The organism is Leptolyngbya sp. FACHB-541, from assembly GCF_014695875.1.
Taxonomy (GTDB): domain Bacteria; phylum Cyanobacteriota; class Cyanobacteriia; order Elainellales; family Elainellaceae; genus JAAUTN01.
The window spans coordinates 1-53,303 of the sequence record NZ_JACJPC010000015.1 but is presented as its reverse complement, the minus strand read 5'-3'; the positions used below and the strand labels follow the sequence as shown (position 1 = coordinate 53,303).

The 53,303-nt window shown below is 49.3% G+C and carries 60 protein-coding genes and 1 pseudogene (1 of these 61 running past the window's edge); 38 read left to right on the top strand and 23 right to left on the bottom strand.

Annotated features, from left to right (window positions below; translation table 11 throughout):
- Together H6G00_RS01595 and H6G00_RS01590 are read right to left on the bottom strand one after the other, a co-directional pair.
- Nucleotides 1–11 carry the beginning of a hypothetical protein gene (locus tag H6G00_RS01595; RefSeq protein ID WP_190795351.1) on the bottom strand. It extends 343 nt beyond the left edge of the window, so only the first 11 of its 354 coding nucleotides appear in the window; its start codon is at nucleotides 9–11; its stop codon lies off the left edge, out of view.
- 16 nt (nucleotides 12–27) lie between these two features.
- Nucleotides 28–618, bottom strand: coding sequence for a hypothetical protein (locus H6G00_RS01590; RefSeq protein WP_190795350.1), 591 nt, complete (start codon nucleotides 616–618; stop codon nucleotides 28–30).
- Between H6G00_RS01590 and H6G00_RS01585 the strand changes: the two genes are divergently transcribed.
- The 3 genes from H6G00_RS01585 to H6G00_RS01575 are packed head-to-tail and all read left to right on the top strand — an operon-like array spanning nucleotide 617 to nucleotide 2,859.
- Nucleotides 617–1,501 (top strand): hypothetical protein, encoded by an 885-nt coding sequence (locus H6G00_RS01585; RefSeq protein ID WP_190795349.1) that lies wholly within the window; start codon nucleotides 617–619, stop codon nucleotides 1,499–1,501. The genes H6G00_RS01590 and H6G00_RS01585 overlap by 2 nt on opposite strands.
- Before the next feature lie 24 nt (nucleotides 1,502–1,525).
- Nucleotides 1,526–2,176 (top strand): hypothetical protein, encoded by a 651-nt coding sequence (locus tag H6G00_RS01580; protein WP_190795348.1) that lies wholly within the window; start codon nucleotides 1,526–1,528, stop codon nucleotides 2,174–2,176.
- 20 nt (nucleotides 2,177–2,196) lie between these two features.
- The gene (locus H6G00_RS01575; RefSeq protein WP_190795347.1) at nucleotides 2,197–2,859 is read left to right on the top strand and encodes a hypothetical protein; all 663 of its coding nucleotides are present in this window, start codon (nucleotides 2,197–2,199) and stop codon (nucleotides 2,857–2,859) included.
- Nucleotides 2,860–2,942: 83 nt separating this feature from the next.
- Here H6G00_RS01575 and H6G00_RS01570 read toward each other — a convergent pair whose 3' ends face one another.
- From H6G00_RS01570 to H6G00_RS01555, 4 genes are all read right to left on the bottom strand, one after another.
- Nucleotides 2,943–3,623, bottom strand: coding sequence for a hypothetical protein (locus H6G00_RS01570; protein WP_190795346.1), 681 nt, complete (start codon nucleotides 3,621–3,623; stop codon nucleotides 2,943–2,945).
- 2 nt (nucleotides 3,624–3,625) lie between these two features.
- Nucleotides 3,626–4,426: a hypothetical protein gene (locus H6G00_RS01565; protein WP_190795345.1), complete on the bottom strand. Its 801-nt coding sequence runs from the start codon at nucleotides 4,424–4,426 to the stop codon at nucleotides 3,626–3,628.
- Nucleotides 4,427–4,494: 68 nt separating this feature from the next.
- Entirely contained in the window at nucleotides 4,495–5,085 is a 591-nt protein-coding gene (locus H6G00_RS01560; protein WP_190795344.1) for a hypothetical protein, read from the bottom strand.
- Nucleotides 5,086–5,174: 89 nt separating this feature from the next.
- Nucleotides 5,175–5,372, bottom strand: coding sequence for a hypothetical protein (locus H6G00_RS01555; RefSeq protein WP_190795343.1), 198 nt, complete (start codon nucleotides 5,370–5,372; stop codon nucleotides 5,175–5,177).
- Between the two features lie 125 nt (nucleotides 5,373–5,497).
- On the opposite strand from H6G00_RS01555, the gene H6G00_RS01550 reads away from it, so the two are divergent.
- The 3 genes from H6G00_RS01550 to H6G00_RS01540 are packed head-to-tail and all read left to right on the top strand — an operon-like array spanning nucleotide 5,498 to nucleotide 12,956.
- Complete coding sequence (locus H6G00_RS01550; protein WP_190795342.1) at nucleotides 5,498–11,218, top strand: phage portal protein; 5,721 nt, start codon at nucleotides 5,498–5,500, stop codon at nucleotides 11,216–11,218.
- Nucleotides 11,215–12,729, top strand: coding sequence for a hypothetical protein (locus H6G00_RS01545; protein WP_190795341.1), 1,515 nt, complete (start codon nucleotides 11,215–11,217; stop codon nucleotides 12,727–12,729). The genes H6G00_RS01550 and H6G00_RS01545 overlap by 4 nt, the downstream gene beginning before the upstream one ends.
- The gene (locus tag H6G00_RS01540; RefSeq protein WP_190795340.1) at nucleotides 12,729–12,956 is read left to right on the top strand and encodes a hypothetical protein; all 228 of its coding nucleotides are present in this window, start codon (nucleotides 12,729–12,731) and stop codon (nucleotides 12,954–12,956) included. The genes H6G00_RS01545 and H6G00_RS01540 overlap by 1 nt, the downstream gene beginning before the upstream one ends.
- Here H6G00_RS01540 and H6G00_RS01535 read toward each other — a convergent pair.
- The gene (locus H6G00_RS01535) at nucleotides 12,936–13,832 is read right to left on the bottom strand and encodes a hypothetical protein (RefSeq protein WP_190795339.1); all 897 of its coding nucleotides are present in this window, start codon (nucleotides 13,830–13,832) and stop codon (nucleotides 12,936–12,938) included. The genes H6G00_RS01540 and H6G00_RS01535 overlap by 21 nt on opposite strands.
- Before the next feature lie 125 nt (nucleotides 13,833–13,957).
- Here H6G00_RS01535 and H6G00_RS01530 point away from each other — a divergent pair, with 125 nt between their 5' ends.
- From H6G00_RS01530 to H6G00_RS01455, 16 genes are all read left to right on the top strand, one after another.
- Nucleotides 13,958–16,438, top strand: a complete 2,481-nt coding sequence (locus H6G00_RS01530; protein WP_190795338.1) for a hypothetical protein — start codon at nucleotides 13,958–13,960, stop codon at nucleotides 16,436–16,438.
- A 320-nt stretch (nucleotides 16,439–16,758) separates the two neighbouring features.
- On the top strand, nucleotides 16,759–17,163 hold the full coding sequence (locus H6G00_RS01525; RefSeq protein ID WP_190795337.1) for a hypothetical protein: 405 nt from the start codon (nucleotides 16,759–16,761) through the stop codon (nucleotides 17,161–17,163).
- On the top strand, nucleotides 17,147–17,887 hold the full coding sequence (locus H6G00_RS01520) for a phage minor head protein (protein WP_190795336.1): 741 nt from the start codon (nucleotides 17,147–17,149) through the stop codon (nucleotides 17,885–17,887). The genes H6G00_RS01525 and H6G00_RS01520 overlap by 17 nt, the downstream gene beginning before the upstream one ends.
- Complete coding sequence (locus H6G00_RS01515; protein ID WP_190795335.1) at nucleotides 17,884–18,363, top strand: hypothetical protein; 480 nt, start codon at nucleotides 17,884–17,886, stop codon at nucleotides 18,361–18,363. The genes H6G00_RS01520 and H6G00_RS01515 overlap by 4 nt, the downstream gene beginning before the upstream one ends.
- A gap of 76 nt (nucleotides 18,364–18,439) precedes the next feature.
- Entirely contained in the window at nucleotides 18,440–18,880 is a 441-nt protein-coding gene (locus H6G00_RS01510; RefSeq protein WP_190795334.1) for a phage virion morphogenesis protein, read from the top strand.
- A gap of 1 nt (nucleotide 18,881) precedes the next feature.
- On the top strand, nucleotides 18,882–23,474 hold the full coding sequence (locus H6G00_RS01505) for a hypothetical protein (protein WP_190795333.1): 4,593 nt from the start codon (nucleotides 18,882–18,884) through the stop codon (nucleotides 23,472–23,474).
- Nucleotides 23,471–23,680: a hypothetical protein gene (locus H6G00_RS01500; protein ID WP_190795332.1), complete on the top strand. Its 210-nt coding sequence runs from the start codon at nucleotides 23,471–23,473 to the stop codon at nucleotides 23,678–23,680. Before H6G00_RS01505 ends, H6G00_RS01500 begins: the two co-directional genes overlap by 4 nt.
- A gap of 92 nt (nucleotides 23,681–23,772) precedes the next feature.
- Entirely contained in the window at nucleotides 23,773–25,149 is a 1,377-nt protein-coding gene (locus H6G00_RS01495) for a DUF2213 domain-containing protein (RefSeq protein WP_190795331.1), read from the top strand.
- Nucleotides 25,150–25,200: 51 nt separating this feature from the next.
- Nucleotides 25,201–26,010, top strand: coding sequence for a hypothetical protein (locus tag H6G00_RS01490; protein WP_190795330.1), 810 nt, complete (start codon nucleotides 25,201–25,203; stop codon nucleotides 26,008–26,010).
- 51 nt (nucleotides 26,011–26,061) lie between these two features.
- Nucleotides 26,062–26,973 (top strand): major capsid family protein, encoded by a 912-nt coding sequence (locus H6G00_RS01485; protein ID WP_190795329.1) that lies wholly within the window; start codon nucleotides 26,062–26,064, stop codon nucleotides 26,971–26,973.
- 65 nt (nucleotides 26,974–27,038) lie between these two features.
- Nucleotides 27,039–27,500: a hypothetical protein gene (locus H6G00_RS01480; RefSeq protein ID WP_190795328.1), complete on the top strand. Its 462-nt coding sequence runs from the start codon at nucleotides 27,039–27,041 to the stop codon at nucleotides 27,498–27,500.
- Nucleotides 27,501–27,734 (top strand): hypothetical protein, encoded by a 234-nt coding sequence (locus H6G00_RS01475; protein WP_190795327.1) that lies wholly within the window; start codon nucleotides 27,501–27,503, stop codon nucleotides 27,732–27,734.
- Nucleotides 27,731–28,207, top strand: coding sequence for a DUF4054 domain-containing protein (locus H6G00_RS01470; RefSeq protein ID WP_190795326.1), 477 nt, complete (start codon nucleotides 27,731–27,733; stop codon nucleotides 28,205–28,207). Before H6G00_RS01475 ends, H6G00_RS01470 begins: the two co-directional genes overlap by 4 nt.
- Nucleotides 28,204–28,650 carry a hypothetical protein gene (locus tag H6G00_RS01465; RefSeq protein WP_190795325.1) on the top strand — a complete coding sequence of 149 codons (447 nt, stop codon included), beginning with the start codon at nucleotides 28,204–28,206 and terminating at the stop codon, nucleotides 28,648–28,650. The genes H6G00_RS01470 and H6G00_RS01465 overlap by 4 nt, the downstream gene beginning before the upstream one ends.
- Nucleotides 28,647–29,483: a hypothetical protein gene (locus H6G00_RS01460; RefSeq protein WP_190795324.1), complete on the top strand. Its 837-nt coding sequence runs from the start codon at nucleotides 28,647–28,649 to the stop codon at nucleotides 29,481–29,483. The genes H6G00_RS01465 and H6G00_RS01460 overlap by 4 nt, the downstream gene beginning before the upstream one ends.
- Before the next feature lie 2 nt (nucleotides 29,484–29,485).
- The gene (locus H6G00_RS01455; RefSeq protein ID WP_190795323.1) at nucleotides 29,486–30,181 is read left to right on the top strand and encodes a hypothetical protein; all 696 of its coding nucleotides are present in this window, start codon (nucleotides 29,486–29,488) and stop codon (nucleotides 30,179–30,181) included.
- On the opposite strand, the gene H6G00_RS01450 is transcribed toward H6G00_RS01455, so the two are convergent.
- From H6G00_RS01450 to H6G00_RS01430, 5 genes are all read right to left on the bottom strand, one after another.
- Complete coding sequence (locus H6G00_RS01450) at nucleotides 30,174–30,638, bottom strand: hypothetical protein (protein WP_190795322.1); 465 nt, start codon at nucleotides 30,636–30,638, stop codon at nucleotides 30,174–30,176. The two genes, H6G00_RS01455 and H6G00_RS01450, sit on opposite strands and share 8 nt — an antisense overlap.
- Nucleotides 30,635–31,804, bottom strand: coding sequence for a hypothetical protein (locus H6G00_RS01445; RefSeq protein ID WP_190795321.1), 1,170 nt, complete (start codon nucleotides 31,802–31,804; stop codon nucleotides 30,635–30,637). The genes H6G00_RS01450 and H6G00_RS01445 overlap by 4 nt, the downstream gene beginning before the upstream one ends.
- Nucleotides 31,805–31,960: 156 nt before the next feature.
- A complete protein-coding gene (locus tag H6G00_RS01440; protein ID WP_190795320.1) occupies nucleotides 31,961–32,272 on the bottom strand; it encodes a hypothetical protein in 312 nt (103 codons plus the stop codon).
- A gap of 5 nt (nucleotides 32,273–32,277) precedes the next feature.
- On the bottom strand, nucleotides 32,278–32,871 hold the full coding sequence (locus H6G00_RS01435; protein WP_190795319.1) for a hypothetical protein: 594 nt from the start codon (nucleotides 32,869–32,871) through the stop codon (nucleotides 32,278–32,280).
- A 4-nt stretch (nucleotides 32,872–32,875) separates the two neighbouring features.
- Entirely contained in the window at nucleotides 32,876–34,378 is a 1,503-nt protein-coding gene (locus H6G00_RS01430) for a hypothetical protein (protein ID WP_190795318.1), read from the bottom strand.
- A gap of 426 nt (nucleotides 34,379–34,804) precedes the next feature.
- Here H6G00_RS01430 and H6G00_RS01425 point away from each other — a divergent pair, with 426 nt between their 5' ends.
- Nucleotides 34,805–35,611, top strand: coding sequence for a hypothetical protein (locus H6G00_RS01425; protein ID WP_190795317.1), 807 nt, complete (start codon nucleotides 34,805–34,807; stop codon nucleotides 35,609–35,611).
- Here the strand turns inward: H6G00_RS01425 and H6G00_RS01420 are convergent.
- The 3 genes from H6G00_RS01420 to H6G00_RS01410 all read right to left on the bottom strand — a co-directional run bounded on the left by H6G00_RS01420 (nucleotide 35,583) and on the right by H6G00_RS01410 (nucleotide 38,478).
- Nucleotides 35,583–36,002, bottom strand: a complete 420-nt coding sequence (locus H6G00_RS01420; protein WP_190795316.1) for a hypothetical protein — start codon at nucleotides 36,000–36,002, stop codon at nucleotides 35,583–35,585. The two genes, H6G00_RS01425 and H6G00_RS01420, sit on opposite strands and share 29 nt — an antisense overlap.
- A gap of 231 nt (nucleotides 36,003–36,233) precedes the next feature.
- On the bottom strand, nucleotides 36,234–37,430 hold the full coding sequence (locus H6G00_RS01415; protein WP_190795315.1) for a hypothetical protein: 1,197 nt from the start codon (nucleotides 37,428–37,430) through the stop codon (nucleotides 36,234–36,236).
- A gap of 64 nt (nucleotides 37,431–37,494) precedes the next feature.
- Complete coding sequence (locus tag H6G00_RS01410; RefSeq protein WP_190795314.1) at nucleotides 37,495–38,478, bottom strand: hypothetical protein; 984 nt, start codon at nucleotides 38,476–38,478, stop codon at nucleotides 37,495–37,497.
- Between the two features lie 118 nt (nucleotides 38,479–38,596).
- Here H6G00_RS01410 and H6G00_RS01405 point away from each other — a divergent pair, with 118 nt between their 5' ends.
- On the top strand, nucleotides 38,597–38,926 hold the full coding sequence (locus H6G00_RS01405; protein ID WP_190795313.1) for a type II toxin-antitoxin system prevent-host-death family antitoxin: 330 nt from the start codon (nucleotides 38,597–38,599) through the stop codon (nucleotides 38,924–38,926).
- Complete coding sequence (locus tag H6G00_RS01400; RefSeq protein WP_190795312.1) at nucleotides 38,899–39,312, top strand: HNH endonuclease signature motif containing protein; 414 nt, start codon at nucleotides 38,899–38,901, stop codon at nucleotides 39,310–39,312. The genes H6G00_RS01405 and H6G00_RS01400 overlap by 28 nt, the downstream gene beginning before the upstream one ends.
- Before the next feature lie 64 nt (nucleotides 39,313–39,376).
- Here the strand turns inward: H6G00_RS01400 and H6G00_RS01395 are convergent, their stop codons facing one another.
- On the bottom strand, nucleotides 39,377–39,574 hold the full coding sequence (locus H6G00_RS01395; protein ID WP_190795311.1) for a hypothetical protein: 198 nt from the start codon (nucleotides 39,572–39,574) through the stop codon (nucleotides 39,377–39,379).
- A 184-nt stretch (nucleotides 39,575–39,758) separates the two neighbouring features.
- On the opposite strand from H6G00_RS01395, the gene H6G00_RS01390 reads away from it, so the two are divergent.
- From H6G00_RS01390 to H6G00_RS01350, 9 genes are all read left to right on the top strand, one after another.
- On the top strand, nucleotides 39,759–40,856 hold the full coding sequence (locus H6G00_RS01390; RefSeq protein WP_190795310.1) for a hypothetical protein: 1,098 nt from the start codon (nucleotides 39,759–39,761) through the stop codon (nucleotides 40,854–40,856).
- The gene (locus tag H6G00_RS01385) at nucleotides 40,837–41,307 is read left to right on the top strand and encodes a hypothetical protein (protein WP_190795309.1); all 471 of its coding nucleotides are present in this window, start codon (nucleotides 40,837–40,839) and stop codon (nucleotides 41,305–41,307) included. The genes H6G00_RS01390 and H6G00_RS01385 overlap by 20 nt, the downstream gene beginning before the upstream one ends.
- A gap of 34 nt (nucleotides 41,308–41,341) precedes the next feature.
- Nucleotides 41,342–42,052: a hypothetical protein gene (locus H6G00_RS01380; protein ID WP_190795308.1), complete on the top strand. Its 711-nt coding sequence runs from the start codon at nucleotides 41,342–41,344 to the stop codon at nucleotides 42,050–42,052.
- A 148-nt stretch (nucleotides 42,053–42,200) separates the two neighbouring features.
- The gene (locus H6G00_RS01375; protein ID WP_190795307.1) at nucleotides 42,201–42,650 is read left to right on the top strand and encodes a hypothetical protein; all 450 of its coding nucleotides are present in this window, start codon (nucleotides 42,201–42,203) and stop codon (nucleotides 42,648–42,650) included.
- Nucleotides 42,647–43,057, top strand: coding sequence for a hypothetical protein (locus tag H6G00_RS34555; RefSeq protein WP_199318261.1), 411 nt, complete (start codon nucleotides 42,647–42,649; stop codon nucleotides 43,055–43,057). Before H6G00_RS01375 ends, H6G00_RS34555 begins: the two co-directional genes overlap by 4 nt.
- Before the next feature lie 28 nt (nucleotides 43,058–43,085).
- Complete coding sequence (locus H6G00_RS01365) at nucleotides 43,086–43,628, top strand: hypothetical protein (RefSeq protein ID WP_190795306.1); 543 nt, start codon at nucleotides 43,086–43,088, stop codon at nucleotides 43,626–43,628.
- The gene (locus tag H6G00_RS35090; RefSeq protein WP_242042083.1) at nucleotides 43,625–44,104 is read left to right on the top strand and encodes a hypothetical protein; all 480 of its coding nucleotides are present in this window, start codon (nucleotides 43,625–43,627) and stop codon (nucleotides 44,102–44,104) included. Before H6G00_RS01365 ends, H6G00_RS35090 begins: the two co-directional genes overlap by 4 nt.
- Nucleotides 44,079–44,486 (top strand): hypothetical protein, encoded by a 408-nt coding sequence (locus H6G00_RS01355; protein ID WP_190795305.1) that lies wholly within the window; start codon nucleotides 44,079–44,081, stop codon nucleotides 44,484–44,486. The genes H6G00_RS35090 and H6G00_RS01355 overlap by 26 nt, the downstream gene beginning before the upstream one ends.
- A gap of 71 nt (nucleotides 44,487–44,557) precedes the next feature.
- The gene (locus H6G00_RS01350) at nucleotides 44,558–44,836 is read left to right on the top strand and encodes an HU family DNA-binding protein (RefSeq protein ID WP_190795304.1); all 279 of its coding nucleotides are present in this window, start codon (nucleotides 44,558–44,560) and stop codon (nucleotides 44,834–44,836) included.
- A gap of 71 nt (nucleotides 44,837–44,907) precedes the next feature.
- Here H6G00_RS01350 and H6G00_RS01345 read toward each other — a convergent pair whose 3' ends face one another.
- From H6G00_RS01345 to H6G00_RS01335, 3 genes are all read right to left on the bottom strand, one after another.
- Entirely contained in the window at nucleotides 44,908–45,342 is a 435-nt protein-coding gene (locus H6G00_RS01345; RefSeq protein ID WP_190795303.1) for a hypothetical protein, read from the bottom strand.
- Nucleotides 45,339–46,238, bottom strand: a complete 900-nt coding sequence (locus tag H6G00_RS01340; protein WP_190795302.1) for a ParA family protein — start codon at nucleotides 46,236–46,238, stop codon at nucleotides 45,339–45,341. Before H6G00_RS01340 ends, H6G00_RS01345 begins: the two co-directional genes overlap by 4 nt.
- 221 nt (nucleotides 46,239–46,459) lie before the next feature.
- The gene (locus tag H6G00_RS01335; protein WP_190795301.1) at nucleotides 46,460–46,660 is read right to left on the bottom strand and encodes a hypothetical protein; all 201 of its coding nucleotides are present in this window, start codon (nucleotides 46,658–46,660) and stop codon (nucleotides 46,460–46,462) included.
- Nucleotides 46,661–46,764: 104 nt separating this feature from the next.
- Between H6G00_RS01335 and H6G00_RS01330 the strand changes: the two genes are divergently transcribed.
- The 4 genes from H6G00_RS01330 to H6G00_RS01315 are packed head-to-tail and all read left to right on the top strand — an operon-like array spanning nucleotide 46,765 to nucleotide 49,855.
- A complete protein-coding gene (locus tag H6G00_RS01330; protein ID WP_190795300.1) occupies nucleotides 46,765–47,418 on the top strand; it encodes a hypothetical protein in 654 nt (217 codons plus the stop codon).
- An 8-nt stretch (nucleotides 47,419–47,426) separates the two neighbouring features.
- A complete protein-coding gene (locus H6G00_RS01325; RefSeq protein WP_190795299.1) occupies nucleotides 47,427–48,563 on the top strand; it encodes an ATP-binding protein in 1,137 nt (378 codons plus the stop codon).
- Nucleotides 48,560–49,027, top strand: coding sequence for a response regulator (locus tag H6G00_RS01320; RefSeq protein WP_190795298.1), 468 nt, complete (start codon nucleotides 48,560–48,562; stop codon nucleotides 49,025–49,027). Before H6G00_RS01325 ends, H6G00_RS01320 begins: the two co-directional genes overlap by 4 nt.
- A 3-nt stretch (nucleotides 49,028–49,030) precedes the next feature.
- The gene (locus H6G00_RS01315) at nucleotides 49,031–49,855 is read left to right on the top strand and encodes a hypothetical protein (RefSeq protein ID WP_190795297.1); all 825 of its coding nucleotides are present in this window, start codon (nucleotides 49,031–49,033) and stop codon (nucleotides 49,853–49,855) included.
- Here H6G00_RS01315 and H6G00_RS01310 read toward each other — a convergent pair.
- The 4 genes and pseudogenes from H6G00_RS01310 to H6G00_RS01295 all read right to left on the bottom strand — a co-directional run.
- On the bottom strand, nucleotides 49,852–50,205 hold the full coding sequence (locus H6G00_RS01310; RefSeq protein ID WP_190795296.1) for a hypothetical protein: 354 nt from the start codon (nucleotides 50,203–50,205) through the stop codon (nucleotides 49,852–49,854). The two genes, H6G00_RS01315 and H6G00_RS01310, sit on opposite strands and share 4 nt — an antisense overlap.
- 217 nt (nucleotides 50,206–50,422) lie before the next feature.
- Nucleotides 50,423–51,943 (bottom strand): hypothetical protein, encoded by a 1,521-nt coding sequence (locus H6G00_RS01305; RefSeq protein ID WP_190795295.1) that lies wholly within the window; start codon nucleotides 51,941–51,943, stop codon nucleotides 50,423–50,425.
- A 7-nt stretch (nucleotides 51,944–51,950) separates the two neighbouring features.
- Entirely contained in the window at nucleotides 51,951–52,391 is a 441-nt protein-coding gene (locus tag H6G00_RS01300) for a discoidin domain-containing protein (RefSeq protein ID WP_190795294.1), read from the bottom strand.
- 1 nt (nucleotide 52,392) lies between these two features.
- Nucleotides 52,393–53,303: pseudogene (locus H6G00_RS01295) on the bottom strand (hypothetical protein); the annotation flags it as partial.

Below are 53,303 nucleotides of genomic sequence, written 5' to 3'. Positions count from 1 at the left end.
GTTAGTGTCATAAAATTCCTACTTGTTTTAACCAAAACCCTTTGGCTTTGGTCGTTTGGGTTGCTTGGGGTAAATCCCCCCATCTACTAAAAAGTATTGCCCCTCCTGCTGAAACCAAGCTTCTGATTCTGCTGGAGTGCCGTCAAATTCCCCGTCGATGGCCCGCTGAACTAGCGCATCTTTGTCGATCGCCCTCAAGTCTGCAACGAGCTGCTGACAGGGCATCGCCAGCTCTGATTTGTAGTCATCGTAATAGCCAGCCCTGGCACGGGCAATCATGTCAGTCGGGCAGTCAGCTTGCTCCATTGCTCTGGCAAGCCGCTCAGTTGTTGGTTCTTGTGCATTGCTCATCGTTTTACCCTTCAACTTTAAGTTCAAAAAGCGATCGCCTAGTTCGTACCCTCGCTCATAGTATGAATCTACGAGTGGGGAGAAAGTACGACAGTGAGCTATTGCGTCCGAAAAGCCCCAGTAAAGCATCCAGCCGCCAGCCTGCTCTATATCGCCAGAACCCGGATTGTCGCCTTTGGCATGGCGTTCAAAACCCGCTAATTCCAGTTCATTCAGATGGGGCCGAACAAACTCTATAATTTGGTCAACACTAAGGATTTGACTCATGGATCGTGCTTTTTCCGTGCGACATTTGGATTGGGTTTACGCTTCTGCGTGTGACTACAAGGATTATAAATATTTAGGGTTAAAGTGCCTTGAGTGCGATGAGGCAGTTTTTCTTAAAGCACAATTGCAAGACGAAAAAACATTTGCTGTTAAGCCCCACTTCAGCCACTTCCCCAGCAAAGATCCAGCGGCTGCACAGCGCTGCAAAAAGCGGGTCAGTCGCTACTCTCCAGAAGATTTGCAGCGCATAAGCGCCAAGGGCAAGGGTCAACGTCTAAAACTAATTCAGCGCTGGTTTTGGCAGGTGGTATCGAACCGCAAAATCATGACCGCAGAGGGATTGAAAACGATCGCCTTTTGTCAGCAGCACTTCTGGCAAAGTATTCCGGCTGAGAAACATCTCTTCACTGCATCATTTGACAACTTCACTAAAGCAGTTGTGCAACTGTTCACGATGAAAGATAGGGAAGCGCTGCATGAAGCCGCAGTAGGGCTAATTCAACGCCTTGAGCAGGGCGATTGGGCAACTGTGATTGCACCTCTTAGTATCTTCGACCAAATTGCTCAAGAGGACTTTAAGCGGTTGCAGAAGTCGGTTGAGCTGAGAATGCACAAAACGATGGTGACTGAGATATTAGATTTTTTGGCAGCTCCAAAGCAGCAACATATCCTGCATGAATTAGCGCAGGCGATCGCCTCTGTTTGCGCTGCAACTGCACTGGAAGCAGCTTATCTAGCACAGGTTGCTCCGTTGGATGCAGTTATGTTTGTTAGCGCAAGGCGCGATCGCCTCACCGAAGAGAGGCAATTGTGTGCAGCTTTTCTAATGGAACTGATTGCCCTAACTCCTTGGGCTGAGGAGTTTTCTAAGCTACAAAAGTAAGAATTTACTTTTTTGGAGCAATCTATGTCTTTCTCCCCAGGTGCGCCTACTCTCGTTTATGACTGCGAGATGAAAAATCCTATTCATGATGAATATCTTGCCAAACGGCATCCCAAGATCCAGAAGTGGGCACGGGATTGGCGAGACTTCGAGAACATGGGAATCTCGGTCATTGCTGCCTACAGTTTTCAGAGCGATCGCTACTTCATATTTGGGGAGGATGATCCGCACCTCCCTGGATTTGACTTATTTCAGGAGGTTGTAGGAAATCATGAGAACATCGTCGCCTTCAGCGGTGCCTATTTTGATGACTTGTTGTGTGAAGCAAACGGCATCAAAATCAAAACCACCTATGATTTGGTGGTGGCAATCCGCAGAGCTGCGGGATTGCCCGATACTTGGGCGGCAAGTGAGAAGCCTAGAGGATGGTCGTACAAGCTCGAATACATGGCTCGACTAAACTTAGGCTACGGCAAAATGGCATCAGGGAAAGATGCGCCAATCGACTGGTTCTATGGGCGTAAGGCAATGGTTAGAGCTTACTGTTTGCATGATGTGAAGTTGACAAAGGAGTTGTACCAAAAACCGTCTTTGATCGACCCCAACACGGGAGATGTTTTATATCTACCAACGTTCGTGGAGTTCGCTAAAATACCAATTGCCACAGAAGAGTAAGTAGTGGATTAGGCGATCGCATGTCCGAAAGTGCTGAAAAGGTTCTGACCGTTGCCTTTGAAGGCTATGAGATTCGAGTTTTTGGCGGCAAGAAAGGACACGTTTCTTCTGAAGTTTGGCTAAATGATGAGCTGCAAGCTGAGTTACCCAACCGTCTTGACTCGCAGAAGGCGATCTCTGCGGCAAGGCGGTTTATCCGCGAGAAGGTAGGAAAAAGCCCTTCTAAGAAACGTATTGATAAGCGAGTTTTGGAACTTTTGATGGGTTCCCCAGGCAAAGAACTTACTGTTAGCGGCATTGCTACCGCACTAAACACCAGTCACGGAAATGTCAGCCTGACTTGCCGGATACTGCGGCAGAACGGCGAAATTAGGTTTGAGCAAAGGAAAAACTTAAAAGGGGAACCCATAGTCTACTGGTGGGAACCTCCTCATGGAGCGATCGCCATGAACCAGAACAGCAACCACGTCTTTGACTTTGAAACTGTGAGTGGCACAGCCTATCTAATCGTGCCTCGCAAGCTAACGGCAGAGGATCGAGAACATTTAAAAGAACTCATCCCAGAGGCTTTAGATACCCCAATCCCGCAAACTCCAGCAGAGTTATCGAAGCAAATTGAGCATACGAGGGAGAGCTTTAACGCGAAGCATCGGGGCGATCGCCAGTCTGCCGGACGTGACTGACAGCATAAGTTGTCCTAAAGTCATTTTGAAAGCATAAGTTGTCCAGTGGACAACTTATGCTTTCAATCTAGTAGTCAGTCTAATTAGTTAGGTTCTGCTGGTTCGGGCTGGGCATCGGGCAGGCTAGCCAGGTCGAACTTGATGCCGAGTGATTGCTTGAATTCAGTCCCGTTCTCTTCTTTCCAGCCAGCATAGTCTTCTGCTAGCTCCTCCTGCTCGCGTTCCTCTGGGTCACGGCGCAATTCACCCACCATGAACAGGAATCGGTCAATCGATTGAGCGTCAAGTCGGTCGTAAATACTAAAAGCTTCTTGGGCACTCTCAAACCCAACCGAAAGACTGGCTAGTAAGTCCATGTCAGGGTCATCAGTCGGTTGGATGGGCGATCGCTCCTCAGTTGGTTCTGGGCGCGGCAATGGTTCGTAGACGTGCATTGCCATTAGCCTGCAAGCGGTATATGTCCCATTTTCTGATTGGAATAAGAACAGTGATTCTAGTTGCAGAACATCATTTCTGAGGGAGTCAAGATCAAAGCCCCACTCGCCGGGGCGGTCAAAACGAGGAAATAGAGCTGCGACATTTTTGAAAATCTCCCAGCTTGGTTCATCCTTGATTAAAAGGGTGCTAAATCGTTGAAACTCCAGCCAGCGCTGCTGGATTTTGTGAAGCATCACCTCTAAAGCACCCAATCTAGATCGCGGCAATTTTCCAATGAAAACTACCCGACCATCAGGATATTCTATTTCCTCGTATTTTTTGCTCATCCCTATACGCAGCGGCGGCGTTGTGCAGTGCCTTTGTAGGTGATGCCGTAGGACAGGCAGGTTGAGCCATCATCTTGAACCCGGAAGGTGAGGGACATTTCAGGCTGAATCAAGTTGATTTCGCCTTCATCCAGCTTCACGGATACAGAAGGGAAGTCCCACTGCATGATGCTGCGGTCTTGCATGATGGTCATCATCGTGACTGAGAAATCCGCGTAGGAGTTTTCAGTGAGCTGAATTGCATTAGCTAGAATCTGAGGGAATTCAAACGCGACGTATTTGCCGATCAAATTGTTTGACCACTTGCTACCACCGTTGACTCCTTGCGCGAAGGTGTTAGGGATAGCGGGGTTAAAACTGTTGAACGGCTGGCGGGTCAGCTTTTTGGGTAAGTCATTCTCAGCCAGTACAGCAGCCAGAGCTAGTTCCTGGTCGCCAACCATACCGAAACCTTCAAAGCCATTGGAAGCAGGGCTGTACTCATTTTTGGTGATCAGCAAACCGTTGTTCACCACTTTCGCATTAGCGTTTGTGGTGGGCTGGAATTCCAGACCCAAACGCATTGCAAGTAGGGTCAGGTTTTTCTGTTTCCAGTCGAGTTTGATGGTAGGTTTACGCGCCATCGCATAGGTATCGACTAGAACCATCTCACCTAGTCGGCTGCTTGCATCAATTTCCTGAATCTCAATACCGGGGTTGAACACACCACCAGCGGCAGTTGGGAGTACCAATAGGGTGCCGTCTGGAGTTTTGAGTACAGCGTCGGTCAAGCCGCGAACTGTTTTGTATAACTGTTTTGCCATTGTTCGATTTCTGCTGAATGATCGGAGTTAGAGGTCAAATGATCGGAGTTGGAGTTAGAGGCTAGGGCTTAGGTGCGAGGCACACGGGCGTTAGCAAGAACGGTGTCCATCACAAGCTGAAACTGGACAGTGCCAACCTGGGTTTTGGTGGTCAGGTCGGTATTGTCTTTGCCGTCGCCATTGCTATCAGCCGCGTTGATGCCGTCTGTTGCATAAACATCGAGGGTGACGTAGAGCGTTCCAGCCGAGTCACCTTCAAACGCTTGGTGAGTTGCAACAATTTGGTACAGAGATAGGTTGAAGCTGGGCGGCGTTACGTTTAGAGCGGCGATCGCCCCGGTTGCCGTCGCGTTGGTGCTAACCGTTGCCTGATGTGGAGTAACCGTCAGATCTACAGCAGTAATCGAGCCAGTGATATTGGCATGGGCGATCGCATCACCAGGGCGCAGCCGTGATAGGTCAGCTCCGGAGATGATGTTGCTATCGTTCGTTGTGTTGACTGCAACGGTGAATGCAGGAGGGGCAACTGGAGAAGTTGCAACCTGATGCACAATCGTGTCAGCCGTGTCATTTTCAAGGGGCGGATTAGCAATTAATTGAACCGCTAGAGGTTCAACTACTTGCTGTCTGGCCCGCGAAGTTTGCAGGTTTAGAGGCATAGGGTTAATGAAGGAAAAACTGAGATATCCTGCTTTTCAGAATTCCCTTTGGCATTTTCCCGTTTGCGGGAAGGCGATCGCCCTAAACCCTACGATTCTTGCTCCATCTGGATTTGAGCTACAACTTGCTCCAGTTGAACGCTAGGTGTGATGAGTAAGCGCTCAAAGTGAGGCAATTCGTAGTGCCACGTATTCATCCGACAAGTTGGGCAGTAGATGAACTGGGCGAGCAGATAGGAGTAAGTCACCCATTCCTTGCGGCAACATTCACATTTGATTAATGGCATGAGAGGCGATCGCGTTCAACTGCTCTAATTTTTTGCACATTTTAGGAGGCGATCGCCTCTGAATCTAGCCAGATCTGCGGATTGGGAATTCTGAAGGGCAGTAGAGAACCCCCCGGAACCGCAGCATGGGCGCAGCCGAAAACATCAGTGACAAGGAACTTCGCTTTGATGGCGTTCTGGAGAATGCCATCACTGGCATGGGAGATCCAGAGTACGACAAGAGCGCTAATACCACCGTTGGGCGCGTCAAACGGCTGGGCAAATATCATTTGGAGAACCTGTATCAAGGTTCGTGGATTTGCCGCAATATCTGCAACAAATACCCCGATGAAGCTACCCGTGAGTGGCTGACTATCAAGATGGGGGGTAAGACGAGCGATCGCAAGCGCATCACCGAGTTCCAGAAGTATGAACAACGGCTGGGGGTGCGCCAAAAGTTTAGGGTGGCAGGGCGCTGGGCACGGCTATATGGTGGCGCGGCGATCGTCATTATTTCAGAAGATGGGCAACCAATTGATCAGCCGCTTAGAACCGCTAGCCTGAAGAGAATTCGTAAGCTGGTGGTGCTTGACCGCCACAAAATTCGCCCGTATCTAGCAGGGTTTGATGATCCGCTAGAGCCAGAACAGTATGAGCTAATTTTGCCAAATCACTCTGCTCGAAGGTTTCAGGACTTAGCCCAACAGGATAAGAAAGAGGGAATCGGGCTGAGGATTCATCACAGTAGGGTGATCCGGTTTGACGGCGTGGAAATGCCGCCCGACATTCTAGAGCGCAATGAGGGCTGGGGATTATCGTCGCTTGACCCAGTGTTTGAAACTTATTGCCGCTACGAGCAGATCAGCAGTGCTATTACCAATCTGGCAGAGGAAGCTAGCCTGTTCGTCTATGGCATCAAGGGTTTGAGCGAAATGCTAAAGCGCTGTGATGAACAGTCACTGAGGCAGCTCGAACACCGCTTACGGGTGATCCGTAAGACCAAGAGCAACCTGAAGATGTTGGTCAAAGATGCTGAAGACGAGCAATGTGAACCTGTCAACCGTTCGATGGCTGGCTTACCTGAACTGCTGGACAAATTTCAGGTGCCGCTGGTGGGTGCTTCGGAAATGCCCGTTACTGTCATCTTTGGGCGCGGGCCGGTTGGCCTTGCCGCTCAGGGCACAGGCGATAGTGAAGAACGGGTCTGGGCGAAGATGGTCAACGCTTACCAGGAGGCTGACTATACTCCCAAGCTGCGATCGCCAGAGGAAACGGGTTTGTTCGATCTGATCTGGCTGGCTCAAGATGGTCCGACCAGAGGCAAGATGCCAGAGGATTGGGGGCTGGAGTACAAACCGCTGGTCGAGGAAACTGAAGAGGAAAAACTAACCAAGCGCGAGAAGCAATCGAACATCGACCGCACCTATAAAGATATGAATGTGCTGCTGGTCGATGAGATTCGATCGAGCCGCTTTGCTGGGTCGGAATACAGCATTGAGACTGAGCTAGATGAAAAGCTGTGGAACAAGAAGCAGGCTGAGGAAGAAGCCAGTCTTGAAGCTTTTGATGATTACGGCAACTTCGGCGATGAGCCGCAGCTCCCCGACGCAGAAGGAGGGAACGGTGCCGCCGCTCCCTCCGATGTCCCCACGAATGACATCAACTCCCAAAATGGTAACGGCAAAGTGCTGGCGATCGCTGGCGCAGGGCGTAAAGACTCATCTGATAAAGCTAAATATGTGCTGAAGTGGCAGGGCTTACGGATTGGGGTCACTCATGAATCGGGTGAGTTTCGCAACGGGTACCCGATGTTTGCAGGTTACGGCAATCTGTTTGGCAGCTACGGGGATGCTGAAGATGGGATGTCAGTCGATGTGTACGTAGGTCGTGACTTGAGCAGCCCCAGAGTGTACAAGATTCGGCAGCTCAAGCGGGATTACACGCTGGATGAATCAAAGCTGGTGATTGGGGTAGGAACGTCTCAGGAGGCTGTTGCACTGTATCTGAGGCATATCCCCCGCGAGATGTTTGGAGGCGTGGAGGAGGTCAAGCTGGCTGAGTTGCAGGGCAAATACCGCAAGGACTGCGACGATACCTGTGCCTGCACGATGAAGAATGAGGATGAAGGGGAGGAACCACCCGAGAGGCGATCGCCTCGCAGGTTCAAAGGAAAGCTAAAAAAAAATCCCTTCAACAGCCTGAGAGCGCATAGTCCTTCTCGTCCACTGGAATATGTAGAGGAAGAACTAGATCGGGAAGATTCCTCATTTTCCAATTGGAAAAGCAGGGGTGATGAGGAACACACCCACTTAGATGCAAAGCATGGTCCACGCCACAAGCCTGGATACCATTGGGTTGACGATGAGGATGTCAAAAATAAAGGTTACTGGCGCAAAAATCCGCGTGTTGGCGATGTCAAAGTTCCGAGGGATAAGTCAACTCCTGTAGATGGGGCTGCATTTAGAGATAAGTGGTTCCCTGGAAATGCGTTTAAGGGCAACTTCTACTTCACCAAGCAGAGACGCGAGGCAATGGTGAAGGAAGCTTCTCAGATTGTGGGTAAGCCCATCTATGACGTACAGCAAGGGCAGCTTGAAGATCCGACCGCATCAATTCTGCTGAAAACTCTGATTGATATCAAAGACCGGATTCCGCCCCATGTGCAGCACATTGCTATGGGTCACGGGCAGGGTAAGCCTGGGGTTGATTGGTCATTCAGCAACGGGGTTTCGAGCAAACCAATTCAGGAATGGGTGGATGAGAACATTCCTGAAGGTGAAACCTGTATGGTTGATGCCTGTGAAGATGGGCTGGTGAGAACACATCACCAAACAAGGCAAGCTCCAGAATCGATTCCTGTCCTCACTTCACGAGGTATTCCAAAAGTTGAAACCGTCGATTTGCAGGGTGATCGCTCGCGCCAAGATGCGAAGCATGGTCCCCGTCATAAGCCTGGATACCACTGGGTTGACGATGAGGATGTCAAAAACAAAGGTTACTGGCGCAAAAATCCGCCTGTTGGCGATGTCAAAGTTCCGAGGGGCTGGGATAAGTCAACGCCTGTAGATGGGGCTGCATTTAGAGATAAGTGGTTCCCTGGAAATGCGTTTAAGGGTAACTTCTACTTCACCAAACAGAGACGCGCGGCAATGGTGAAGGAAGCTTCTCAGATTGTGGGTAAGCCCATTCATAACGTAGAGAAAGGGCAGCTCGAAGATCCGCTTTTGTCGATTCTGTTGAAAACCCTGGTTGATACCAAAGACCGCATTCCAACTCATGTGCAGCACATTGCAATGGGGCACGGGCAGGGTGAACCTGGGGCTGACTGGGAATTTAGCAATGGGGTCAGCGGCAAACCAGTTCAGGAATGGGTAGATGAGAACATTCCTGTAGATGAAAGGTGCATGATTGTTGCTTGTGAAAAAGGACAAGTAAGGTCGCATCACCAGATAAAAGCAAATCCTGATGCGTTCCACGTCCTCACTTCACGGGGTATTCCAAAAGTTGAAACCGTCGATTTGCAGGGCGATCGCTCTCGCCAAGATGCTCAAACTCAAACTAGAGCTGGGCACCACTGGGTTGATGACAAGCGAGTAAAAGAGGGTGGTTACTGGCGTAAGAATCCGGGCAGAGCTGGCAGAAAGGTAGGTAGCAGTGCATCTGGCGGTGATTTTGGTAAAGCTATAGCGGCTGGAGCGGCGATCGCCGGGGTTGCAGCGGTTGGAGCTGGGGCTGTTGCCTATGCCAAGTCACAGGCAGGGGAGCAAAGCGGGAAACCATCCAAGAAGGTAATTGCAGCGGTTGGGGCAGGCATTGCGGCGGCTGGAATTGCGGGTGGGGCGGCGATCGCCCAGGTTGGCAAAGAGCAGCCGAAACCTGAGCCATCGAGGGTTGTAGAAACACCTAAACAGTTCAAAAAACCCACTGTTGTAGATGTGACTATGGCAGAAAAGGCGGTTTTCGAGTCAGAGAAGGCGCATTACGAGAAAGAAGTGAAGCGCTTGCAAGCCGAGATGAGCCAGCTAGAGCCAACCGATCCTAAGTATCAAGAGCTGGAATTTGCGATGGAATTCAGCCAAGGAGTAGCCAAATACAGCCAACAAGGAATCGATTATTCTGAAGAAAGAATTGCAAAATATAGTTCAGCAGAGCGATCGCCTCAGTCAAAACCTCACGACACATCTTTAAGCTTTATCATAGAAGCGAGAAAAATCAAGGATTTCAAAGAGGGTGAGGAAATAGACGTTGAATCGCTCAAGTATCTAATTAATGAGAGCGCTTGGCGGTCTGTTGCACCTATTGAAAAAGCCAATTCAATTGAGAAAACCCTTGAATTTGGAGAAAACTCACCTGACGATGACTCTGTAGATTACTACATAAAAGTTGATCTCAGCGATGGGCAAGACCTTACTGAGGCGAAGATTGGTTGGAGCCTTAAGAGGAAGTTACAGCCCGACCAAATGGCGGTTGTCAAAAAGGTGTCCAAGCTGAAAAGGCTTACTGGACTAGAGCATTTTCGTGAGGACAACGAGGGATCTCCCCGTTTAGATGCTCAAACCCAAACGAAACCAGGGCATCATTGGGTTGATGACAAACGGGTAAAAGAGGGTGGTTACTGGCGTAAGAATCCGGGCGGAGCTGGTAGAAAGGTTGGCAACAGTGCTTCAACAAATAAAGCCTGGGCAGCAGGGGCAGCGGGAGCGGCGATCGCCGCTATTGGCGCAGGAGCAGTAATCGCTCATTCCAAATCACAGGCAGAGTCAAACAACGGGAAAGTCATTGCTACAGTTGGCGCAGGAGTTGCGGCGGCTAGCGTCATTGGTGGTGGGATGGCGATCGCCCAGAGTCAGGCTAAAGGGGAAGAGGCAACGACCGAGCAATTTAAGGGTTCAGCCTACGCATTTCCTAGCAATCAGGAAATTGAGAGCAATCTAAAACCTTTAAACCACTCTGATGCAACACCGTCAGGGTACGACTTGTTCACCGCGCAAGTTGGCGATCGCAAATACTTTGTCAAGAAGCAACCCGCTGAACTTTCCTACCGTGAAGCTGCCTCCTACAATGTGGCTCAGGCTTACGGACTAGAAAGTTATGTACTGCCTGCAAAAGTTATGAAAGTTGGTGGTGTAGACCATGTTGCATCCCCATTTTTGGAAGGCTCTCCAGTTGGTCTAGGTTCTGCTGAAAATATCAAACGAATTGCGGCTTTAAGAGTGAATCTTGAGCAGGTTGAGGCGCAGCAAAATCAACTCAAAGCACAATACAAATCAGGAGAGCTATCTTCTGGAGATTTTCGGGTTAAGCGTATTGAAACTTCGCAGCTACAGGAGAATTTGCAGCTACAAATTAAGCAAGCAAAAGTGGATAGCAATAGCTACGCCAAGGAAGTTATTCAGTCTATTGAGCCGAAAGTGCTTAAGAAACTGGTGATGTACGACTACCTCAACAACATCGCCGACCGGCACACCATGAACCTGTACAGAACTACTGATGGTGAACTTAAATTAATTGATAATGCCCTCACTTTTCATGATGCTGGGGCTGATTCAGGGTTCGTCACATTCTCCCAAGAATTGCCTGGAGGCATCAAAAAAACCAATATGCACATGGTTCCTCCTTCCACCAAAATGCCGAGTAGCAATTCCTTCATCAGATACGGCAACATTGATACGCTCAAGTTTGATGATCAGGAATTAGACTTTTTCATCGCTCAGCAGAAGCAGGCAGAAGCCGGAATCAGAGCCGCGCTAAGTTCTAACCCGAAAGCATTTAGAACAGCGCTTACAGGCTTCAGAAAACGGATGAAGGTGGTCAAGCAAATGCGGGAATCCCAAAATCGTAGTGTCAAGCAGTTGGTTCAGTCATGAAAGTTGGAATCTACTATGTCCAGGAACTTCTAACCACCGTCACTGTTGATGGTGAGGCACTGGTGTACGCTCCAGATCCAGGTGAGCAAATTTCAGAAACCGTTGAGCGCTATCGCCAGCCTGGGATGACCAGCCAGCAGCTACTAGAAGCATTGCCTGCCTACCTGCACTCCTACGTCAATGCCAAAATCATTGAGGAGTCTAACCCCTCATCTCCCCTCGATGCCAAAGACTTAGCCGACTTCATCACCGACAAGGCGATCGCCAGCTCCAGGGCTACAGTTGGGTCATGGGTGGGTCAGGTTAGGGACTGGTTAGGGCTACAACAGGGTCAAGGTGGGTCACTGGAGGGGATTCGCGATCGCCTGCCTGAGCTATTTGGGCAGTTAAACCCGGATGAGTTTGCCGAGAATTTGGCGCTAATGATGTCGCTGGGTGAGCTGGCGGGCCGTGATGAAGTGAACCGTGAGGTCGAGGAGGATGAGCGCACCGATGCCGATGACATCGAGGAGTACATTGAGGCTGGCGATCGCCTGCTTCAGCAGCTTGGCAGCCGCCTCGATGCTGATGGTGTGCCCTGCGGCAAGGGCTGGATGAGCCAAGGGGAAGAGTGTCGCGTTGGCAAGGCAAAGCAGGCTGAGAATCAATTTCGCAAAGAAATTCGCAGTGCCTTTGTCCCTCAGCAAGAGTTCAAATTGCTGGAGCGAGATGACAAGGCAAATAAGCGTCACGCACCTGGAATAAACCCCTCATTTTTTGTCAAAGCCCCCAACGGGAAGCGGTTCCTTTTCAAAATAGGTAGCCGTGTGGAGGATGCAACTGAGGTTGTAGTGTCCCAAATGGCGATCGCCGCTGGCATTCCAGTGAACCGTAGTCGGCTTGTTCCAGACAAGCTAGTATCCGGTTTCAAGGAACAGGGTTTTGGTGGGACTTTGCATGATAAGTTATCAGGGAAAATTCTAGGCGATCTTGGGAAAGATGCCCCCTACAAAGATGTTGATATTCAACTGGTGCAACATGATTTTGCAGGAGCTTTTGCTAATGCCATAGTCCACAAAGATTTATCCAAGATTTTGGCCCTAGATTTGTTCACAGGGAATGGAGATCGGCACTCCAATAACTTGATGTATGATAAACGCCGCGATCGCTTCTACGGCATCGATCAAGGCTTTGCCCTCCTGAACAACGATACTCCAGAGGCGCTAATCATTTTTGAAGGTTACGTTCAAACAGGTTTTCTAAAGGCGATTGAAGAAGATGAAGATTACAGGGAGAACGTTCATACCTTCCATCAAACCTTGAGGCAATTGCATCAGCAAAATCCTGTTGCAAAAACAGCTAGAAGTCTGAGCATTTATGCAAAAACTTTGGGCGGATTGTCCATGCCAGAGGTTCGGAAAGGCTGGATGGAGAAAACGCTCGATAGAAGTATCAAGTTGATGGAAGACAGGCATGAAAAGGTTGGCTCCATCATCGAAGTGCTTGATGACAATCTAAAAGGTACAAAATAATGCTCCACATTCAAATCCTGGAAAACGGCACACCAGTTTCTACCCTCAAAGTCGAGGGCGATGAAATCCTAGAAGGTGAAATTCCAATTGGATTACGGCGTTCTGTGGAGAACTTGCAGCAACTCGAAATTACCCTAGAGGAATACCTTCTAAGGATTGCAAACGGTATGGGGAATATGAGCCGATTGGAAAATGGGAACGGGCTGCTAATTGTGAGTCAAACCTAAGTTAAACTCACTATTTTGCTGCTCTAGCAGCTCTTTGACCGTCTTCAGTGCAGCCACTTCATTACTGTTTTGCTGAATTATGATTTGCATTTGGCTAATCTGCTGTTGCATCTCATCAACCTTCTGCTGCAAGGCATTGATGTAGTCTTGACGACTTTGAATTTGAACGTCAAAATCTAACATTTCAGATGGCATTGATATCCCAAATTGGTCTAATTGTATATCTGAGCGATCGCCCACTTCAACAGCAATTGTTTCAGATATAGTCTTCTTACGTTTGAGGTTATGACCTCGCATTGAGTCTGGAGTGTCAGGCGGCAAGAGTCCTGCTTGCTTAAAAATTGAATTGGCGTTTAGGGGGTAGGACAATTTAAGTTTATCCGCTGCTGTTTTTGAGCGTTTTGATTGGATCATCAATCCCAAAAACAAAACGCAGCGGCGCGAAAGAGCGGCGACTTTGCGGCGTTTTTGGAATTGAGCATAAGCTTGCCCAGCTCCTGCGTAACATTCATAAATGAAGTCTTTGGCTTGTTTTTCGTTCGTAATGAGGATCATTCCAAGCCGCTTGAAAAGGTCTTCATGCTCTACTACGGCTCTGGCAAACGAGTTATAAACAGATTTCTTTTCAGGACTCCAGAACAATGCAGCTTGGCTCACACTCGTAACCGGAGTGTTTTGAATTCTTGTCCAAATAATTTTGTTTGCAGCAGTTGCGTCAACTTCTCTCAAGAAATGACTAGCTGATTCATCGTGGTCTGGGCGTGTCAGGGCGACTAGCGCACCATTCACAGCCTCATTCGTTCCGTCCAAAACTTCGTTCATTCCGTTCAGTTGAGGTTTAATTTTTTCGAGTTGGTGGCTAAAAGTTTGTACCATAATCCCGAATTATTAGATCGCTACCATTCAATGTTATGCAAAGGCTTCCCTGAATTTAGGAAAATGCGATGTTTGTGAAATGGGAATTCTAGAGAGCGAACCCTATGAAGGCGATCGCCCCTCCCATGACAACTCTCAACAATGCCTACCTGTACGGCAAACATCTAAATCCAGTACTGGTTGAAATCATGCCCGAGCCCTATCTAGAAGGGATGCTGGCAGCTAAACAGCGTCGTCTGGATAAGGGCAGAGCGGGGCAGCACTGGGTTGAGGATAGGAGGGTTAATGGGGGTGGCTACTGGCGTAGGAATCGGGGAAGTAAAAACGCTGGCTCCACTAGCTCTAGTGGCGGCAAAAGAGTAGGGCTGGGAGTTGACGGTGATTCTGCCAAGGTCGCTATTGGGCTAGCTGGGGCTGCTGCCATCGGAGCTGGGCTAGCACTTGCTGCAACTCGCTCTGGTCAAACGCCTGAGAAACTGCCAGAGAAGCCGCCAGAACCGAATGACAACAGGGCAGCGATCGCCGCTACTGGGGTTGGGGCTGCATTGGGCGGCATTGGTGTGGGAGTGTGGGCAACACGTCAGGGCACAAAGCAACAGGTTGACACAGTTCGCCGGGAAGCAGATGAGCAGGTTAAACAGCAGGTTGCTGAGGCACAGAAGGAGTTAGCGGCTCAGGGCAAAGCGCAGGTTGCCGAAGAAATTGAGCGGCGAACGGCTGACATTGAGCAGCGGGTTAACGCTGAGGCGATGGAGCGGATTGCTAAGGAACGTGAGGCAGCGATGCAGGATGCTCAAGACAAAATCGTTGAGGCAACCCAGCCAAAACCCCGGAGGTCGGGGGAGTTGGTAGATGATGATGAGCAGGGTATCGCCCTTTCTGCCTCAGTCCGTCAGGGGCTAGATCTGGGGCTGGTTTCTGAAGAGAACCAGGATCGTCGCATCCGTGAGGCAACCAAACGTTTGGCAACACGAAAGCAGCGGGAAGTGTTCAACCAACTGAATACCAATTTTAGGGAACGAACCAAAGAAATTCAGTCAATGGGGGGTGATAAAGTTCCCCAATCACAGAAGGCTTTACAAAACCAAATCAATGAGCGCTGGGGTGCCCTGGAGAAGGTTTTGCAGTCCCAAACCCGTAGGGAAGGGGCACTTAAGGATGAGATGGAGCGGATTGTCCAAGAGACAACTAACGAATATCTGGAAGCCATGCAGAAGCTGCGGAGGGTTGCTGAGTCGTCAGGAAGCTACCAGCCCGCACAACTGGCAAAATTCGATAGTCGCTCTCAGGCAATTCACAAGCGCATGAAGGCTCAAATGGATAAAGCGTTGAGCGAAATCACCCGTGACATCAAACTAGATAGTTTGGGTGAGCGATCGCCTGCCTATCTCGCCGCATTCCAGCAAGTGAGAGAGGATAGCCGCCTGGGAAAGCTTGATTCTCGCAAGGGTGTCCCCTGTGGGGAAGGGTGGATGAGTCAGGGTGAAGAGTGCCACGCGGGTCAGTCCCGCTCAACGCCAGGGCGCAACGTCCCACCTAAGCCTGCTCCAGCCGCTAGGAGTCGCCGCAGTTTGCTTGTACTGCCTGATGGGATAGAAAAGGGGATTGAGCTGCCCGGACGAACACCTTCACCCCGCCGAGCAGATTATCCACGCGGTCGTGGATTTACAAAGGCTTACACAGAATGGGTAAATATAATCGATAGGGAGATTGAGCTAGAAAGAGAACATCCCAGAGCGATCGCCGAACTGGGGCGGCAAATGTTTTTGAATAGCCGCAGGCAAGACCAGGTTGATGTAGATGCCGAACTGAATCGCTATACGCGGCGTTTGACAAATGCCCAGCTAAAGCTATTTCAAGCAGGAGAAACCGGAAGCTCTTATAGAGAACAGCGGCATTTTCAAGTTGCGTTAGAAAGCTATAACGTCGCTGTTAAGTCCCACCATAGGACAACCAAAAACACCATGCTACGGCTCAGAAATGAGCTACTAGGAAGCTCTGGAGTTGATTCAAGGCAAGCAAAACAGTTAGTTGAATCGAAAGTGTTTTTTGATAGTTCGATTAGGACAATAACTCAGCGTAACCTTGTCCCAATGATGACCGACTTTTACCAACTGGTTGGCAGCGATCGCGTTGGTTCAACAACCATCATTCAAGACAAAACCGAATCTAGAGCTTATGCAAACGAGTCAGGGATTATCAGCATTGGCGCTAAAGCTACGTCTGAAACAGAGTTAAAGCGGCGAATGTTTCATGAATTAGGGCACGCGATGGAATTTTACGATCCTCGGCTGCTTGCTGCTTCTACGGAATGGCGCGATATGCGGAGAACCGAACCTATTAATCGAGAAAAACTTAAAAAACTCGATCCCATAAGAAAGTATGAGGATGATGAAGTTGCTTTTGCAGGTAGATATCTAACTCCGTATGTGGGCAAAGATTACGGTTCAAGCGCAACTGAAGTGATGTCAATGGGACTTGAGAGGTTCGCAGATGAAGAAGCAATGACTTACTTTTATAACGGCGATCGCCAACACTTCTTTTACACGCTAGGAGCGTTGCGGATTCGGCAGGCTGAGCAAGATGATGAGGATTATGATGACTAAAACTTCAGGGTATTTATGATCCAATTCCAAGTAGCGCATAAAGGTACAAACTCTGTTATTGTCGTCTCCCTTGCATCAAGCACTCCTCACCAAATCAGCCCGATTCAATATCAGGGGGATGGGGCATTTGTCGAATTCCTCAAGAACATCTTGAGGAGATCTGCAGGCCAACATGGGCACTTGATTGGTGATGCTACAAGCCCTGTGGACTTAAACGCTGCACTAAGCAGTAAGGCTGTTAGGGAATTCTTTCAGGTAAGTGTTGTTGAAGGTGAGTCCTTAACTGTTGACACTCAACCACCCCCTGAAGGAGCTATATTTTGAACCCTGTTGCCGGTGCCGGATATCCCACACAAGAAGAGTTGGCGCAAACTCTACAACCATTCCTGGAAAAACAAGCTGCTGAAAAGGCTGAACTTGAAGCCCGAATCGAGCAGCTTCACTGGGAACGTAATTGCTGCATTAGCCTGATTGCTCAGATGGCTGAATGCCTCAAGTTAACTATCGGACTAGGCGCTGATCCGAAAGAGCCAGAGTGGCCCGTCGTGTTCCTGGAATTGCCGTCAGGTCAAGTTTCTTGGCATGTGCCCATGAGTGAAATCGACAATTTCAGCTTCCTGGGCGCTTACTTTTACGGCTGGGATGGGCACACCACAGAAGAGAAGTACGACCGAGTTCTCAATTCTGACCTAATTCCAGAGCTGTACTATGCCCCCTGTTCCTGAGTATTTGAACCTGCCTCCCCTTGAGGCGATCGCCTATTTTCGCAATAAGATCGCAATCCCCACCGAACAGTGGAACCAGTTCAGTGCAGAGCAGCACGATTTTGCTTACACCGTTGCGGGGTTAACTCGGGCCGACCTATTGCAATCAATGCAGTTCTTGATTGATCAGGCGATCGCCGAAGGCAACTCATTTGATACCTTTCTGGCACAATTTGAGCGGCTAGTTGCCCGTCGCGGCTGGATACCAAGCCCACTGCCAGCGGGTCCACCCGATTGGCGGATGAGAATTATCTTTGAAACGCCCGTTCGTCGGGCTTATGGGGCTGGGCGATGGCGACAAATGACAAGTCCCGCAATCAGGCGGCTGCGTCCCTATTGGCAATGGCGGCATGGAGATTCACCAAACCCGCGTCCTCGCCACCTGGAGCTACACAATAAGGTGTTTGCGGCTGATGAACCATTCTGGTCAGTTGCGTTCCCCTCCTGCGCTTACGGCTGCAAATGCCGCGCCATTTCGCGCAAGGCTAGCCAACTGAAGGAAATGGGATTGCAAGCCGAGCAACCCCCTGATCCCTACACCATCGCAGAGCCAGGTTTTCAGAGGGCACCTGGAACTACACCCCAGGAAGAACGGCAGCAAGTGCTAGAGAGTGGGCTGGCTCGACTATCCCCCGAACTTAGAACTAAAGTTGAGCAAGATTTGCAGGAGAGAGGAATAGCATGAGTTTTGTTGACCCGAAGGCGATCGCCAACGTGCATGATAATTTGTGGCGCTGGGCAAACGATTACTTGGGAGAGAACCCAACAGCAGAGCAAAAAACGGTTGTCATTGAGGCAATTCGCAATTTGCAGGCCCGAGCGGATGAGCTTCAGCGGGAGATGAATATTCAAGCAACGGTTGATCCGGAGGTTCTCAAGTTAATTGAAAAGCCTGGAATTGGCTATCAGATGGAGTTCTCCCATGCACAACGCTCTGGGCAAGGCAATGCTGCTGCTTGCTGGCGGGTGCATGGTGGTGTGATTCCCGGCACTGCGGTCAACCAGTTAACAAAAGAGTGGTGGATGACTTCAGAACATAAAGAGTCCCCCTACGCCAGTGAAATCTTTACCGCACATACGGCTGAGGCGTTTGTTTACGCAAGCTCACTACTCAACCCCAATCAACTCAACTGGGCGCAACTGGATTGGATTTGGTTCTAGTTGAAAAGCTGAGGCTGCATACGGATCAAGGGGGAAGGGCATCCTAGAGGCGATCGCCCTTCCCTTTTGTTTATGCATGACTGAGCCGATTTTCTCAATGGAATACGACGATCAGCAGGTTCGTAGCCTGCTGGGTCAGCTTGAGCGGAATTTAGGAAATCTGTACCCCGTCATGGCAGACATCGGGGAAGAGGTGCTTGCCGATGTGGATGAGAGCTTTGAAACCGAGACTGATCCCTATGGCATCCGCTGGGAGCCGCTTTCAGCCTACACGCTGAGCTTTAAAGCACAAAACACACGCATCCTCAAGATCCTGCAATCCACTGGCAGGATGCGAAGCAGTATCACGTACCAGGCAACGGCTAGCCGTGTGGTGATTGGAACCAATGTGAAGTACGCCCGTAAGCACCAATTAGGGCGCGGTGTTCCTCGCAGACAGTTCCTTGGAGTTGGCCCACGTCTGCGGGTCAAGATTGTCGTTTTGCTTCGAGAACATATTACAGATCTGGATATCTAACATGATTGCCGCTGCTACTCCTCTCCAACAACCCAACCCACAAACCCAACCGAACGGGCAAGCGTTGCCGCCGATGAAGGCGATCGCCCTCACGCTCAAGCAGATTATTGAGGAGGCGTTTACCAGCGGCATCAGCCGTGTTTTGACCTTTGATGTAGATCAGCAAAATGGGGTGAACGGCAAATTTCACGCCAATGAGCAGGTTTATGACTTCGCAATCAGCAGTGAGGGGAAGCTCAGGTACAACGAAGTTGAAGCAACCAGCGCTAGTAGAAGTGATTCCATTTTGAATGGCTTTTATCTGGATTCTGGCAAGCTGCGAAATGGGCGCATTGATGCAGCTCCAGCGGGGAAGCGAACTTGTGGGGCTGGCAAGCCCTGCGGAAAAAGTTGTATTGAACGCGGGGATGAGTGCCAGATTGCTCTATCACCGATGTCGATGGTGAAATTCCAGAAATTAAGAAGGGCAATCATTCAGGTCAAAGCGAATCGTATTAGCATGGCTCAGTCTGCAAAAGCGACTGAAACCAAAGCGAATCAACCCAGCCAAAAAGCGGCTGAAGCGCCGCCCAAAGCTGCTAAAGCTGAAGCATCACCCAAACCTGCTAAAGAAGAAACTACTAAAGAAGAAACCACTAAAAAAGAAGGAAGTGGAGCTGTAGGTAATTTGGCGGCTGGATTAGTTGGAGGAATCGCAGGGGCTGCGGCATTTGCAGCGATTGGGGCGCAAATACGGCAAGGGCAAGATATGCCTCTTAAACCACAAGATAAGCAGGCTTTAGATGAAGTTCCAACTGGCGCTAAAGTCGCAGTTGTTGCAGGAGCAACTTTAGTTGGCACTCCTGTTGCTGCTTATGTAGTTGCGCGTGCCCAATACAGAAACGGGTTTAAGGAATCTGCCGAACTTGCCAAAAAGATGGCTGAAGATCCCAATGAAGTGTGGGTTGATAAAAAGCTAGATAAACGCGGCAAGGAGCAAATGACTTTTGTGGTGGGTGGCTTCGGTGGTGAGGAGGGCAAGAACTCTCAGCGCTGGGGTGATCAGTTTGCGAGTGGGCGCAAGCCTGGGCGCGGTAGTGATGGGTTATTTGATAATCATCACGTCACCCCAATTGATAACAAAGAGTTTGATGTCGATGCGAAAGCTGTTGCAGAGCGACTAGCTAATGGTGATCCTATTACGAAGGCAGCAGAGCAGTACGGGTTACTGGCATTAGAAATCCCAACCCGATTGATGCTCGATACCGTTTTCAAAGAGAAACGTAATCCTGTTGCAGTTAGGGCCGCAGCAAACGCCTGGGCCTACCACCAAAAGTATCCTGATAAACCCATTAACCTGGTTGGGTTTTCTGGGGGCGGCATGGCTACGCATGAAGCCGCAGAAATCCTCAAAGAGATGGGAGCGAAAAATGTAAGAGTTGCAAATTTAGGCTCTCCTTATTGGGGATTGACTGAGAAAGTTGGGGACTCAATCACGATTGGTTCTGCCAACGATGATCGTATAGAAAACGTGATTTTGAGGGATCGAGTTGAGGTTGAAACGGTCACTGACCACTACGGGTATTTTCTAGATCCCAACGTTAGAAACACACTGAAAGACTTTTTTAGCGGCAAAACGGTCAGTTCTTACCAAGCTACAGATAAGGAAAAAGAGAAGGCGCGTAAGTTGGCTGAGCGTAAGAAGAATATGTTCCTCAGAACTATGGATAAAACATCTAAAGCTGACACTGCTGAAACACCATCTAGAACCAATAGGAAGTCTAAGCCTGGGTTTGATTGGGTTGCAGATCCCAGTGTTGAAGGGAATGGTTATTGGCGCAAAGAACGTAAAGGGTTGAATGGTATTAGAAGCGCTGTAGTCACAAAAGCAAAAGCTTTGACTAGCAGAACTTCACTAAGTACCAAAACTCAGGCTTTTCTGGGAGTCGATGAGCGTGAAAGAAAGTATCGGATTACTGATAATGCAGTTCTAAGTGCTGCTGCTACTGCATATACCAAGATTAATGAATATGAGCAGCTTGACCAGAAAATTGATGGCTTGCCAGTCAACCCAGATCTCAAGCAGAAAATCAAGAGCATGACTGGAGCTGCCAAAGTGTATTTGGCTCAGCAAATATTTAGAAAGCAGGGAGCAAGTTTAATCTCAGTTGATGAAAGACAGAATTTCTCAACCTTTGGAAAACCTGACGGATCGCTTATGTCAGTCGGGTCTGTCGGCAGTAAAGTTATCACTTTTGGTTCTCAATCTGTCGGAGCGGCGGGAGGGTTCCCGATATACGAAATGGGGTTTATGGTCAATAATTCTTATGATCGTAAACCTGGAGATGTGAAGGAAGGGCTGAAACTCGTCAAAATAGCCAAGTCTGCCTATCGGGAACACATTACAAACCTGCCTGAAAACACGTTCCTACGGGCAGAACCCTGGAAAAAAGACGGCGCAGGCGAGCAGCGACAAAGCATTTACGAGAAGGAAGGTTTTCGCTCTTTGCCCATGCGTGGAGGATACTTATGGGCACTCAAAAATCAGGGGGAGTTTGCCAGAATTCCTAATGAACAAGCAGATTACATTGCAAGTTTAATCCAGGGCAACCGCGCAGATTCCGCTAAAACACTTTCAAAAGCAGCCAAAAAAACTAAACCAGGCTTTGACTGGGTAACTGATCCGAGTGTAGAAAATGGTGGCTATTGGCGAAAACAGCGCAAGGGTGGGAAAGTTGGCATTCAAGCATCCAGCGGCGGTAGCCTAGCGGCATTTGCTGGAGCAGCAATATTGGGAGGCGCGATCGCCGCTAAAGCTATCTCCGATGAAAATTCCAAAGTTGATCGCAACAAAAGTCAGGGCATTCCTCCCCTAGCAAAGACAGCAGCGCTTGCTACTGCTGCTGCTATTGGAATATCTGGGGGGAGATACCTGGCACTTCGCGAGAAATATCGTGCAAACTTTCAGGAATCGGCTGAAATGGCACTGGAGCAATCCAAAAAAATTGAGCCAAGTAGCGTTAAAGAGCGTCAGCACACAATTGTGCTTGGGGTTGGTGGAATGGGCTATGAGGAAGATTCGGCGGCTGTTCGCAGTGGCGATCGTATTGCCAACTCATTCCGCATGGCCTTCTCTAAGGATGGTGGGAAAGACTTGAAAACAATTGCTATTAGCAATGCAGAATCCAACATCCCAGCCAATAAATCAAAACCTGAAGATGAATTTGACCGCGCTGTGGATGCGTTAAAAGTACTGGGGACGAACTTGACTAAAGGGCGTAACGATACGGCTGTAGAGCTGGCATCTCAGGCGATCGCCTATGCTCGCAAATATCCGGATCGGCAAATTGTGCTAGCGGGTCATAGCCTGGGAGGGCAAGTTGTCAATGAAGCCCAAGAAATTCTTAAACTTGCCTATCCTGAAATCAAACCACGATTAAAGTCGCTTTCTTTTGGCTCTTTTTGGGGTGGGTTAACTGAGCCGTTCGGTGAATCATACATGATTCAAGGTTCAAAGGATGAAACGATTAACAAGTATCCCGGTCGTCAAGATGCCAAGTTATTTGATGACATTGATGGGCATACACAGGAGAAGTATTTTCGCGATCCACAGGTGAACGCATTTGTTAAAGACCTAATCTACAGAGACGTTCCGGCCGCCCCACCTAAACAAGCATCTCAGAAAAAACCTAAGCAGAAATCCCCAAATTCCAATGGGAAAAGCCAGGGTCAGAAAAGTCAGGGTCAGAAAACCCAAAGTCAAGCTACCAAAACCGATGCCTACTTAGAAGGGCGAGCGCTGGCTCGGCGTGATGCTGAATCTACCCCCAAACGGCAAGCCGCAGCTTTAGTAAAGCAGGCGATCGCCTCTGTTTACCCTGACATTCAAGGCTTACCCACACTGCAACTTGCCCCAAGCGATGCAATCATTGGGCGGTTTCGTGGTTCTGATGGCGCAATTTTGGATTACAGGATTAGCGCTCAAGGAGCTATCCAATACAAGGAACTGGTTCGGCAAGACGTTGCAGCAGATCGTTGCCTTAAGGGAACCCAGTGCGGTGAAGCCTGCGTTGAGCGTGGTAGTGAGTGCGATCGCCCCTTGGGTGCAAGGGCAAAACAGCAAGTTGCCAAAGCAAAAGACTTTTTGAGGCAACTGCAATCTGAGGTTCAGAGCGTCACTAAAACGGGGCGAGGGCGCGAATTTGATATCAAACCTGTGATTGAGGAATTAGCGGTCATGGGTGCGGGGGCAGCTCCCCCCTGGGCGGCTCCTGTTGCTTCTGGCGCGGCCCGAGTGGCGATGCGAACCTGGAGACTGTCCTATGAGGATATTTCTAGGTCTGGGCTGAATGGCTATGTGGAGGGCGTTAAAAACATGACCACAGAGCAGAAACAGCAACTGGTGTCTGATACCTTTGTTGAGGTAGCAGCCGGGGCTGTGGGAACCGCAGCGGGAACGGCTGCTTCTAGCAATTTTTCTGGATTCCACACTCCTGCAATCTTTGGGGCAGAGTTAAACCTGGCTGGAATTGGGGCTGGAGCTTCCAGCGGCATGACAACCGCTAAAGTAGTTGAACCAGTATCTAAAAGATTGAGTCAGAGGCTTGTTAAGTGACAACAGATTTTTTCCACCAACAAACCGCCAACATTCTGGCTCAGTTTACGGGCAAGAAAATTCAAGCTATCAAGATTGACAGCATTGAAAATGAGCTTGTCACGGGGCTATTCAAGGCAAATAATGAAACGTTTGCTTTTCAGATGGGCAGAGAGGGCGAGGGCTTTGTGGTGAGAGAAGTTTCACCCCATACAGAAGAGGGCTAACCCTGCTGGCGCAAACCAGTTTGGGCGATCGGGAATCGTAAAAGAGGGCGGAGGCACAGCAGTTCCGCCTTTTCTCCTATTCCCCAAACACAATGGTTTCCACAATCGAAAAACCGGGAAAAGCGTGGCGATTCGACTACGCCAACGCTGCCAGCAAGATTGTTGGCTCAGTCGAGGAAAGCGATGAGGGTTTTCTTACCCTGCGTGGCACTGCCACCAAAACCGGGGTATTTCCCTATCGCAACCGGGATGGGTCAACGCGGCATGAACTGCGGCACCCTGACGATATTTTGCAACCTGGGAGTCTCAGATCTCTGGGCGGCAAGCCCGGAACAAACGACCACCCAACTGTTTTAGTTAATCCGCGCAATTCTGCTGAATATTCAGTTGGGTCAGTCGGAACAAAGATTGATGTCAACACCGATGGCAAAGAATACCTGATTGATGTCGTTTTCAACATACATCGTCAGGATGCGATCGCCGATGTGGTGAGCGGCAGGAAGCGGCAACTGAGCTGCGGCTATACCTGCGATGTAGCGGAAGAATCTGGCGTGTACAACGGTCAGCCCTACACCCATCGGCAGCGCAATGTGGTCTACAACCATTTGGCGCTTGTGGAACGGGCGAGAGCTGGGGCAGATGCGCGGCTGCACATTGATAGTGCTGACGACGATTTAGATATTGCCTACCAGGTTTACAACGCTGATAGCGATGGATGCGAGTCATTTGGGTCAAATGTGAACACTGGCACTAAGAACTTTTCTCCCTCAACTCGTATGGCACAAATCACTATTGATGGCGTGGCTTACAGCGAAGTACCTGAAACTGTCGCTTCTGTCATGGCCGCAAAAATCCAACGCTTAGACAGCATTGAAGGAACCCTCTCAAAACTCCAGGAATCACACGGCGAAGCTCAAGGACAGCTTGCAGAACTGCAATCTGAGGTTGATGAACTAACCGCTGCTCGCGACCGTGAACAAGGTCGGGCAGATGGACTGGAAGAGGAACTAGAAGATCTGCGGTTTGAAGCGGATCAGCGCACTGATGGGGCTGATGGTGAAACCCGCGTGGATTCAGCAGAATTTGAAACCAGAGTTGTGGCTGAAGCACAACTGCGGGTTGATGCACTCGATCATGCTCGCCAATTGCTCAGCTCTCTTGAAATTGAAGCTGACAGCATCAAACTAGATGCCAGCATGTCCCCAGCCGCGATTCAAAAGGCTGTTGTAGTGGGTCTGAACCCTGGTACAGAAGTTGCTGATGACGAGGTAAAGGGCTATTACAAAGCGCTGGGTAACGGCAAAACTCGCGCTGATGGAGCCTCTACCTACCACGCCGATATGCTCGAAGCGGCTGTTGGCATTGCCCAGAAGAAAGGCAGTGGAAAGAAAGCCCCGACTGAGGTTAGCGATGGCGCTAAAAAGCGCATGGATAACTGCAAATCACCTTTGGCAATGTCGAAGCGCTAACTCCCTGAATTTTCAACTGATCCCTAACCTCCAATCCCCAATCCCCAAATCATGCAAAAAGTTTATCGCGATCGCTATGCAGTCGGCTTTGCTGGCAAACTAGAGGGCTATGGCACCCCTCCCCGTGTGAAAACTGTCAACAATGCATCAACCAGCCGCGCTGATGTGTGGTCTGTTCCAATTCCCGCAGCTCCTACCGCTAATACCGTTTACAAGCTGTTTGTTCCCGGCGCTGAAGCTACTTTCACAACAGATGCAAACCCTTCTCAGGCTGAGCTAGAGCAGGGCTTACTCAATGCAGTTCGGTTGTCTGAAATCTACGATCGCGCAATTCCTCAGATCAACCTCACCACACACACACTTACTTTGACCGCTCGCACCAAGGGCGTTGCTCTGCGTCTATCTTCTTCCGCAAATCTAACCCCAGTTAATACCTCAGTCGCTTCCACTTCTGGATTCATCCCGTTTGGGCGAATTGTGGCACGGGCAGCGGGTGAACCGGAGGGCACAGGCAGACTTCCTACTGCACTCACCGACCGCATCTTAGGCGGCACGATGGCAACTCATGCCTCAGAAAAAGTTGGCATTGGCCCGTCTGCTTTTGCTGCTTACCCACCCGATGAAGCAATGGATGTGTTGACCAATTCCCTCACCAATGAGGGTCTGTGGATTCCCACAATCCCCGGCGAAGTCATCACAGAAGATAGCTCCGTTTTCGTCTCAATTGCACCTGGTCATCAAGGCAAAGTAACGGCTAATAACACCAATGCGATCGCCCTGCCTACCTCCAGCTTCCGTAGTGGAGTTGATGTTTCTCCCAATGGAGAGAGCATCATCGTCGTCTCCTTCAACATCAACTAATTCACCCTTCACCCCTCATCCTTCACCCCTCACCCTTAACTGGAGAAAGTAATGCATAGCTCTGTACGCCTCGACGATGCCACGCTCGGCTTATTTGAGCGCGATCTAGAAGTCATTGAAACAGAACTAGATCGGGAAGAAACGTCTGATCTACCGTTTGCCGATGGCACAATCGTGCCTCTTGATATCGAGAACAAGCCTTGGGCGCGAACGATTACCTATCGTCGTGTCACCCGCGTCGGTCACTTTAAGCTAGTTCGCAGCTACCCGACCGACATCCCAATGATCAACGTCCTCAGCGAAGAATTCACCTTTAAGGTGCATCGCTGGGCCGGTGGTTACTGGTTCTCAGAAGATGACATTGAAGCCGCTGTAAAAGGCGAAATTCAGATTGAGCAAGAGGACATTGCAGGCGTTCAGGAATCATCTCGCCAAAAGATGAATGATCTGATCGCATTTGGCGATAAGTCCCTCAATCTCCCCGGCTTCGTCAACCACCCCGACGCATTGCACTCTTTTAGCCCCTACCGTTTGGATTCCTCCAGCACCCCCCAACAGTGCCTAGCCGTACTGCACGATGCTGTTACCTCTGTTGTTGAGCTAACTCGCCAAATTGAGAAGCCCGACACGATGATCCTGCCGCTTCGCGCCTATCACTATTTGGCAAACACCCAGGTATCTGATCACCTCAACACCACAATCCTGAAGCAGTTTCTCGATACCAGCCCCTACATCAAAGACATTCAGCCTTTGAATGAGTTGGCTGGAGCTGGCGTTGATGGCACCAATATTCTGATGGTTTTCCGCCGCGACAAAATGAAGGTCAAGGTCAAAATCATGCAAGAACTAACCTGGAAACCCTTGCAGCGTAAAGGCTTGGGCTATGAGCGGGCTGCTACCTTCAAATTCGCTGGTGTGATCGCCCGTCGCCCGTATTCGATGCACGTTGTTGCCGGAATCTAGGTCAACAGTCAACTCCCCGCGCTGGGCACAATGAGCGCAAATGTCCCTCTACCTCAATCATCAATATGTCTGCTGCTGTAGCACTTCTCCTAACACCCGAAAACGACAAGCGCACATCGCTGTATCGTTTCCCTGTACCCCCTGCCCCCGCCGCTCAAGCTGGTGGGGCAAAGGGCGGTAGAAACAAACTGCAAGAGCTGGAACTCGAAGGTGGTTTCTTGATCAAGGGAACTAATCTAATTTCACTGGAAACCTTCGAGGCAATGAAAACCAATCCTTTCTTTGCTCGCTGTGAGAAGAAAGGGGTAATCCGTGTTTACATGCCTGTTGTACCCGACGGCGAAAAACCAACGGGGACTAGTGCTGACTTTGCCCTGGAGGACTGCCAAGACATCATCGAAGAGGCTAGCGATATTGATTGGCTGAATCGCTGTATCGCCAAAGATGACCGGGATGGCATCCCTGAGCTATGCCAGGAGCGCATCAAACAGGTAGAGGAAATGGAAAAATCTGGCGAGGAACAATAAATGTCGATCTTTAACCAAGAAGTAAACCAGGCTGAGAAGCAGGCTGAACCTGCGATCGCCCCACTATCTGATGCTGATGTTGAACGCATTGCTGAGCGCGTGGTTGCAAAGCTAATTGAATGCGATGCGTTTGAAACTGAACCGATCAAATTAACTGAGGAGGATTACGAGAAGATTGCTGAGGCGATCGCCCCGCTAATCAAACAGAAAACGACTAGAACTCAACAATCATGAGTGGAATGGAGCCTTCCCTGATGGGTACAGATTCAGTTTTTGAACCAATTCCATCAGTTGAACCGCCTGTTTATCCAGCTCCGGCAGTTGAACCACCTATTGTTCAGCCATCGGCACCGAGCGATCGCATTGTTGTGGTGACGGTTGCTGATTTGCTGGCGGTCTACCCCAAATTCACTAAAGCGGGTGAGCCGTTTATTAGTGCGATGCTCGCCCGTGCTCATGCTCAGTGCCCATTGAATGTGTGGGGTGATAGCCAGTTTGAAGGCGTGATGCTGTACACCGCTCATTTGATTGAGCTGGAGTGGCAGCAAATGGCTGAAACTGCTGGGATGGCTGTGAGCATCGCCGCTGGGCAGAAGACCGCTGCCAGCGCTCGCACAGGGAACCATCTGAACTGGACTAGCTACGGGCAACAGTTTGATGCATTGAGTAGAACGCTGATAGTAACTCGCGTTGGGTTCGTGGTATGAACCCAAACCTGATTGAGCAAATGATTGATTTGCGCGATTTGGCAGCGCCCCTGGCTGAAATATTTGGAGTGCCAACGGTGCGAGGGCTGGTAATCCAGCATCGCTATAGCTCAGACATTTCGCCAATTCCAGTTGAAACCCTGTACGAAATTGAGCCACACCCCGTTATCGTTACGGCGAACGCTAGCTTAGGGCAAGCATTTTCTGGAGCCCAAAATATCACGATTGAAATTGATGATTTCCAAATTAAGGGAATCAGCCGCCGCTATACCTATGAGCAACTGGTGGGCACTGGCATTAACTACTGGGTTGATGCCAAATTGCACCCACTTACAAAACGGCGAATTGGTGGGGTTGAGTGTGATTTTGTCGCAATTTTACAAGGCAATACCCTCACCTGGGATCTAATTTTGCGACGTAAACCCGATCATGTATCGCGATGACTTCTCCCAGCCAGATTCAAACCGATTTAAGAAAATTTTTTGAAAGCCAACTCAGAATTGATGAGTGGGGACTAAACACTCCTGACAACGTTGAGGATCTAGTTACCCCTCGCTCTATTGGCAGGGAGGAACCTGCAACCGATATCAGCACCTCTGGCTTTTTTGCAGGCATGGGAAGCCCTAGCCCAGTGATTGCGCGGGTCACTTTTCCCTACATGATCATTTTTAGATTCAGCGCTGCTTACCAATATGAGCAACTGCCAAGGTCTGAAGCTCAGAATCGGTTGCTCAAAATGCTGGCAGTAATCCGCACTGATTACTACTGCATCAACGATGAAATCGAGGCAGCAACCGCAACAGGGCAAATTCTCACGGCTCAGGAAAAGAATAAAGATTGGCTGCTTGCCTACAAAATTTCAGTCACCACAAGTTTCCAAACTGATTTGGAAGACTTGGAGCAAGACTTAGGCTACATGGGCCCTAAAGCTCCGCCAAGCCTGGAAACAGCAGATGGGAATACTGGCATTAAGATCCCGTTCTCCTATGGCGATGCGTCCCCCAAAACCATTTATGTGGCAGGGGCAGGGCAAACGATTGTTACAGCTAATGTGATCATTCAAGTTCCGTTTAATGGGCTGAATTGCGCCCTGGAACTGGGTGATGCAGAGATGAGCGATCGCTTAATGAGGTCCGATCAGGTTGTACCTGAATTTCCGGCTGAGTACGAAACCAATCCCGGTTACACGTACAGCCAAAGCACTCCCATTTTGTTGTCAATTTATCCAGGGCTGGGCTGCTCCCAAGGGTCTGGGTTTGTTCTTATTGAGGTGTAATTGTGTCCAAATTTTTAGACTTACTGGGAACGTCTTTCAATCAGCTTCGGATTGGGCTGAAGGGTGTTTCGCTAAAGAACTCTAGTGGTAATTTGGCGGTGAGAAACGCTGGAGATACGGCTGATGCTGAGCTATCTGCTAGCATCGTTCGCGTTTCGGGTGACTTCGTTGAGCTGAATTCCGATGCCGCTGGAGCTGGCAGCGATCGCAAATATGGGCTAGCGCGAACTGGCGCAGCCACGCAAGATTTAACTCTGATATTGCCTAATGTGGGCACAGCGGGGCAGGTACTCGCGCAAAAGTCAGGCTCACCGGCTGGGGTAATTGAACTGGAGTTTATTGCAGTCGCTGGAACGTCCAATAAAGTCACGACCGACACAACCACGTTGGCATTTGGCAGCGCTGCAACTGTGCCAATGTTTCAAAATCCAACTGGGTCTAGCATTAGCGCTATTCGGGTGATTATCGATGTGCCCTTTAATGGAACCCCATCGATGTCGATCGGAACTGCGGCGAGTCCCAGCAAGTATCTGGCATCTACCCAGGTCGATCTAACCTTTGCAACAGAAACAATTTTTGAGGTGTTTCCCGGCAAGCCTCCAGCGACAGCGGCAGAAGATTTGATCATTTCCTATTCTGCTAATGGCGCGACGGCTGGCTCAGCTCGAATTGAGGTTGCTTACTCAGTTCCTAGTTAGTAGTAGTAGCCACCATGCGCCCGACATTATCTAGGGTGAAGGGCACATTGCACGTTACACAAATTCCTTTGAGGCTGACAATTTCGAGCAGCGTTGGTTTTGCTTCGTAGGCGATCGCATTCCAGATGTTGATCAAATCCACTAACCGTTCTGGATGTTGCCCCATTTCACCGAGCATCAACACTAGCACTGAGTTCAGTGCCAGTGTTGATGCGTTGTGCCCGACGATCCGAAAATAGGGGCCATTGATCAGCATGAGTGATTGAAACTGTGCCCATTTTGGCAATGCTTTTTGAGGAGGGTTTAGGGCAGCAATTCGCCGATCAAAATCTAATTTGTTATCGAAAACTTCAACTTCTTCGCTCTCATCCCATTTGTATCTATCAGGATCATCAACCCCTTCCAGGGTGCCGATGATCTGATTATCGGCTCGAATTCTAATTAGAAAATAGGTCATCGCGTACAAACCCTCCAGCCGAAATCGCGCATAGCTCCAGATGCGTTGTAGAGGTCGAGGCGCATCGTGGTTGTGCATTTAGCAGGTGGCAGTGCCACAACGCCGAAAGGCTCACCGCTAAGGCTAGCCCCAACCCGGCCAGAGCGCAGGGTAGTGCGGTCGATAACGGTCACGTTGTCTACGATAAGCCTGAATCCTGGGGCGACACTGTAAATCGCGCCTCCCAATAATTCAGTGGCTCCCGTGACATTGAAGATGCTTGAGTAGGCCGCTGGCCCAACTACCGAAACGTGCCCCTCATGCCAGGTAATAGGGGGTGTGTCTGAGGTAATGGACGACGCTACCTGAGATGTTAGGGCTAAAACTCCGTCTCGATCAGGCAAAGAGTTGGTTCGATTGGCGGTTGGGGTTGAGTTGAGGGTTTGGGAAAACCCATTATGGAATTTGATGGCTTTAGCTCCAGCCGTGTTGTCACCAATTTGGAAGGTCGGGCTGATCGTACCCTCTTCTTCGTTATCCAAGCCCTGCGTTCGCACTTGGATTCGGCCCATTCCAGCGCTGGCTGTGACGATTGAACCCAGGCGCTGTTGCAGAACAGGGAAGGCAGGTTTAGTTGTGGTCAAAGATCCCGCTGTCGTTGCGCTCAGATAGGCAGTTCCACCTTCAGTTAAAGCGGAAGTGTTTACGCCTTCGAGCATCCCCAAAATCATTATCCTGCCGAAGGCGTTGGGAGGAATTGTCTCAGCCGCTAGTCCCAACGCTGGGGTCGTCAAAATGCTGTTGGCTTGTGCTAGCGCGACAGTCGGAACGCCGCCGCTTGCCCCAGTTCTGTAAACGGGCTGACCCTTGTTGATGGTTACGGCTGTGTTGTTTCGCACGATGAGCGTGATATCACGTCCATCTGTGCTGATAAACCCGCTGGCATCAATCGATTTGAGCCGGAGCAATCCGTTAGATAGCTCCACGTACTCGATAATGCCGCTGCTGGGAGTAGCAGGTTGGGTTATTGGGAAATATCTGTAGGAGTCAGCAGCGAGCGGTACAAGCGCTGAGTCAGCAGCGTTTCTAGCTTCAATCACGCCGCTGTTGCTGCGGATTCTAGACCCGCCCAAACCAATCTGAAAACTCTTAGCGATCGTCCCCGCTATGTCTCTCCAAGTCGCCATTATCGGATCTCGAAACTCTCCTTAAAGAATTCCCTTTTGCCCTAATTCAATGAGTTTTCTAACCCTTGCCGCCATTGCGTTAATCGCTCTAATCCCTCCTATGACGTGCTTTTACGTCGCACGTCGATGCTGTGAAATAGATGATGAGCTTCGCGATCAGCCTTTAAGTGCCTTCAGGCGATCGCGTTCCCATCGCAGAATTAAATCAATCAAAACCTGAGCATCGTCGGCTGAGCAGTGTACCGCCATTACTACTCCATCACAGCTAGGCATGATCTCGCTTCGCCCTGGGGTAGTTTGCCCTGGGCGAAGCCCCTTCTCATTGCCTGGAGGCAGCATGGGCAACAATATTGGCTTTTGAGCTTCTAGAGCAGCATCAAATAGCCGCCATGCTGCTTCTCCCACTGAGATGTTTTTCAGGCTTGCGGGGGTTAGATTCCGCACTTCTTTGAGGAACTTTTTGCCCATGTCAGCTATTTGCTAGTTTTTCCTAGCGCCTCCAAAATCTCTTGAATTGGGCGTTTCCGCGCCACCTTGGTCTTCAGCATCTCAATTTTATGAGCAGCTTTTGCCTTGGGTGCCCCTCCCTTGGGGTGTTGCCCAACATAAACGCTGCGATGCTCGCGCCCACACTCATGCTCCTCTGACGGGATCTCATAGTGGAACCAATATTCCACATAATCCTGCTTGGCTGTACTTTTGCTTTTAGTACACCACCACACGGAGTAACCCCTAGCGGTATAGCCCCCGCCATTACCGGATTTTCCAATTGGAAAATCTGCATTCTCATCACTGGGTTTAGCACTGGGTTTATCCCCGTTCGGGCTAGATGAAGCCTCATCTGGGCTACCAGCATCCCCGCTTGGGCTAGATGAAGCCCTATCAAGGCTTTCTTGTAGGTCCTGGATTAACTTTTTCCGCTCCGACAGTGGCAGGTTGAGGGCTGCTGCTGTGATCTGCTCTAAAGAAAGGGCGATCGCCGGAACGTCCACAAGTCTTAGCTCTCGCCCGTTTTCCTGGTGGAAGCTACCCGCACCTTTCCACCAGGAATTTCTGTTAGTCACCATAGGTTCAAAACTCCTGCTCAGGGCCTAATTCAGTGAGGTACAGCCCTGGCTTTGCTTCAGTCCATGTGGCGATCGCCTCCCTGATCCAGTCATCCCCTTGCTGGTAAGCCTCGCGCAGCCCTGCCAGCCCTACGTCAATCTGTTCGTCGCAGTCTGATTCAAACCCTCGCTCAGCTTCGCGCAGGAACCCCTCTGCCAGCTCCCAGAGCGATCGCCTATGGGTTAGGGCATCCAGGTCAGAATCGCTGTGGATTTGCCGTAGCACTCGAATCGGGCTGAGATCAAATCCATACTGCGAATCATTCCACACGCGCAGTAATCTCACCTGAATCTCCCCCATTTGCTCAGGCAGATATTCAGGAGCCACTTCCTCGACCAGACCAGCCGTGATGAGTTTGGCGTAGAAAACCAGGTCAAATTCTGGTTTTGAATTTTGGGTTTGTGGGTGAGGGTCGGGTTTACCTTCGGCTGGTTGAGGTGATGGCTGAGCGGCGATCGCCTCTGCCTGTCTGGATTGCACACCCTGGAGATATCCAGTTTTCAGATAGTTCGAGGCATGAGGGAAACTTTCATAAAATCCATTTGGGTCAGATGCAGCTTGTCTTTGCCGATCCCCAAAATCCCATTGGAAAAGCTCCAACAGGCTTGCATCATTCCAACCTTCAAACCCCAGATGCAGATAAGCTGCACGGGCCAAATCCACGTCGCCCTTACGACCGGCTTTTGTACCGCAGTAATTTTGCCAGAATTTCTGAAAGCCTGTCTCTGTAGTGTTTCCAGAGTTTCCAGAGTTTCCAAAATTTTCAAACTCGTCGGCTGGAGCGGAACCTCGATCACCTTCACTAGTTGCGCTCTTGACTAGTGTTTTTTGAGATCCCTTCCCCCCTCCGTTTTCCACAACTGGGCTTTCTTGTTCTACTTCCGGAACTTCTACTTTTTCCCCAGTCACGCTCTCACTCGAAAAAGGTTGTGAGAGATCCGGAAAGTTTAAACTGATCTGAAGAGAACCAGATGTTTGCCCAGTCAGGCTTTCAGGCTGCGAATTTAAGCTTTTTTTGGAATTTCTCAATTTTCTCTGAGGTTCATTAATTCCAGTTGGCGATCGCCTAATTTTTTTTCTGGAGCGATCGCCCAGAGGTTTGATTGGCCCGCAGTGGAAGGCTACTACCTGCATCATTCCGCCCCTAAAATCGTGAACGATTTTAACTAGGCTTTTTTCGGCAAGTTTTTTGATTGCTTGCCGCATTGTTTCGAGGTGATAGCCCTTGCCTTTCCTGCTGCCATATCCGCAGGAAATTCGCTCTGCTATTTCCTGTAAATTTACAATCTGCTTAACGCCTGCAACCGTGTTCCTGAGCAGGTCTTGCCAAAGTAGTATCGCCGAACGAGGCAGATCTAAAACTGCCGCCTGAGTGTCTTTTGTCCAGATTGTGAAGGGTTCATCTGGATCGGGTTGATGTGCAAAATCTGCGCGAAAACTCTCGTCAAACGCGGGGTTTAGTGACATAATAATTGAGTGTTAATGTTCTGAGCGCGACAAACTTTCAGGTAACAGCGGCACTGATACCTGAAGAAGCGTGAATTACTTTCTTAAAACCCAAACTTGTTGCTGCAAGTTCGGGTTTTTTGCTGTTTACAGCCTAGAACGGCTGTCCTATCCTGAGTTCATTGGGCTTCCCCTTCTTTTGGTAGAGCAAATTTTGTAACGGTAGTAACTTTGGGTTGAAACAATTTCCCATTGTTAGGAAATTTCGAGTAGAGTCTTTCTACTGCTAACTTGCATAGTCTGAGATTACTCCTAATCCGATCAGAAAGATACTACTCTCAGCCGCTATCTGCAAGCTATGATTTTTGTAAATAAGGAGGTGTGCGAGTGGTAATGGCACCTAATATTGTGTCCCAGTTGGTGAGTCCCCCTGTAAAGAGTCCGAGAATGATAGCGTTTGGGCAGGCTGTTACCGCTTCTCTTGCCTACCAAGACTGGAAGTATCGCAATCAGAAAGAGCTGACCAAGCAAATAAATTTAAAGTTTGGTAGCCCTGGAGAGAGGGTCATTAGCGAGCAAACCGTATCCCGCTGGGTTAACGCTGAACTTCGAGATGAGTGGCTTGAAATCAAGCAAGATACCTTGAAGTTATTTGCCCCATTCGTGTTTCGAGTTTTAAAAATTGTTCCAGTTTCCGCGAATCCGCAAGAAGGCGATCGCGTGATTTTGGACTTGAGCCAAACTTACGAGGATTGTCCAGAGCAACTACTGGAAATTTATAAATTAAGGGAAGTAGTAACTTCTCGGACGTATCAACACCCTAAAGCTGGAAAAATTATTAGGGAAAACGACCGAGAACCAGCTATGACCGAAACGGGATGGAAGTATGTCGCGGCAGTTATGAAAACCGCACGACTCGCTCTTGACCCCCCCCACGGGATGCCCATCTACAGACTGATCGATGTACTAGCGAGCAGCAGCGCCGTTGTTGTATCGCCAGAAGAATTAATTAGATTTGAGCTAGGCAATCATTCGCTACAAGATCCGCCCAGGCCTCGCTTAATCATGGGTTTAGTCTCGCTAGAACACGCAATAAACCCAGCGACAGGGAAGCCCTATACCTCGGAAGAGGTTGCTGAGATTGCTTTAGGCGAAGTTATCCCGATCAATCCAGAAACGGGCAAGCCGTTCTCGAAAGAGGAGCTACGAGCGCTTGGAATCGCGATCAATGGCGAATGTCTCTCGCACAACTAACATTTACGCCTTCGAGCCAGTGATGATCACTGGCTCGAAGCTGCAAATCAGCTAATTTCTCGGACAAAAAAAATCGATAGAGCTTGGATAATTTCGTTGTCCAGGATAACGGCTTGAGCGATTTATTTGTTGGTAAAACAAGAATTCTCTCTATCTTTTCCCCCGATTTTAGTTGCAGCAGGGCTAGCCCAATTTCTGCCACTGAATCTGATAGAAACTGATAGTCTTCAACATTATCCTTAAGATGTTGAATCAGTAGACTGGTTGATATACTTCCGTCTGCGTTTTCTGTTGCTAAGGTAGTTAATCGGCAATTAATCGAGAGCCATCGGGATAGGTGAGACGGGCAATTTTCAAGCACTTCCCAAATTGCCAAATTGTCGGACTGCATTTTTGTTGCGCACCCTGAAGAAAACCATTATTAGGCATCTATTTAGGTTAATAGAAAGGGAGAATAATGTAGCTCTTATCTCCTAAAAATACGTGTTTCCAGTGCTTTGATGTGCCAGTAAAAAGATGAATTCTCCGTATTTCCCGCATGAGTTTTTTAAAACAAAGAAGCGCCAAGAATTTTACAAAGTAAAGGATTCTTGGCGCTAAAACTTTGGAGGGAAATGAGAAATTACAGCTTAGCCGAATAATCAGCGCAGGCTTTGCGGAATCGGGTTAGCTGGTTGCTCTTGCTGCGAGGGGTCGATTCTGCTGGAAGCAGGCTACCAATCTTGTCGAGATAAGGTTGAGCAGCCTCGGTGTTATTGGCGATCGCCTGCAAAACTTGCTTTGCTACGTCTGGAGTTTTGTCGATTCCCAGCTTGCCTAGCATCAGTTCGATTGTGGCGTTCCAGTCATTCTTAACCAGCTTCATGCCCCGCTTGAAGGTAGTTGGTAGTGCAGTGGTTGGGGCGCTATCGTTAGCAACAGCAACTTCTTGCTGTTGTTCAGCGGGTTTTTCTGCAACCGCCTTAGCCGTAGCTTTGGGTTTAGCTGGAGCTGGGGCTGGAGCTGTTTCAGCAGCAATATCTGCTGTTCCTAATGCGCTGAAGGAGGATTTCAAACTTTTTAGAAACTGGAGTTCTGGCCCGATCGCTTCAACAACTGCTGCCTTTACAGTTTCCTGCGAAATGGTTGCAGTATTCAGGCTAGACATCCGAGTTTCAAACTCCTCACGAATGAACTGCTTGAGTTTTGCGAGCAGTGGATCAAGGGGATTATCTGGGGGTAACTCTGAGCCGTTAACTGATTGGGCGGTTGAAGGAGATAATACTTCGAGTTCGGTTTGCAGGGCTGTTGGCATGATCGTTTCTCCGCTTTCTGACTTTGCAGGCTTTGAAATCGATTGTAATTCTTCCATCCAGCTATTAACAGAGTTTTGACTAACTAACTGAATTTCAACTTTGGAAGCCGCGCAAATTAACCATGCCTCTTGCTCAAAATCTACGTCTTCTCGAAGAGAATTTGCTATCTCAGGTTCAGAGCAAAATATGTGCAGGGTTCGGTCTAATCCAGATAGATAAAGGGAGCAATTTTCTAATACAGCAGCGAAAAATCCCTTAAATCGTTGCAGCCGGTGTTGATCTAATGCTCCGATGTCGCTCTCTTGCAAAGTTCCAATCGTTTGAATTGATAGCTTTGCAGCACATACTATTCGAGCATCCACCGCAATTTCTGCGCTTGCCCACAAGTCCTCAGCTTGAACTGGGTTCGCCAACACATGAATAACTCGGCTGGCAACATCAAACCAAAAATCGCACCCCTGAAGCAGAGTGGAGTGCATTGATATAAATCGATTAAATCGAAATTCGTCAAACGTAGGAATCATGGTTGGGGTGAAAATCGCGGCACTGCCCTAGAGTGCCCGATCGCCTCTCCCCCAGTTCAAGCCCCTACCTGCGCCCGTTTCGCCCGTTGACAGAGGCTAGGGTGAGCGGCTGCTCCCCTGGCTCCTGTCCTCTCAGGTGGAGTAGGAAACCGATTAGCTCACTGTCGGTCATCTGCTTGCGCGTTCGCTTGCCGAAGGTTTCCAGAATGTATTGCTGTCCCCGCTCTTTACTCCAGCCCAGCCGCGCTAGCTCCACATCGGTCTTTGCAATCAGGTCTGAAGTGTCGTCAAGCCCACTTGTGTCAAAGACTGGTTCTGAAGCTGGAGTGGGAAGCTGTGCGGTCTGAGGCGGCTGAGCAGCCGCAGGAGGGGAAATCTCTAGTGGCTCTAGTTCGGGCAGGTTGAGCGGCGCGGGAACGTAGTCCTGGAAGTCAAAAACATCCGAAACCACATCATCTGGAGCTTCGGCGCTCACGGCATCGATCGCCCCCTCTTCATCGGGCACAGTGAACCCGCAAATTGAAAGCGTTACGCGCCGTTTGGCGGCTGTCTCTGCCTTCATCAGAGCATTGGCTAGATTTTTGGGACTCATGGGCTTGTCGTAGTCGTGGGTCGATACAACTCCTGATGCCTCATCTACTCGCCCATCTGGAGTTTTGGCGATCGCCACCACCTGATAAACCTTTCCTACAAACTCACGGGATTTGATCTCAACCGAAATTCCCCGATTTTCCCGCAACTGCTGAGCGGCTGACTGGTTAGGCGATAGCTTCAAAATCGGCTCTTTTGGAACGTCTTTTCCCCTAGATATTTCGCCTGGGATGTAGTCCAGCGGTCGTGTTGCTGGGTTTAACCCAACCTGTTTGCAATACCAGATGTAATAGAGCCTGCGTTCTACCGCAGTCAGCCCGTGAGCGTTGCCGCTCATTAAAACCTCTTCCCATCGCTGTGGTAGCTCATCAAACTCGTACAAGCTTCCGCCCGTTAACAGCGCTTGTTTAAATTCTGGAGATATATAAAGCGGCGGATTAGAGCTTTCAGGCTGCATGACATTCACCAATTAGTTAATAGTTAAAAGCTTCGTATTCCTTAGAATCCCCATCTGCCGGGAATCGCTAGTAAAATTATAACAAACTTACTAAAGATACTAAAGTTACTAAACACTGATGATCTTGCTCTCGATTACTGAACTGCGAACGCGCTCCGGCAAATATCGGCGGGAGGCACAGCAAAAGGATTTTGCAATCACGCAGTACAACTATCCGGTTGCTGTGTTGATTAGTGCTGAGAAAGCTAAAGCTCTGGAACTGAAGCGAACGCGCGAGGTTTCGATGAGTGAATTTCAGCATCAGCTCACCGACTTTTGGCTAGAGTTTGAGGCAGATAGTTTGGATGCCGTTTTTGGTTTGTTTCGGGGTAGGAGGGCGATCGCCCTGATTGCTCCAAAGTTCTTTCCTGAGCTAGAGCTATGTACAGCCCAAACTGGGACGAAATAAGCTACCGCAAAAAACAGGAGGCTGATTGGAAATGTGAGCTTTGTGGGGAGCAGTGCGCCAAACCGGGAGAGGCAACCGAGGAACTTCCAGCGCTGTACTTGCAGCTCGAACTACTGGAAGCTGAACCCTCTGAGTGCCCTGAAATAACTCCCAGGCTCAGGCAACTGCAAACTCATCACATTGATCGCGACACTACCAACGATGCAGATGACAACCTAATTGCCCTATGCGATCGCTGCCACCTGGACGTACACAGGGGCGATCGCTTTGGGCGTAAAGTTCGCCCCGGTCAATTAGCCCTGGTGAGGCTCAAGCAAGGAATCTGGCAAAGCTGGGGAGAATTAGCAGGCGAATCAGTAGGTGATTTTCCTAAAGAGGCTTTCTGACTGGGATTTGTCGCCTAATAATCCCCTAATACCTCCCCCTTTTCCAATTGGAAAAGGGGGTTCTTTATTCCAGATATTTCTCCCAGTCTTCAGGCTTAATTTCACCCGATGCGATCGCCGCTTCAATCGTGTCTTTAATGATTTTTGCCGCATGAAGGGTAAACGGGCGGTCGTTCTTATCGCCTAGTGCCTGCAACTGGGCTTTTACTAGCGGCGGCAAGCGAACGGTAATCAGGCGAATTTCCTCTGACTCTGGCGGCATGTGGGCTTTATTGGGCTTTAAGTGGGCGATCTTTCAACTCATTCTATCCAGTTGCAGTATCACAAAAATTCTGCCCGACTATTCAAGAATCTTTGAGAATATTTTGCAATCTCACAGATTCTCTGAGATTCTTTTGTGTTAGCCTTCTAATCAGTTGGGCTAAAAGGGGGCTTGATCAGGTTTTATGGCGACGCGAACTAGTCGAAATCAAAACAATGGGTCTGTATCTGAAGCTGGGTTAACTGAGCTGCAACCTGTTGCTTCAACTCGAAGCAGCCGAAATCGCAGTAATATGCTGCACACAATTGAGCAGTATGAAGGTGATTTTGGAAACAGAGTTTTCAAATACCCAACCCACGACGGGCGGTATCGAAAAGATCCCGCATTTTTCAAGAAATATCGGGATGGAGATCCCGATGAGCCGTTCTGGGATGAGCAGACCAACTTGCTAGAGATGGACGACTCAATCATTCAATTCGGTAGAGGTGCTGAGGAGATGGGTGGAAAGCCTATTTTCCAGTACGAGGGGCGCAAGTCAGAAATGGCTTTGCAGATTTTGCTTGCTTGCTTGGATAGTCCCTATCCAGAGACAAAAATCAGTCGGTTAGTCTTGCCTGTTCCCACGACTAAAAGAGGATCTGAATACTGCGAGGGTATCCAGCAGTGTGCAGGAACTCATGTGTATAAGCGCAATGGGGAGAAGAAACGGCTCACCATTGAGCAAGCCATCTCAGTAGATGAGGGTTTTGGAACCTTCCTGTACTGCAAAAAGAACAAGTTGATCCATCGCCCCGACGAACTTACTGCGGTAATTTCGCTAGGCGGTAAAGACCTGTTCGGTCGCGTGTTTCAGCCCAACGGCAAATTGATTCGCAAATACGAATTTAGGCTAAAGGGCACATTCGGCTGGGCCCAGGAGTTAGAGCCAATCATTTCTAACAAACTGGGTAGATCGGCAAACCTATCGCGCATCATGAACTGCTTGCGCGATCGCAATTTTGTTTATGAGGAGGGCAATCACAGCATTGATTTTTCAGGGCTTTGGTCTGAAATTCACGCTGAGATTATTGATGATCTCATTGCCCAAATCGATACAGTTTGGAGTCGGCTGACACTGCCCCAAACCTTTATTGTGGGCGGTTCTTCCAGCTACCTAGCAAGCCTGGTAAGCGAAGAACTGCAAATCTACTATCCATCAACCGATACCCAAACGGTTGATGTTGAAGGCTTAAAGTATTTCGCTGAACTTTCAAACAACCTCTATGAACCAGAAGAAGAGTAGGGCGTATCTAGATCCCGATGTCAAGGCAATCTTGACCACTCTTCAATGGGTCATGGGAGAGCGGTCACTGGGGGCAGTTGTCTCGAAATTGGTGCGCCGATATGCGCTTCGATTTCTTATGTTTTGGCTAGAGTGCGAATCGCCACCACAGCTCAAAACATTGATCTGGGCAAAGATTCACAAACGCCCTAAAGCAGCGGAAATATTTGCTGAGTTTTGCGAACTCATGCCGGAGCTGGATGCGCCCGAACTGCCCACAAACAAACCTGTTGCTAAAGCTGAAGTTCCTGCTCCCCCACCTCTGCCAGCGACCGTTACAACCATTTCATTGCCAGTTGAAAAGGAAAAGAAGGTAGAACCAACGTCCCCTTCAGACAACCCAGGGGAAACCCTTTCACTGGCGGCCCGTATGCGGCAGCGTCAAAGACAAACCGCCACTAATCAATCCTGAAAATCGCCGCATTATCCTTAACCAGAATCGGCACATGAAAAAAACAAGAATCTTATTGGTTCTACTTCTCTCCACGACCGTTATTAGCTGTGGCTCCTCAGACAGCGAGGACAATTCAGAATGGGGAGAAATATTGGAGAGTGGAATCTCAGAGCTGAAAGCTCAAGGAACCTGTTTCGCTTTGCCAGGAAGCGATGCATGTGATCAAATCGAGGCTTGTTATGAAACAGCCGAAGGATGTTTTGTACTTCCAAATTTCTCAGAGGAAGTACAAAGCGATCCCGATGGGACAGTTGTTCAAGAAGTTCAAGAAGTTCAAGAAGTTGGATTTGAAGCGCCCACAGAATTGCCTAATGAGCAATTAGCAGCCACAACTTCTACGGAAATTTCTGTTGAGTCGATCGATGAATTGCCGCCAGGTGCTAGCCCTGGATGGTTGCCTCGCTGCCTGGAGATGAAAAATCCAGATTCGGCTGAGTTAGGTCGTGGTGAGTGGGATTGGATTCAGAACGGTGGCCCACTGAATCTAGACCAAGAGACACTGAACAGCATCGTTCGCTGCAAGGCGAATTACGGGATCAGAATGGGCTTCCCAGATGGTTCCCAGACGTGCGCTCCTGTCCTGATGGTGCGGCTACGCAATACAACAAAATACGGGGAGATTGTCAGGGACTCCCGCGATGGGAACCTTTTGGCGATATATGAGGGGTGGTGGAATGAAGCTATATGCGGAGTAGCGGAGTAGTCGAAGTCGAATGAAAATCACAATCACAAATATTCACATCATCAAGGCGCTAGCGATTGCCTGCATCGTACTGATGACCGTAGCCATTATCCAGGATTTACCCAGACCCGAACAAGTGTTGGAACTTTAATGAGGGAGGTGAATTTGAATGAAAAGAGCGATCGCGATCGCCATAGGTCTACTGCTGGGGGCTTGTTCCCCAGTAGGCGACTCAATCCGTGATACTGGCGGTGGAGCAATTGTTATTGGCAGCGGCAGCGGTGTTGCTAGCGGCAGCGCTGAAGCACCGATGGCTCCACCCGTATTTAACGCGGAAACCCAAAATACGGCTGCTAACCCCACCTATAAAAACGCCGCCACGATCGGAGTCGAAAAGCAGGGTCATTGCTCCAAATTAGAGCAACACCTCCAGAAACAAGGGTTAGATGTAACCCTTGTTGAAATCACAGTGGAGGGGAACAGAAACGATGGTAGGCAACTCCACTATGGTTGCCATTTTGAAGGCGAAGACTGCGGAAACTTCGATGTCAACAACAATGTAATTTCTACCCGAATAACCTGGGTAAATCCGCTGCGAGTAACAGGAAGACTGAGATGATGAACCGTAACTTACTACTTGCTCTACTTCTGATACCCCTATCAGCCTGCGCTCCGGCAGGAGACAGCATTGGCAGCACAACTGGAGGAGGAGGGGTAATCGCCTGGGGGTCTAGCAGCGGAGCTGCTTCTAGTGGAAGCTCTAGACCCATGGCCCCAACGGGCGGCGAATTGCTGGTGATGAAGCAATTTGATCCCATGACCGAAACAAGAGAATGGCACGCTGCTGCTAGCTCTGCTGATTGCAACAACATTGCTCGGCGATTGAAAAGTCAGGGGCTAAAAGTTTTTTTAGCTGATAGGCAAAGAAGAAATGATCCACTGCTGCCCATTGCCTGCATCTTTGAAGGACAAGATGCTGACCCAAATGCTGAGCGGTTTCTTTCACCTCAGCACAATAACCACTAAAATCTTAAAAACAGCGAGGAAATCAGAAATGTTGAACCTCTATTTGGCAGTTGATGACGCTGAATGCCAGTATCCGGAGTGGCTCAGTATTTCCCAAAGCGATCAGCCAATGCAGCCAAACGGGAAAGTTTCGCTAGGCTCAAATCGAGTCTGGAGCATCTTAGATGTTGATCAGTTTGAGCTAGAAGATCAAACTCACCCAGAGCGGGAATCCCCTGAAATCATTAGTGTTGGGCACTGTGACCTAAACCCTAATGAAGCTCCCCCCAGAGAGAAATGGTTCAACATCGAGAATTTTCAGGAACGTCCCCTCACAAGCCTGCAAGTTTTTGTGAATGAGCAGGGGAGCTATATCAGCGATAACTGGAACTTTACGGGGAAACGCCCTAAATTAGGCAAGCTATTGCCTCAATACAATGTTGATGACCACACCGTTACGTCCCAGCCCTGGGGCACGGTAGCGATCGACTTCTATCGCCCCCAGGAACGCCCTAATATGTTTGTGAACGGTATTTATATCGTTCACTGTATTTACGTTCCTGAAGCCCTCCGAGAACTGGCAACAGCATGAGATTCACCATATTTGAATCCGCTCTCGATACCTCACTCTTGCAAAAGGGTGAGGTGCCCTTCTGGGCAGAATGGCGATCGCCCATCCAACTTGGCGATCGCATCGCTAGCCCAGTTCGTCGCGACTGGCGAATTCTAGCGATTCAGCAATATCAATCAGCAGAATCCGAGATTGATATTGATTATGCAGTCGTTCACCCCGCTTGTGAGAGCATCCCTGAGTTTGCAGATTGGAGTATTGTTGCTCAACGTCAGTATTACCCTGACTACAATGCGGCTCTGCTGTACGGGGTTGATGGCAAGCAGCTAAGAATTAGCTTCTTTCCTAGACCCCAACCCCCCAAGGCAGAGTTTGAAAAAGATAGTGTAATTTGGGTTGCTAAACGTATCGAGAATTATGCTCCCCAAGGCAACATTGACCGCTTCTACAAAACCATCAGGATCGGCTGGTATGCCGCAACAGTGCAAGTATCCTGACTTGAGATTTAGAGAGGGCGATCGCTGGGAACAAGCAAACAGTTTTCGCGGTGGTGCCAGCGCTAAAACTTGCGGAAGCAAACCAGAATTACGCGATGCTCGTCCCTACGGCATCGCGCTTCAAGTTTTTTACCCCTGCCTATACGAGGTTTTCCAAGGGGAATGGGAGGCTGAATATCTGGAGCAGATGACAGCCGCCTTTCAGCAAGCGGCCGCTTATAAGTCATCCCCACTCGCTGTATTCTGCGTTCTGGCGATGTCCTGCCAGCCCCAGAAGCATCAAATACAAGTTTGGAAAAGCCTTACCCAGGATGCTCAGCAAGTGCTGAGTCGTATGCTAGCCCTGGCTCAAGACGATCCAGATTTTCAAAAAATTTTCTAAATAGTTAGCCGAAACTCTCTAAAGCTCCTAAAATCAATGGCTAGAGCGTTTTTATAGGATTCTTATTTCTTATGAACAAGGGTGAACTGGTAGACGCGATCGCTGAAAAGTCCAACATCAATAAGAAACAGGCTGATGCAGTTTTGACCGCTACCGTCGAATCAATCATGGAAGCGGTTTCTAAGGGCGAGAAGGTTACGCTGGTTGGCTTTGGCTCATTTGAACCACGCGAACGAAAAGCCCGTGAGGGGCGTAACCCCAAAACCGGGGAGGTGATGGAAATTCCAGCCGCAAAAGTGCCAGCCTTTTCCGCTGGCAAAGTGTTCAAAGAGAAAGTTCAATCAGCTTAAAACAAAAGTTGCTTGGTAGCGAATTAGTTTGCAACCAAGCAACCTTGCTACCACGCTACCAAGCAACCAACCTAGCCTAGCCCGAAATTCTTCAGCGTTCGCTTCAGACGGGTGATGCTGTTTTTCAATTCAGCAGCTTTACTGCGACGGGCGTAATGCTCTTTTGCTTCGGCGATCGCCTCATCCAGCCCTTCTCTTTGCAGAACGATCCAGGCGGCCTGCAGCAGAGTCTCCGGAGTTACTCCCGCGTTCTCAGCCGCTGCCTGAATTTCTGCCTTGAGCGATGACTCAAAACGAAGATGAAAACTTTCTATTTGGGGCAGCGAATCTAACTCTTGCTGCAATGTTTTTAGGGCAGTATCAGGGGTCGGTGTTTGAGGTGTTTCAGTTGCAAGCACTGGTGTCTCTCCGGTAGTTTTAGAGGCTGTTACAGCCCCAATTTCATCCACTCTAGGCGTTACAGGCTTTCTCTGGCGATTCATGAAGCGGTCGGTCGAAGAAGTCATTTAACCACCTCCGCTACAGGAGTTGTTTCCTCCCAATTGGGCAACACCGGCCCATCTGGAAGTTCAGGCAGCAAACCCAGCCGATGTAAAACCACATCCAGGGGATATTCCAGCTCTCTCAATTGCTTGGGAGACAAGCGCTTATTCTGGGATTCAGACGGCAACTCCCCGTAGTTGGTACAGCGTTTAAACACCTCTGATTCCAGGATGGGGGAAATGATGGTGTTGAGGTCAACCTGATTTTCCAGCAAAAACGACTTAATTGCATTGATTCCTGCTCTGGTTTCGAGAGTGTAGTGATTCCCTGCCAGCTTTGCCCGGAAGGGAATCACACCTAAAAACTGCCCCGAAAATGATTCGCTCTCTCGGCACTCTTCCAGCAGCAGCCAGGACTCTATAAAGGAGCCAACACCTTTGGAGTGGGCTTCGCACGGTATCACGACATGATGAGCTGCCCCAATCCCCGCGTAGCTGATGTGATCACGCTGGGGCGGGCTATCAATCACAATCAGCTTGAAATCCTTCATCACAGGTTTGAGCCGCCGCTTTAGCACAACAGCCGGATTAGGATGAGAACTCAATACCTGCTTGGCAGTATTGAGCGCTCGGTCCGATGGGATCAAAAATAGGTGAGGAGAGCGACCGGGAACAGGATAAATCGCATCCTCTAAAACCGCTGGGTCATCCGATTTCAAAACCTCCAGCAAAGTCGGGTCCGAAGCTTTCAGTTCTAGCCCCAGATAGGTTGTCAGGTTGTACTGCGGGTCAGCGTCAATTAGGAGAGTCGGAATCTCTAGAGCAGCCGCCTTTAGCCCCAAACCAAACGTGCAGGTCGTTTTTCCTTGCCCTCCACTCAGGGAGAGCGCTAACAATATCAACGCTTCATTGTTGTTCATAGGTTGAGTAAAAACGCTATTGCAATGATGCAACGTTTCTTGGTTACAAGCAACCCTGGTAGCAAGCAACCAAGCTACCAATCTACTTTGCAGCCAAGGTAATTTGAGGCGATCGCCCCTCTACTCTACGCTATTTCAACCCTTTCACGGCTTGACTTTACTGGCTTCAAGTTACCTTGCTACCAAGCAACCAAGCAACCAAACTACTTTGGATGTAGGGTTTATTGGCTGCTGTTGTCCCCAGCCGGGGTAGTTTTGCCCCACCAAACTGCTGAAACCTGCGCCAAAATCTCAAGACCTTCGGGTGAGGCTCTGAGGAGTTTATCGAGCAGCGCCATTGCGTCAATATGATCGGTCGGGATCAATCGGTCTTCGGTATAGCCAAGATAAACCTGCTCGAAGCTGACTAACACTTGCTTCATTACTTCTACCCTCGCGCGTCCTCCCTATCATTCCCGCGTAGAAAATGCTTGCGCGAACGGTTTTTGGGCAACGGGCAACTTAAGAAAGACGCACCCGTTTCTCAATGGAATTTGATCGCATTGTCCAAGATCTCGTTGCCTTCATTCACACATTGCTGTGGTGGAGGAAGGGAGAAATTAAAGAGCCGCCCTATGAGCTATTGGGGGCGGGAATTCGGTGCAAGACCGGAATTTTGCAGCACATTCGCAAAAATCCCAAACCCGGAATGCCAGATCGTCTGGTTTCCTCCTGGCTGTTTATGCCGTATCGCTATGGCAGGGATAAAACTCAAATTCGAGATCTGCATATTGATTGTGTTTGGCTAGGCCCTGTTCCGGGTTTTAGTCGGCTCAATAAAACTGAATCCCGGCGCTGGAAACCCGGAGATCCAACCCATCGCATAGAGATACTGTGGGCTTCTCACTGGGTTCGCAATGATGGCAAATTCGAGACTGAGCAGGTTTTCAGCGGCGATTATGACTTGCAAGGGAATAGCCATTACCCAGATGCTTATGCCACAAATATCATCAAAGATTTGGTGCTACTGCTCAGATATCAGGAATGGCATGAGCTTGCTTGGGCTTTTGAAATTGAGGCATCCAGGCAAACCATCATGAGGTTGGACTATACCCCCAGCAAGGCACGACAAAAAGAGCGCTCAGAAACACAGCAAAACCGCTATCTAAAACAGGGTGAATATTGGGGGAAAGGAAAATGATTGCACTCATGCCGCACGGTTCATGTTTCCTCTGGAACCCCTTCCTGACTTGGCTTCACGCCTCAGCAGACTTTTTGATTTTTGGGGCTTATGCTGCAATTTCTGTCATGTTGGCCCGGTTTCTAATCCAAAATCCGCAGCTCTGGCTAGGGCGTTTTACCTGGATTTCATTTGGATTTATTGGGTTCTGTGGCATTGGTCACGCGATTAATGCCTACAACATTTGGCATTCAGCCTATTGGGTAGAAGGCTTTTTCAAAGTAACGATCGCCGTTTTTTCGTGGGCTGCATTCACCGCCCTTCGCCTCTCATTGCCCAAAGCGAAACACCTAATCGAGCAATCAACGAAAGCCGAACAATACCGACTAGAGCTAGAGTCAACTGCAACTCAGCTCAAGGATCACGTCCAAATTTTAGAAAACTCCCACACTGAATTAGAACGCTCTAATTCAGAGCTAGAAGAGTTTGCTTACATCGTTTCCCATGACCTTCGTGCCCCCTTGAGAACTGTTGAGGGATTCTTGCAAATCCTCTTCCCTGAGCAGTTTCAGTTGAAAGATTTTGAGCTTGAGGAGAGCGATCGCGCCCAGCTTGCCGCCGACATTGTGAGCGAATATCGCCGCTTAAATGAGGTGATTGAATCAATTTTGCAGTGGAGCCGCGCGGGTCGCTCTGAGGAAGCGTTAGAACCTGTCGATGCAGAATTAGCTCTAGTCCTTGCTGTGAATGCATTGCAGAAGGATTTGTTGGACTGCGGAGCTGCTTTGCATAATGAACCCTTGCCCGTTGTGATGGGTCGCTCAACCCAGCTTCAGCAGGTATTCCAAAACTTAATTGCCAATGCGATTAAGTTTCACTTGCCCAATGCAATTCCTCACATCCAAATTTACGCCGATAAAGAAGAAGGTTGGACCGTTATCACTGTTGAGGACAACGGTATTGGGCTGGATGTTGAGCAGTTTGGAACTCAGATCTTTGGGTTTCGTAAGCGCCTGCATCACTCCGATGAATATGAGGGCAGCGGCATTGGACTCGCGCTATGCAAAAAGATGGTAGAGCGCTGCGGAGGAGTTATTTGGGTGGAGTCTACTCCCGGCAAAGGTGCCAAATTCCGATTCAAACTGAGGCTTTATTCAAAACCATGAAACGCAACATACCGCCCTTTGAGCTACTGCTGGTTGAAGATGATCCCATGCAGGTCAAGCTGATGGAGCTGCAACTTAAATCCATTAAATCTGAATGCTTCACAGCGTCAACCAACCTATCTGTTGTGCGCGACGGCGTTGCTGCTCAGGATTATCTATATCAGGCTTTAGAGCGTCAGGTGCCTCGCCCTGACCTGATTTTGCTAGATCTCAATATGCCCCGTATGGGAGGGCAAAAGTTTCTAGAATGGCTGCGAAATGAGTCAGATTTTCGGCTCAAGTGCATCCCTGTTGTGGTGTTATCAACTTCTCGAAATCAGGAAGAGGCTTTAAATGCTTATCGGCAACAAATTGCTGCATTTGTGCCCAAACCAACTGACATTACCGCTCTCCGGTCAATCCTGGAATCTATGCAGCAGCTTTGGGTCAAGTTTTCCCTGAAGCTGCCCGACGTGGAGGATTGATCAATGGAGGAAACACTCACTATTCTCTTGGTTGAGGATTCTGACGCGGATGCTCAGTTATTTCGCTTCCAGATCGTCAAGCACCCGATCCTAGAACGGTTTGAAATCCAAACTATTCACAAACATTCAATCGATAAAGCGATCGCCTGGTTGGAAGGGTCTGACACTGCTCCAGACCTAATCTGTCTGGATCTAGGTGTGCCAGGGCTGGGCAAGGAAAACTTGAAAGCCACGATTAACAAGCTTTCTCGCTACGTCGCCAAATCTGCCATCATCGGCTTAACTGGTGCTGACTCATCTTCATTAGTGTGGCGAGCGCTGGAAAGCGAGATCGGCAGTGAGAATGTATTTGGCAAAAAATCTGTAAGTCGCGATAACCAGGACATTCTAGAAGCCATCCAGCGTATCGCCTCTCAGCGTAGCAGTGGATCTAGCCGCATTATCCAAATGGAAATGGCTCGGTTAGATGAGAGGTTTAAGTCGCTAGAAAAAGACATCACAGAAATCCTGCAACGGCTTCAGAAACTCGATCAGGCGGTGTTTATGGGCAGCGGTGACGGTAAGGAATCGCTGTCCTACATGGTTTTCCAACTGCATTCTGCCTTCCCTTCCCTCGCAGCTCAAGCAGAAGTGAGTAACCTAAAAACTCGCCTTGAAGCAATCGAAAATCAGCAGGCGGAAGGGAACCTGCAATTTAAATTGAAGCGATTTGACTTTTGGCTGAAGATTGGCGGCTATGGGGCGATCGCTGTTCTTGCAGCCGTCTTTGTATTGTGGTTGGGCGGTGAAGCGGCAACCGAAATTTTGAGGGTGATTGTAGGTAGTTAAGCTGCGATCAACTCATCATCATCGCCGCCCAGCAAAGGCATCTCTAATTTGCCCTGGATGGCTTTGAGCGCTTCCCACTCCTCACTAGAGAGGAAGGATATAGTGAGTCGAATGATCCGCCGCATATCAGGATCAGAGAACTCTGATATGATTCTCAGCTCCTTTGAAACGCGGGTGATAGCGAGTCTATGCAGGAATGAACCAGTCTCAGTTTGGGCGAGTTGTTTGATCGAGAGCAATAATGCGATGCCTGCCAGCCCTTGATTCTCAGCCTGCTTGGAGCGCTCAGGTAGTGCGCCAGAGGTAGGAGGATCGGTCTTGGGTCTTGTGGGGAAAGGGATAACTTGCATACAGCTCCGCAAATGAGATAGTAGGTGTGGGCAATATGAGCGTATGCGTGACAGCATCAGCATCCGCTCATTGGGGTCTTTGAGTGGATGCTGTAACAGATTTAACAGCTAGCCAGAAAAATAGTACTGAGTAGATTTGCGGAACTTTTTTGAAGCTTCATCCGATCATCGGCAATATTTTCCGCATCTCACGTAGAACTCACTCCACAATTAGTCATTAATACTGGATTGCGGCTGACATGATGACTTGGGGATAAGTTTCAAAGTTAAACGGAACCTCATACACAAATGCAGGCATTGCTTTCAGTGGAATGGTAAGCACGGATGGGTTTGACACCTCACATTGATTTCCTGCTCCCCCATACCGCCACTTGCTAATAGGCTGGGCGATATTATTACCAGTCTCCATTCCTGGATAGCCACCATAACTTGTGTCACGGAAGAAAGGCAGTCTCGGATCATATTCTTTTCGCGCGAAGAGATAGCCGTTGTAGAGATTTACGGCTGGGTCAATTCGATATCTGTCAATGCACGGGTCGCCGGAGGAAGGGACTCGCAAACTTTTTGAGGCAAGCGATCTGCGCCAATCATTTCGGCTGGGTTCAGATAGTTCAGTGATTTGGTTTGATCTGTTAATGCTGAGCATCACCAAATTTTGAAACCCTGAAGCTTGAATGTCGTAGGCAATTGTCACAAAAGTAGTATCGCGATGAGTAGAAATGTAAGCGCGATAAAACAGAATTTCTCGCCCCTGAATGGACACAGATACGCTTCCCCTACCGCTGACGGGTCTAGCACCTCTACTTGTATCTGAAAAAAAGTTGGTGGTATACGCCAGCATCCACCAGACCGGGAAAGAGGTAAACCTTATGGTAGGGCGATCAGAGGGGAGCAGGAACTTACTCAGATAGAAAACTGGGCTAAACCGTTCCGCTCTGTTGAATCTTGGATTGGGGTCAAGATCTCGCGTTACAGATGGGAATGGCTCACCAGTAAAAGTTTCCCCCGATCGCCACGTAACAATGAATGGGTCATTTGAAAAAGCGCGTGGTGGAACATTGGTCTTGCGAAAGAAAGACTGATTTCCAATCACAACACCGTTAAGGTATTCCACTGAAGTTATGGACATTCCTACATCAGCTCTACCCTGAAATTCCCCAAACGTATGAGTCTCACCTTGCGCTGTAGCCGTGATGCTGGACGATGCACTAAAGGATCTGCCATATAATTCAACTCCCTGGTAATGCTCTCCTTCCAGCGGTTTGGTCTGACGTAGAGGTTCGGGCATATTTGCAGTTCCGCTAAAACTAGCTGAATCGCTTACCTCGAAGTCATGCCCACATCTGGGAATTTCATAGATTTTGATGGGAAGGCGATCGCCTCCTAGCCAAAACTGCACCACATCGCCGAGAGTAATGGAGTACAAAACCGCGATACGCACAGTAGTTGTATCTTCTCCCCTGCGCCGCCTATTCTGCACAACCTGCGACTGGCTTGGAATAGCAGTATTAATGCCAACTGCATACCATTGCCCCTCGTCGGTTTGAAAGACTTTTACTCTGGGTGGTGGGCATGGCGTAAAACAGGTGGCAGTGATAACGCTCCGATTTCCAATTGGATTATCGAGCTGCACCGCAATGCTTTGACCAACACTGCCGCGCCCTCGCCCTTCTGCAACCGTGACAATGCGATCGAGCGATATCCCGTACTGGCTTAGAACCTGCTCAAATGTGGTCATTAACTCATCAACTCAATCTCATTTCAGTAGTCGATAAAAAGCTACTTCTAGAAATTCTCCAATATCGAGCAGTTGTTGCAGCAAAAGTGAATTCTTTAAACTGAGTAGCTCCGGAGTCGGTTACTCCGGTGAAGGTCAACAGTGTGATCCAATTGGAGTTGTCCGTGCTGTATTGAAATACAGCATTATTGAGGTACAACGCAACTGCCCCCCAACCTGAGATATTTCCACCTCCAACAGTAACCCTGGACAGAGTTACGGGAGCTGTGTAGGTTGCTTGAATAAACTCCGGAGATCCGCTATTCGTCCCTGTTCCGGTCGTGCCGCTCATATCGTTCAAATTCGCAAAGGTGCCAGGTGTCACCGAACCGAAAACAGAGGACTGTGATGCAACCCAAACTTGAGAGACAGGACGCGATCGCAATCTAGCAAAACATGGAATTGGCATATTAATACCCCTTGCCCAGATCGCAACGTAAGGTTGTTCCGTCGTAGGAACGGCAACTCAATATGTCAACGGCATTTGCCGTTGTGCTTAGCGTTGGCGCTGTTCCACCCTGAAATCTATAAGCACTCCCGTAGGCTAATGTTCTGTTGCCTGTCGCGTCCTGCTTAATTTCAATTTCAAAGTTCGTTCCCGCAACAAAATTTGTTGGGTTCGCTAAGGTTCTGTTGCCTGCCACTGTCAGGGTGAAATAGTTTGCTGCGGAAGCATCGATCGCGATGCTCGTTGCATCAGTCAGCGCTACTGGCTTTGCTATTTGAGCTTTTGTAAAAGTCTGCGGCTTGTCGAGTACGGCGATCGCACTACTCGCCCCGTTATTCGGATCACGGAGCTTGACAATACCGTTTTCATTCCAAATTGCAGATTGGTTGCTAGCAGTGGTAGGAGCTGCGGCTGTGCTATCGAGGATAAGCGCACCTGTCGAACTGGTGACACTTCCCGCTGCTCCGGGTGTTCCGTCTCGCGCTAGAAGCTGCCAGAAGTTTGTATTGGGTGGTGGGTTGCCGCTGCTCGGAGTGGTGTTGATGTAGATGTAGCTGCCATCATTCGCCCCGCCCACCCGAAAATCAACCTGATCTAGTCGGGAGTATGTGGTCCCACCGTTGTATGTACCTCTGGGATTGAGCGATCGCCCATCTACCCCGTTCGTGCCATTCGTGCCGTTTGTCCCTGGTGCCCCCCGTGCTCCGGCTTCCCCGTCTTGCCCATCCCTAGCAAGTGGTTGCCAGTAGCTTGTATCGGTTGGAAAATATCCACTGCTGGGAGCTGGGTTGATGTAAATGTAGGTTCCGTCTTCGAGCATGTTGCCCGGACGGTATTCGACGACATCGTTGATCGAATACTGCTCAAACTCGT

Excerpts from the sequence above, each read along its gene's own strand:
- H6G00_RS01465 (WP_190795325.1), top strand. The coding sequence starts at position 28,204 with ATGAACCCAAACCTGATTGAGCAAATGATTGATTTGCGCGATTTGGCA.
- H6G00_RS01470 (WP_190795326.1), top strand. The coding sequence starts at position 27,731 with ATGAGTGGAATGGAGCCTTCCCTGATGGGTACAGATTCAGTTTTTGAA.
- H6G00_RS01415 (WP_190795315.1), bottom strand. The coding sequence starts at position 37,430 with ATGATTCCTACGTTTGACGAATTTCGATTTAATCGATTTATATCAATG.
- H6G00_RS01390 (WP_190795310.1), top strand. The coding sequence starts at position 39,759 with ATGGCGACGCGAACTAGTCGAAATCAAAACAATGGGTCTGTATCTGAA.
- H6G00_RS01310 (WP_190795296.1), bottom strand. The coding sequence starts at position 50,205 with ATGCAAGTTATCCCTTTCCCCACAAGACCCAAGACCGATCCTCCTACC.
- H6G00_RS01330 (WP_190795300.1), top strand. The coding sequence starts at position 46,765 with ATGGAATTTGATCGCATTGTCCAAGATCTCGTTGCCTTCATTCACACA.
- H6G00_RS01435 (WP_190795319.1), bottom strand. The coding sequence starts at position 32,871 with ATGGTGACTAACAGAAATTCCTGGTGGAAAGGTGCGGGTAGCTTCCAC.
- H6G00_RS01495 (WP_190795331.1), top strand. The coding sequence starts at position 23,773 with ATGGTTTCCACAATCGAAAAACCGGGAAAAGCGTGGCGATTCGACTAC.
- H6G00_RS01375 (WP_190795307.1), top strand. The coding sequence starts at position 42,201 with ATGAAAAGAGCGATCGCGATCGCCATAGGTCTACTGCTGGGGGCTTGT.
- H6G00_RS01350 (WP_190795304.1), top strand. The coding sequence starts at position 44,558 with ATGAACAAGGGTGAACTGGTAGACGCGATCGCTGAAAAGTCCAACATC.
- H6G00_RS01510 (WP_190795334.1), top strand. The coding sequence starts at position 18,440 with ATGACTGAGCCGATTTTCTCAATGGAATACGACGATCAGCAGGTTCGT.
- H6G00_RS01380 (WP_190795308.1), top strand. The coding sequence starts at position 41,342 with ATGAAAAAAACAAGAATCTTATTGGTTCTACTTCTCTCCACGACCGTT.
- H6G00_RS01550 (WP_190795342.1), top strand. The coding sequence starts at position 5,498 with ATGGGCGCAGCCGAAAACATCAGTGACAAGGAACTTCGCTTTGATGGC.
- H6G00_RS01555 (WP_190795343.1), bottom strand. The coding sequence starts at position 5,372 with ATGCCATTAATCAAATGTGAATGTTGCCGCAAGGAATGGGTGACTTAC.
- H6G00_RS01445 (WP_190795321.1), bottom strand. The coding sequence starts at position 31,804 with ATGGCGACTTGGAGAGACATAGCGGGGACGATCGCTAAGAGTTTTCAG.
- H6G00_RS01385 (WP_190795309.1), top strand. The coding sequence starts at position 40,837 with ATGAACCAGAAGAAGAGTAGGGCGTATCTAGATCCCGATGTCAAGGCA.
- H6G00_RS01335 (WP_190795301.1), bottom strand. The coding sequence starts at position 46,660 with ATGAAGCAAGTGTTAGTCAGCTTCGAGCAGGTTTATCTTGGCTATACC.
- H6G00_RS01425 (WP_190795317.1), top strand. The coding sequence starts at position 34,805 with ATGATAGCGTTTGGGCAGGCTGTTACCGCTTCTCTTGCCTACCAAGAC.
- H6G00_RS01490 (WP_190795330.1), top strand. The coding sequence starts at position 25,201 with ATGCAAAAAGTTTATCGCGATCGCTATGCAGTCGGCTTTGCTGGCAAA.
- H6G00_RS01540 (WP_190795340.1), top strand. The coding sequence starts at position 12,729 with ATGCTCCACATTCAAATCCTGGAAAACGGCACACCAGTTTCTACCCTC.
- H6G00_RS01315 (WP_190795297.1), top strand. The coding sequence starts at position 49,031 with ATGGAGGAAACACTCACTATTCTCTTGGTTGAGGATTCTGACGCGGAT.
- H6G00_RS01400 (WP_190795312.1), top strand. The coding sequence starts at position 38,899 with ATGTACAGCCCAAACTGGGACGAAATAAGCTACCGCAAAAAACAGGAG.
- H6G00_RS01580 (WP_190795348.1), top strand. The coding sequence starts at position 1,526 with ATGTCTTTCTCCCCAGGTGCGCCTACTCTCGTTTATGACTGCGAGATG.
- H6G00_RS01340 (WP_190795302.1), bottom strand. The coding sequence starts at position 46,238 with ATGAACAACAATGAAGCGTTGATATTGTTAGCGCTCTCCCTGAGTGGA.
- H6G00_RS01585 (WP_190795349.1), top strand. The coding sequence starts at position 617 with ATGGATCGTGCTTTTTCCGTGCGACATTTGGATTGGGTTTACGCTTCT.
- H6G00_RS01345 (WP_190795303.1), bottom strand. The coding sequence starts at position 45,342 with ATGACTTCTTCGACCGACCGCTTCATGAATCGCCAGAGAAAGCCTGTA.
- H6G00_RS01515 (WP_190795335.1), top strand. The coding sequence starts at position 17,884 with ATGAGTTTTGTTGACCCGAAGGCGATCGCCAACGTGCATGATAATTTG.
- H6G00_RS01535 (WP_190795339.1), bottom strand. The coding sequence starts at position 13,832 with ATGGTACAAACTTTTAGCCACCAACTCGAAAAAATTAAACCTCAACTG.
- H6G00_RS01575 (WP_190795347.1), top strand. The coding sequence starts at position 2,197 with ATGTCCGAAAGTGCTGAAAAGGTTCTGACCGTTGCCTTTGAAGGCTAT.
- H6G00_RS01305 (WP_190795295.1), bottom strand. The coding sequence starts at position 51,943 with ATGACCACATTTGAGCAGGTTCTAAGCCAGTACGGGATATCGCTCGAT.
- H6G00_RS01300 (WP_190795294.1), bottom strand. The coding sequence starts at position 52,391 with ATGCCAATTCCATGTTTTGCTAGATTGCGATCGCGTCCTGTCTCTCAA.
- H6G00_RS01355 (WP_190795305.1), top strand. The coding sequence starts at position 44,079 with ATGCCGCAACAGTGCAAGTATCCTGACTTGAGATTTAGAGAGGGCGAT.
- H6G00_RS01405 (WP_190795313.1), top strand. The coding sequence starts at position 38,597 with ATGATCTTGCTCTCGATTACTGAACTGCGAACGCGCTCCGGCAAATAT.
- H6G00_RS01530 (WP_190795338.1), top strand. The coding sequence starts at position 13,958 with ATGACAACTCTCAACAATGCCTACCTGTACGGCAAACATCTAAATCCA.
- H6G00_RS01520 (WP_190795336.1), top strand. The coding sequence starts at position 17,147 with ATGCCCCCTGTTCCTGAGTATTTGAACCTGCCTCCCCTTGAGGCGATC.
- H6G00_RS01420 (WP_190795316.1), bottom strand. The coding sequence starts at position 36,002 with ATGCAGTCCGACAATTTGGCAATTTGGGAAGTGCTTGAAAATTGCCCG.
- H6G00_RS01440 (WP_190795320.1), bottom strand. The coding sequence starts at position 32,272 with ATGGGCAAAAAGTTCCTCAAAGAAGTGCGGAATCTAACCCCCGCAAGC.
- H6G00_RS01560 (WP_190795344.1), bottom strand. The coding sequence starts at position 5,085 with ATGCCTCTAAACCTGCAAACTTCGCGGGCCAGACAGCAAGTAGTTGAA.
- H6G00_RS35090 (WP_242042083.1), top strand. The coding sequence starts at position 43,625 with ATGAGATTCACCATATTTGAATCCGCTCTCGATACCTCACTCTTGCAA.
- H6G00_RS01545 (WP_190795341.1), top strand. The coding sequence starts at position 11,215 with ATGAAAGTTGGAATCTACTATGTCCAGGAACTTCTAACCACCGTCACT.
- H6G00_RS01570 (WP_190795346.1), bottom strand. The coding sequence starts at position 3,623 with ATGAGCAAAAAATACGAGGAAATAGAATATCCTGATGGTCGGGTAGTT.
- H6G00_RS01395 (WP_190795311.1), bottom strand. The coding sequence starts at position 39,574 with ATGCCGCCAGAGTCAGAGGAAATTCGCCTGATTACCGTTCGCTTGCCG.
- H6G00_RS01475 (WP_190795327.1), top strand. The coding sequence starts at position 27,501 with ATGTCGATCTTTAACCAAGAAGTAAACCAGGCTGAGAAGCAGGCTGAA.
- H6G00_RS01460 (WP_190795324.1), top strand. The coding sequence starts at position 28,647 with ATGACTTCTCCCAGCCAGATTCAAACCGATTTAAGAAAATTTTTTGAA.
- H6G00_RS01480 (WP_190795328.1), top strand. The coding sequence starts at position 27,039 with ATGTCTGCTGCTGTAGCACTTCTCCTAACACCCGAAAACGACAAGCGC.
- H6G00_RS01430 (WP_190795318.1), bottom strand. The coding sequence starts at position 34,378 with ATGTCACTAAACCCCGCGTTTGACGAGAGTTTTCGCGCAGATTTTGCA.
- H6G00_RS01410 (WP_190795314.1), bottom strand. The coding sequence starts at position 38,478 with ATGCAGCCTGAAAGCTCTAATCCGCCGCTTTATATATCTCCAGAATTT.
- H6G00_RS01590 (WP_190795350.1), bottom strand. The coding sequence starts at position 618 with ATGAGTCAAATCCTTAGTGTTGACCAAATTATAGAGTTTGTTCGGCCC.
- H6G00_RS01320 (WP_190795298.1), top strand. The coding sequence starts at position 48,560 with ATGAAACGCAACATACCGCCCTTTGAGCTACTGCTGGTTGAAGATGAT.
- H6G00_RS01485 (WP_190795329.1), top strand. The coding sequence starts at position 26,062 with ATGCATAGCTCTGTACGCCTCGACGATGCCACGCTCGGCTTATTTGAG.
- H6G00_RS01365 (WP_190795306.1), top strand. The coding sequence starts at position 43,086 with ATGTTGAACCTCTATTTGGCAGTTGATGACGCTGAATGCCAGTATCCG.
- H6G00_RS01505 (WP_190795333.1), top strand. The coding sequence starts at position 18,882 with ATGATTGCCGCTGCTACTCCTCTCCAACAACCCAACCCACAAACCCAA.
- H6G00_RS01450 (WP_190795322.1), bottom strand. The coding sequence starts at position 30,638 with ATGACCTATTTTCTAATTAGAATTCGAGCCGATAATCAGATCATCGGC.
- H6G00_RS34555 (WP_199318261.1), top strand. The coding sequence starts at position 42,647 with ATGATGAACCGTAACTTACTACTTGCTCTACTTCTGATACCCCTATCA.
- H6G00_RS01565 (WP_190795345.1), bottom strand. The coding sequence starts at position 4,426 with ATGGCAAAACAGTTATACAAAACAGTTCGCGGCTTGACCGACGCTGTA.
- H6G00_RS01325 (WP_190795299.1), top strand. The coding sequence starts at position 47,427 with ATGCCGCACGGTTCATGTTTCCTCTGGAACCCCTTCCTGACTTGGCTT.